50 protein-coding genes, 1 tRNA gene and 2 pseudogenes (1 of these 53 running past the window's edge) are annotated in these 57,671 nt (G+C 28.6%); 42 read left to right on the top strand and 11 right to left on the bottom strand.

Annotated features, from left to right (window positions below; translation table 11 throughout):
- Positions 1-198: the end of a histidinol dehydrogenase gene (hisD, locus tag K0040_RS11755; protein ID WP_228108985.1), read on the top strand. 1,065 nt of this gene lie to the left of the window's left edge; the window shows 198 of its 1,263 coding nt (coding positions 1,066-1,263); its start codon lies off the left edge, out of view; the stop codon is at positions 196-198.
- 21 nt (positions 199-219) lie between these two features.
- Positions 220-609 (top strand): formylmethanofuran dehydrogenase subunit E family protein, encoded by a 390-nt coding sequence (locus K0040_RS11750; RefSeq protein WP_228108984.1) that lies wholly within the window; start codon positions 220-222, stop codon positions 607-609.
- A gap of 81 nt (positions 610-690) precedes the next feature.
- On the opposite strand, the gene K0040_RS11745 is transcribed toward K0040_RS11750, so the two are convergent.
- Entirely contained in the window at positions 691-1,299 is a 609-nt protein-coding gene (locus K0040_RS11745) for a DUF6143 family protein (protein WP_228108983.1), read from the bottom strand.
- Positions 1,300-1,634: 335 nt separating this feature from the next.
- On the opposite strand from K0040_RS11745, the gene gap reads away from it, so the two are divergent.
- From gap to K0040_RS11730, 3 genes are all read left to right on the top strand, one after another.
- Positions 1,635-2,669, top strand: a complete 1,035-nt coding sequence (gene gap / locus K0040_RS11740) for a type I glyceraldehyde-3-phosphate dehydrogenase (RefSeq protein WP_228108982.1) — start codon at positions 1,635-1,637, stop codon at positions 2,667-2,669.
- Between the two features lie 405 nt (positions 2,670-3,074).
- Positions 3,075-3,150, top strand: a tRNA-Met gene (locus K0040_RS11735).
- Between the two features lie 58 nt (positions 3,151-3,208).
- Positions 3,209-3,865 (top strand): pentapeptide repeat-containing protein, encoded by a 657-nt coding sequence (locus K0040_RS11730; RefSeq protein ID WP_228108981.1) that lies wholly within the window; start codon positions 3,209-3,211, stop codon positions 3,863-3,865.
- Positions 3,866-4,122: 257 nt separating this feature from the next.
- Here the strand turns inward: K0040_RS11730 and K0040_RS11725 are convergent, their stop codons facing one another.
- On the bottom strand, positions 4,123-4,941 hold the full coding sequence (locus K0040_RS11725) for a MerR family transcriptional regulator (protein WP_228108980.1): 819 nt from the start codon (positions 4,939-4,941) through the stop codon (positions 4,123-4,125).
- 89 nt (positions 4,942-5,030) lie between these two features.
- Between K0040_RS11725 and K0040_RS11720 the strand changes: the two genes are divergently transcribed.
- The 7 genes and pseudogenes from K0040_RS11720 (at position 5,031) to K0040_RS11690 (ending at position 15,133) form a co-directional block, all read left to right on the top strand.
- Complete coding sequence (locus tag K0040_RS11720) at positions 5,031-6,419, top strand: MATE family efflux transporter (RefSeq protein ID WP_228108979.1); 1,389 nt, start codon at positions 5,031-5,033, stop codon at positions 6,417-6,419.
- Positions 6,420-6,821: 402 nt separating this feature from the next.
- Complete coding sequence (locus K0040_RS11715) at positions 6,822-11,156, top strand: 2-hydroxyacyl-CoA dehydratase (protein WP_228108978.1); 4,335 nt, start codon at positions 6,822-6,824, stop codon at positions 11,154-11,156.
- 123 nt (positions 11,157-11,279) lie between these two features.
- Positions 11,280-12,599, top strand: coding sequence for a YopA family protein (locus tag K0040_RS11710; RefSeq protein ID WP_228108977.1), 1,320 nt, complete (start codon positions 11,280-11,282; stop codon positions 12,597-12,599).
- Positions 12,600-12,642: 43 nt separating this feature from the next.
- A pseudogene (locus K0040_RS11705) lies at positions 12,643-12,954 on the top strand (Spx/MgsR family RNA polymerase-binding regulatory protein); the annotation flags it as partial.
- Between the two features lie 303 nt (positions 12,955-13,257).
- Positions 13,258-13,632: a GntR family transcriptional regulator gene (locus K0040_RS11700; RefSeq protein ID WP_074917541.1), complete on the top strand. Its 375-nt coding sequence runs from the start codon at positions 13,258-13,260 to the stop codon at positions 13,630-13,632.
- A gap of 2 nt (positions 13,633-13,634) precedes the next feature.
- Positions 13,635-14,492 (top strand): ABC transporter ATP-binding protein, encoded by an 858-nt coding sequence (locus K0040_RS11695; RefSeq protein ID WP_228108976.1) that lies wholly within the window; start codon positions 13,635-13,637, stop codon positions 14,490-14,492.
- Positions 14,492-15,133 carry an ABC-2 transporter permease gene (locus tag K0040_RS11690; protein WP_228108975.1) on the top strand — a complete coding sequence of 214 codons (642 nt, stop codon included), beginning with the start codon at positions 14,492-14,494 and terminating at the stop codon, positions 15,131-15,133. Before K0040_RS11695 ends, K0040_RS11690 begins: the two co-directional genes overlap by 1 nt.
- A 52-nt stretch (positions 15,134-15,185) precedes the next feature.
- Here K0040_RS11690 and K0040_RS11685 read toward each other — a convergent pair whose 3' ends face one another.
- Entirely contained in the window at positions 15,186-16,529 is a 1,344-nt protein-coding gene (locus K0040_RS11685; protein ID WP_228108974.1) for an APC family permease, read from the bottom strand.
- A 226-nt stretch (positions 16,530-16,755) separates the two neighbouring features.
- Entirely contained in the window at positions 16,756-18,117 is a 1,362-nt protein-coding gene (locus tag K0040_RS11680) for an APC family permease (protein ID WP_228108973.1), read from the bottom strand.
- A gap of 366 nt (positions 18,118-18,483) precedes the next feature.
- Between K0040_RS11680 and alr the strand changes: the two genes are divergently transcribed.
- The 15 genes from alr to K0040_RS11605 all read left to right on the top strand — a co-directional run bounded on the left by alr (position 18,484) and on the right by K0040_RS11605 (position 32,576).
- Entirely contained in the window at positions 18,484-19,635 is a 1,152-nt protein-coding gene (alr, locus tag K0040_RS11675; protein ID WP_228108972.1) for an alanine racemase, read from the top strand.
- Positions 19,636-19,730: 95 nt separating this feature from the next.
- Positions 19,731-20,531 (top strand): ATP-dependent sacrificial sulfur transferase LarE, encoded by an 801-nt coding sequence (gene larE, locus K0040_RS11670; RefSeq protein WP_228108971.1) that lies wholly within the window; start codon positions 19,731-19,733, stop codon positions 20,529-20,531.
- A gap of 15 nt (positions 20,532-20,546) precedes the next feature.
- Positions 20,547-21,698, top strand: a complete 1,152-nt coding sequence (locus tag K0040_RS11665; RefSeq protein WP_228108970.1) for a THUMP domain-containing class I SAM-dependent RNA methyltransferase — start codon at positions 20,547-20,549, stop codon at positions 21,696-21,698.
- A gap of 72 nt (positions 21,699-21,770) precedes the next feature.
- Complete coding sequence (locus K0040_RS11660; RefSeq protein WP_228108969.1) at positions 21,771-22,532, top strand: hypothetical protein; 762 nt, start codon at positions 21,771-21,773, stop codon at positions 22,530-22,532.
- Positions 22,533-22,741: 209 nt separating this feature from the next.
- On the top strand, positions 22,742-23,395 hold the full coding sequence (locus K0040_RS11655) for an HD domain-containing protein (protein ID WP_228108968.1): 654 nt from the start codon (positions 22,742-22,744) through the stop codon (positions 23,393-23,395).
- 10 nt (positions 23,396-23,405) lie between these two features.
- A complete protein-coding gene (locus tag K0040_RS11650) occupies positions 23,406-24,758 on the top strand; it encodes a hypothetical protein (protein WP_228108967.1) in 1,353 nt (450 codons plus the stop codon).
- 31 nt (positions 24,759-24,789) lie between these two features.
- Positions 24,790-25,488 (top strand): cell wall metabolism DNA-binding response regulator WalR, encoded by a 699-nt coding sequence (walR, locus tag K0040_RS11645; protein WP_074917516.1) that lies wholly within the window; start codon positions 24,790-24,792, stop codon positions 25,486-25,488.
- A gap of 3 nt (positions 25,489-25,491) precedes the next feature.
- The gene (locus K0040_RS11640; protein WP_228108966.1) at positions 25,492-26,922 is read left to right on the top strand and encodes an ATP-binding protein; all 1,431 of its coding nucleotides are present in this window, start codon (positions 25,492-25,494) and stop codon (positions 26,920-26,922) included.
- A gap of 142 nt (positions 26,923-27,064) precedes the next feature.
- Complete coding sequence (locus K0040_RS11635) at positions 27,065-27,922, top strand: hypothetical protein (protein ID WP_228108965.1); 858 nt, start codon at positions 27,065-27,067, stop codon at positions 27,920-27,922.
- Between the two features lie 14 nt (positions 27,923-27,936).
- Entirely contained in the window at positions 27,937-29,154 is a 1,218-nt protein-coding gene (locus K0040_RS11630; protein ID WP_228108964.1) for a glycosyltransferase family 4 protein, read from the top strand.
- 165 nt (positions 29,155-29,319) lie between these two features.
- On the top strand, positions 29,320-29,742 hold the full coding sequence (locus tag K0040_RS11625; RefSeq protein ID WP_228108963.1) for a cytidine deaminase: 423 nt from the start codon (positions 29,320-29,322) through the stop codon (positions 29,740-29,742).
- 245 nt (positions 29,743-29,987) lie between these two features.
- Positions 29,988-30,953 (top strand): nucleoside hydrolase, encoded by a 966-nt coding sequence (locus K0040_RS11620; protein WP_228108962.1) that lies wholly within the window; start codon positions 29,988-29,990, stop codon positions 30,951-30,953.
- 1 nt (position 30,954) lies between these two features.
- Positions 30,955-31,533: an ECF transporter S component gene (locus K0040_RS11615; protein ID WP_228108961.1), complete on the top strand. Its 579-nt coding sequence runs from the start codon at positions 30,955-30,957 to the stop codon at positions 31,531-31,533.
- Entirely contained in the window at positions 31,526-32,215 is a 690-nt protein-coding gene (locus tag K0040_RS11610) for a radical SAM protein (protein ID WP_228108960.1), read from the top strand. The genes K0040_RS11615 and K0040_RS11610 overlap by 8 nt, the downstream gene beginning before the upstream one ends.
- Before the next feature lie 34 nt (positions 32,216-32,249).
- The gene (locus K0040_RS11605; protein ID WP_265588874.1) at positions 32,250-32,576 is read left to right on the top strand and encodes a DegV family protein; all 327 of its coding nucleotides are present in this window, start codon (positions 32,250-32,252) and stop codon (positions 32,574-32,576) included.
- Positions 32,577-32,695: 119 nt separating this feature from the next.
- Here the strand turns inward: K0040_RS11605 and rd are convergent, their stop codons facing one another.
- The gene (gene rd / locus K0040_RS11600) at positions 32,696-32,857 is read right to left on the bottom strand and encodes a rubredoxin (RefSeq protein ID WP_228103359.1); all 162 of its coding nucleotides are present in this window, start codon (positions 32,855-32,857) and stop codon (positions 32,696-32,698) included.
- A 261-nt stretch (positions 32,858-33,118) separates the two neighbouring features.
- Here rd and K0040_RS11595 point away from each other — a divergent pair, with 261 nt between their 5' ends.
- The 7 genes from K0040_RS11595 to K0040_RS11565 all read left to right on the top strand — a co-directional run bounded on the left by K0040_RS11595 (position 33,119) and on the right by K0040_RS11565 (position 42,549).
- Positions 33,119-33,823, top strand: a complete 705-nt coding sequence (locus tag K0040_RS11595; RefSeq protein ID WP_074917388.1) for a FadR/GntR family transcriptional regulator — start codon at positions 33,119-33,121, stop codon at positions 33,821-33,823.
- Positions 33,824-33,977: 154 nt separating this feature from the next.
- Positions 33,978-35,552 carry an L-lactate permease gene (locus K0040_RS11590; protein WP_228108959.1) on the top strand — a complete coding sequence of 525 codons (1,575 nt, stop codon included), beginning with the start codon at positions 33,978-33,980 and terminating at the stop codon, positions 35,550-35,552.
- A 19-nt stretch (positions 35,553-35,571) separates the two neighbouring features.
- Positions 35,572-36,846, top strand: a complete 1,275-nt coding sequence (gene larA, locus K0040_RS11585; protein ID WP_228108958.1) for a nickel-dependent lactate racemase — start codon at positions 35,572-35,574, stop codon at positions 36,844-36,846.
- A 76-nt stretch (positions 36,847-36,922) separates the two neighbouring features.
- Positions 36,923-37,711, top strand: coding sequence for an electron transfer flavoprotein subunit beta/FixA family protein (locus tag K0040_RS11580; protein ID WP_228108957.1), 789 nt, complete (start codon positions 36,923-36,925; stop codon positions 37,709-37,711).
- A 15-nt stretch (positions 37,712-37,726) separates the two neighbouring features.
- A complete protein-coding gene (locus K0040_RS11575; protein WP_228108956.1) occupies positions 37,727-38,947 on the top strand; it encodes an electron transfer flavoprotein subunit alpha in 1,221 nt (406 codons plus the stop codon).
- 19 nt (positions 38,948-38,966) lie between these two features.
- Complete coding sequence (locus K0040_RS11570; protein WP_228108955.1) at positions 38,967-40,355, top strand: FAD-binding oxidoreductase; 1,389 nt, start codon at positions 38,967-38,969, stop codon at positions 40,353-40,355.
- A gap of 214 nt (positions 40,356-40,569) precedes the next feature.
- Entirely contained in the window at positions 40,570-42,549 is a 1,980-nt protein-coding gene (locus K0040_RS11565) for an N-acetylmuramoyl-L-alanine amidase family protein (RefSeq protein ID WP_228108954.1), read from the top strand.
- A 54-nt stretch (positions 42,550-42,603) separates the two neighbouring features.
- Here the strand turns inward: K0040_RS11565 and K0040_RS11560 are convergent, their stop codons facing one another.
- From K0040_RS11560 to K0040_RS11550, 3 genes are all read right to left on the bottom strand, one after another.
- Positions 42,604-43,773 (bottom strand): M20 family metallopeptidase, encoded by a 1,170-nt coding sequence (locus K0040_RS11560; protein ID WP_228108953.1) that lies wholly within the window; start codon positions 43,771-43,773, stop codon positions 42,604-42,606.
- A 115-nt stretch (positions 43,774-43,888) separates the two neighbouring features.
- Positions 43,889-45,466, bottom strand: coding sequence for an AbgT family transporter (locus K0040_RS11555; protein WP_331476299.1), 1,578 nt, complete (start codon positions 45,464-45,466; stop codon positions 43,889-43,891).
- A 16-nt stretch (positions 45,467-45,482) separates the two neighbouring features.
- Positions 45,483-46,673, bottom strand: a complete 1,191-nt coding sequence (locus K0040_RS11550) for a M20 metallopeptidase family protein (RefSeq protein ID WP_228108952.1) — start codon at positions 46,671-46,673, stop codon at positions 45,483-45,485.
- 227 nt (positions 46,674-46,900) lie between these two features.
- Here K0040_RS11550 and K0040_RS11545 point away from each other — a divergent pair, with 227 nt between their 5' ends.
- Positions 46,901-48,574, top strand: a complete 1,674-nt coding sequence (locus K0040_RS11545; protein ID WP_228108951.1) for a MutS-related protein — start codon at positions 46,901-46,903, stop codon at positions 48,572-48,574.
- A gap of 44 nt (positions 48,575-48,618) precedes the next feature.
- Here the strand turns inward: K0040_RS11545 and K0040_RS11540 are convergent, their stop codons facing one another.
- On the bottom strand, positions 48,619-49,191 hold the full coding sequence (locus K0040_RS11540) for a helix-turn-helix domain-containing protein (RefSeq protein WP_228108950.1): 573 nt from the start codon (positions 49,189-49,191) through the stop codon (positions 48,619-48,621).
- Between the two features lie 210 nt (positions 49,192-49,401).
- On the opposite strand from K0040_RS11540, the gene K0040_RS11535 reads away from it, so the two are divergent.
- The 4 genes from K0040_RS11535 (at position 49,402) to ppnP (ending at position 54,032) form a co-directional block, all read left to right on the top strand.
- Positions 49,402-50,313: a trans-4-hydroxy-L-proline dehydratase activase gene (locus tag K0040_RS11535; protein ID WP_228108949.1), complete on the top strand. Its 912-nt coding sequence runs from the start codon at positions 49,402-49,404 to the stop codon at positions 50,311-50,313.
- A 3-nt stretch (positions 50,314-50,316) separates the two neighbouring features.
- Positions 50,317-52,686, top strand: a complete 2,370-nt coding sequence (gene hypD / locus K0040_RS11530; RefSeq protein ID WP_228108948.1) for a trans-4-hydroxy-L-proline dehydratase — start codon at positions 50,317-50,319, stop codon at positions 52,684-52,686.
- Between the two features lie 192 nt (positions 52,687-52,878).
- Positions 52,879-53,679 carry a pyrroline-5-carboxylate reductase gene (gene proC, locus K0040_RS11525; protein WP_228108947.1) on the top strand — a complete coding sequence of 267 codons (801 nt, stop codon included), beginning with the start codon at positions 52,879-52,881 and terminating at the stop codon, positions 53,677-53,679.
- Positions 53,680-53,717: 38 nt separating this feature from the next.
- Positions 53,718-54,032 carry a pyrimidine/purine nucleoside phosphorylase gene (gene ppnP, locus K0040_RS11520; RefSeq protein WP_265588873.1) on the top strand — a complete coding sequence of 105 codons (315 nt, stop codon included), beginning with the start codon at positions 53,718-53,720 and terminating at the stop codon, positions 54,030-54,032.
- On the opposite strand, the pseudogene K0040_RS11515 reads toward ppnP, so the two are convergent.
- Positions 54,017-54,823, bottom strand: a pseudogene (locus tag K0040_RS11515) (Mbeg1-like protein). The gene ppnP and the pseudogene K0040_RS11515 overlap by 16 nt on opposite strands.
- A gap of 357 nt (positions 54,824-55,180) precedes the next feature.
- Between K0040_RS11515 and K0040_RS11510 the strand changes: the two are divergent.
- From K0040_RS11510 to K0040_RS11500, 3 genes are all read left to right on the top strand, one after another.
- Positions 55,181-56,032 (top strand): AraC family transcriptional regulator, encoded by an 852-nt coding sequence (locus tag K0040_RS11510; RefSeq protein WP_228108946.1) that lies wholly within the window; start codon positions 55,181-55,183, stop codon positions 56,030-56,032.
- A gap of 302 nt (positions 56,033-56,334) precedes the next feature.
- Positions 56,335-56,604 (top strand): hypothetical protein, encoded by a 270-nt coding sequence (locus K0040_RS11505; RefSeq protein ID WP_228108945.1) that lies wholly within the window; start codon positions 56,335-56,337, stop codon positions 56,602-56,604.
- A 172-nt stretch (positions 56,605-56,776) separates the two neighbouring features.
- Entirely contained in the window at positions 56,777-57,298 is a 522-nt protein-coding gene (locus tag K0040_RS11500; protein ID WP_228108944.1) for a flavin reductase, read from the top strand.
- Between the two features lie 20 nt (positions 57,299-57,318).
- On the opposite strand, the gene K0040_RS11495 is transcribed toward K0040_RS11500, so the two are convergent.
- On the bottom strand, positions 57,319-57,671 hold a 353-nt coding region (locus tag K0040_RS11495), incomplete at its 5' end, for an IS3 family transposase (protein ID WP_228108943.1).

The raw sequence follows: 57,671 nt of genomic DNA, 5'->3' as shown, positions 1-57,671 counted from the left end.
GGAACAAATCATACATTACCAACTCTTAGGGCATCTAGATATACTGGTGGAGTATGGGTTGGAACATTTATGAAAACATGTACTACTCAAAGATTAAGTCAAAAAGCAGTAGATTTATTAGCGCCAGTAGCTCATGATTTAGCTGTGGAAGAAGGATTATACGCCCATGCAAATGCGGCTAAAATAAGGATTAAATAGTACATAAATTTAGGAGGAATAATGAATAGTTTATTATGGGAAGAAGCTGTTAGATTTCATGGTCATGAATGTCCAGGGCTAGCTATTGGAATGAAAGCTTGTGAAGCGATAATAGGTAAAATGAATATAAAGTTAAATAAAGATGAAATTATATGTATAACTGAAAATAATACTTGCCCAGTGGATGGAATAAAGTATGTTTTTGGATGTGACTATGATAAAAAGAACTTATTATATAAAGAAAGTGGAGAATTAGCTTTTAATATTTTTAACATTAATAATAAGGATAGTTTAAGAATTATTTATAAAGGAAAAAATATTACTAACTCAAAAGATGAGTATACAAAATATATTTTAAGTGAAAATGTAGATGAATTATTTGATTTTTCAAAAGTAAAATATAGTTTATAGTTAAAACGCCTTTCTTTACAATGAAATCATTGTAAAGAAAGGCGTTTTTTTATTTGGTTAATAATATAATTGTAAAGTTGCTTAATCAAAGAAGGAGGACAAGGGTTCTTCCCACCATGAAAATGACATGACAAAGTTTGAAGTTATTTCTTCTTTAACAGGACTAATTTCAAATAGGTAACTAAAACCAGGAGAAATAACCACGCCACCATTTTCATTGGAAATATGCATGCTATAAGGAGGTATAATTAAGTTTTGACCATAAATGCCATAAATTTTTTCAATATCATTACCGAAGAATATATTGCCAGTAGGCATACTCCCACAAGAATTTGAATTTGTTATAGTTGTATTACTAGAACTTTCTAAATTTCCAATGACATCTTCTACGCAGTAATATATTTTAGATATAACTGGGCTTGATGATAAATTGGAAATTACAGAACTTTTAACATAAATATTTACATTTGATTTTTTAGGATTAGATAATAACAAATAAGCACAATCAAAAGTACTATTTCCACCACAATCCATTTCTTCACTAGCTCCATTAAATAACGATAAGTTTTTGGCTTGAATATATCCATTAGAAATATCACAAGAGTAATTAATTGTTGATGGTATTTCCCAGTTATTAGTATTCTTAGATGACTTAGATTTATTTATATATTGATTTTGAGTTATTTTCATTTTTATCACTCCTATTACGATCTTAAAAAAGTATATGAATTAATGTGAAAAACTATGAATATTTATAAGTGATGACCTTTTGTAATATTTATTGTATACAAATAATTAAAAAAATATTGAAATTGTGTATAAAATAGTGTACTATAAAAATGTAGTGTACACTATATATAATAAATATAACACACTAAATAAACTGTTTATCAAAAAATAACACATTTAATATACATTATATTAATGGTGAACTTAAAATTCTTTAGAGAGCTAAAGAAAAAGAGATGAAAATAAATATATAGTGTACCCTAAATAATTATAAATGATATGTGGGAGGAATAGACTTGAAAATAAAAGTAGGAATTAATGGTTTTGGAAGAATAGGTAGAAATGTGCTTAGAATAGTAGAGGAAATGTCAAAAGATAGCTTCGAAATAGTGGCAATAAATGCAAGAGCAGAAGCAGACACTTTAGCACATTTATTTAAATATGATTCTTGTTATGGAATATTTAAAGGTGATGTAGAAGTTAAAGATGAAGAAACAATTGTTATAAATAATAATGATATAAAAATACTTAGATATGGCGATCCAAGTCAAATTCCATGGAAAGAGTTGGGAGTAGACTTAGTAATAGAATCTACAGGTAAATTTGTAAAAAGAGAAGATTGTATGAAACATATTGAAGCTGGAGCAAAAAAAGTTATAATAAGTGCACCTGGTAAAAATGAAGATAAGACTATTGTTATGGGCGTAAATGAAAATGAATATGATGAAAACATTCATAATATAATATCAAATGCTTCTTGCACAACTAACTGTTTAGCACCATTTGCAAAAGTATTAGATCAAGAATTTGGTATAGAAGAAGGACTAATGACTACTATACACGCCTACACAAATGACCAAAGAATTTTAGACAAAACACATAAGGATTTAAGAAGAGCAAGAGCTGCTGGAGAATCAATGATACCTACGACAACAGGAGCTGCAAAAGCAGTTGCCAAAGTTTTACCACAATTAAAAGGAAAATTAAATGGATTTGCTGTAAGAGTTCCAACACCAACTGTTTCACTTGTAGACTTAGTTTGTGTATTAAAGAAAGATGCTACTGTCGAAGAAATAAATGCAGCATTTAAAAAAGCATCAGAAAATGAAATGAAGGGAATTTTAGGATATAGCGAAGAACCATTAGTTTCAATAGATTATAGAGGAGATGCGCGTTCATCAATCATAGATGGATTATCAACTATGGCAATGGGAAGTAGAATGTTTAAAGTTGTTTCATGGTATGATAATGAGTGGGGATACTCTTCAAGAACAGTGGATTTAGTTGATTTTATTGCTACTAAAATGAAAGATTTAGAAAATAATATTTAATAATTAAATAAATTGAAAAAGACATCTGTATACAGATGTCTTTTTATATAAAAATATTGAAAATAAAAAAAATCCTTACTTTATCCGATCAAGTAAGGATTCTAAAATATATTATAAAAAGGGGTTTATTAGGGAATATATTTTATTTGGGGAGTAATCAGTTATTGGGGAAATAACTGCTTATTTATAATAACAAAGTTCGACAAATGTTGCAAGCTTTTTTTGAAAAAAATGAAAAATTTAATATTAAATAATATATACAAAATAATAATTATAAAATATCTACTTTATGGTTATACTTATAAAAGTAAGTATTTATTATTAAATAAAAAGTTTCGTATATAATAAATAGGGTTGTTATATTATGCTTATTATGTTATCCTATAATAGAACAGAAAATAATGACGCGGAGTGGAGCAGTTGGCAGCTCGTTGGGCTCATAACCCAAAGGTCATAGGTTCAAGTCCTATCTCCGCAACCAATATACAAATATAAAACTCTTATATCTTTTGGTATAAGAGTTTTTTTATGGAGGAAATATGAATAACAATAAAAAATTAGATACATCTCTTAAGTACAATAAAACATCTAAAATGAATAAAAATTTTATGTATCAAGATTTAAAAAGAAGTAATTGCTATAATTGTGATTTTTCAAAATCAAACTTCAACTTCACAAGTTTAAGAGGGGCTCATTTTAAATCTTGCAATTTTTATGGGTGCACATTTAAGTCTTCTGAGTTTGTAGGAAGTAATTTAAAAGGAAGTAAATTTATAAAAGCTAAGTTTGAAGACGCTATATTTGAAGGTGCAAAATTAGAAAACGTTGATTTTTCTGGGGCAACTTTCAAGAATGTTATATTCGTAGATTCTGATTCAAGCAAAGCAATAAATCTTAATTACAAAGAAGATGAAGTGAGAATATATAACGAAATGCCAGAGTTAGAAATAAGTGATGATTTAAAAAAAGCCATAGAAAAAGCTATGGAAAATAAGTGTGTGAAAAAATCAAGAACTCTTGATACAAAAGATAGGGGTATTAATACAATTAGTATAATGATACTTTTAGAAAAATTTAGAGAAAAAAGACTTATAGAAGGTTTAGGAATCTTAAGTGAAAAAGTTGATAGAGAGTTCTGTACTTTAAGTTATATTATAAAAAGTTTACAAAGTTACAAGGATCAAGGAATTTTATAACTTTGTGTAAAAAACCTTAGGCCTTAGATTGTGGAAAATCTAAGGCTTTTTTTATTTGTAAATATTTTATATTTTATTTTTTTAACTTGATAATTTAATTTGCTATAGTTACACTTTATATTTCATTTACACCTAGTATTTCGCTGAAATTACCGCAAGTACAAGCTTTTAATATTAAAATAGATTCACTACTTAACAAACCTGATATCTCACTACAAAATATTAATTATAGTATATTAAAATCATAAATGCTAATGTTAGTCACATAACTCTATTGATATTTTTAATAATTGCATATTTTCACTTGGTGTAGTAAGCGCATCTAATAAAGTTTTTACATAAGAATAATTTCCGATTTTTAAATTGTTATCACTTATATATGAAATCATTTTATCGTAAGTAGACTCTATATTATTAAAGGAACCTTGGTGATACGCAATTAAATATTTACCAGATTTTTTTATAAATAATCTGGATTTAGGTATCTCACTTTCACAATTAAATAAAAAGTTTTCTGGAATAAAGGTAAAACTATTATTTATTTTTTCTATACTTATTAAAGTTGATAAAGAATCTTTAAAGCTATAATTATTTATAAACTGATTGAAATTATTTTTAAACATATAGAATAAGTTTTTATCAGTATCATTCTTTAAAGATTTACTTAAAAATAATTTTTCTTCTTCTTCATATTCTACTTTTATTTCTTCATTATTTATGGAAAAAGCATAATCTATTTTTTCTATTCTTGATTTTAGCATGTCCTGTAATTCTTTAATTCTATTTATTTCTTCATCTAACTCTTCTATTCTATTTTCAAATAAACTTTTTACTTTTTGTGGTGTTCTATTATTTAAAAATAAATTAATTTCATTTAAGGACATATTCATTTCTTTCATTACACTAATAAAGTAAAAAAGATTTAACTGATCGTAGGTATACATTCTGTATCCATTTTCATTACAATAATTAGGCTTTAGTATTCCAATATCATTGTAATGATACAGTGTGTGCTTTGTAACGTTACAAATCTTTGCAAACTCTCCTGTAGTTAATTTTTTTAAATTCATTTTCATTTTTTTAATCTCCTATTGACTGTTGGGTTACCCTATACTATATTATAGCAATATGATAAAGAATATGTAATAAAAAAAGGAGCAATATTATGAGTAGTAAAAGTATTGATTTAGGTAAGGGAAGTATTGGTGAATTACTTTATACATTGGCCGTTCCAACTATAATAGGTCAATTAGTAAATCTATTATATAACGTTGTAGATAGAATATTTATAGGTAGAATGGCTAACGGAGATATAGCTATGGCTGGTGTTGGTGTTGCCATGCCAATAATACTATTGGTATCGGCCTTTGCAATGTTATTTGCAGCTGGAGGTGCACCACTTAGTGCTATTGAAATGGGAAAGCAAGATAATGATAAAGCAGAAGAAATAATGAGTAACTGTTTTTCAATGCTTATATCTGGAGGTATTGTTTTAACAATACTATTTCTTGTATTCAAAGAACCTATACTTTGGGCATTTGGAGCGAGTAATGCTACAATAGGATATGGTTTAGATTATTTAACTATATATTTAATAGGTACTATATTCGTACAAATATCTTTGGGGATGAATTTATTTATAAATACTCAAGGGTTTACAAAAATAGGTATGTTTACTGTTATTATAGGTGCTATTATAAATATAGTTTTAGATCCAATTTTAATATTTGGATTTGGTATGGGTGTTAAAGGTGCTGCCTTAGCAACTATAATCTCGCAAGGTATATCTGCTATATTTGTATTAAAGTTTCTATTTGGTAAAAAGAGTATTCTTAAAATTAGAAAGAAATATCTAAAACTTAATAAAAAATTAGCACTTTCAATAGTGGCGTTAGGTGTAGCACCATTTATAATGCAAGCTACGGAGTCTTTAGTACTAGTAAGTTTAAATAATCAATTATTAAAATATGGCGGAGACTTAGCAGTAGGTGCTATGACAATAATGAGTAGTATAATGCAAGTGATAATGATGCCTTTGATGGGTCTTACTCAGGGAGCTCAGCCAATAATTAGTTATAACTTTGGGGCAAAAGAAATGGATAGAGTTAAAAAAACATTTAAATTATTATTTATAATATGTGTATCATATTCTGCAGTTATGGTATTCTTAATAATGATATTCCCAGAGTTTTTCGTAAGCATATTTAATAATAAACCAGAACTTGTTGAAATAACATCGTGGGCAATGAAAATATATTTTGTAGGTATGTGTTTATTTGGAGCTCAAATAGCTTGTCAGCAAACTTTTTTAGCCTTAGGCCAAGCAAAGACATCTCTGATTATTGCAATGCTTAGAAAAATTGTATTGCTAGTTCCACTAATATTCATTTTACCGATGTTTATTGAAGACGGTCTAACTGCTGTTTTGTTAGCAGAACCAATAGCAGATATTATAGCTATAATAAGTACTGTAATAATATTTGGATTATTCTATAAGAAAACTTTTAATAATATAGATGAAAAAAATAATGACGCAATAAATAATATAAACTAATAAAAAGAACAATGATAAAGTTAATTATCATTGTTCTTTTTTAGTTCTTTTCAATTTCCTTCATATTTATATGCTTCTTATTCATAATTAATTAGTAAGGTATTTTTAAATAAATTCAAAGACACAAAATACAAGGTAATAAAGGTAAAAAATCTTTCAAGTAGAATTTTAAATATATATTACAATAAAGCATTTAAGAGTTAGTATATATATAAGGGTTAAAATTAAATATTTTCAATTTCATAATATGAATTCTAAATATTATATTGATATTATATTAAAATTTAATTAACATTATTAAGTATGTACAGTGTTGCCTTATAATTTATATTATAGAATCGTAATAAAAATTTTAGTATACATGAAATGTGAGCAGGATTTATATGTCATGGGGGGATAGTTATGATAAAGACATACAATATGGGAATAGATGTAGGATCAACAACAGTAAAAACTGTGATTTTATATGATGATATACCTATTTATAAGGAATATAGAAGACATTTCTCAGATGTAAAAAAAGCTGTTAAAGAAATACTACGAAATGTTTATGATAAATTAGGAGATATTTGTGTATCCGTGGTAGTAACAGGATCTGGTGGAATAGATATATCAAATTATTTAAATTTAAAATTTATTCAAGAGGTTATTTCATCTACAAAAGCAATAGAAACATTTCACCCAGAAACAGATGTAGTAATAGAACTAGGTGGAGAAGATGCAAAAATTACTTATTTAAGTGGTGGTATTGATCAAAGAATGAATGGAATATGCGCTGGAGGGACTGGAGCTTTCATAGACCAAATGGCTACCCTTTTAAAAACAGATGCAAAAGGTTTAAATGAAATGGCAAAGGATTATAATGTTATTTATCCTGTTGCTTCAAGATGTGGTGTATTTGCTAAAACAGATATACAGCCACTTATAAATGATGGTGCAAAAAAATCAGATATAGCAATGAGTATTTTTAATGCTGTTGTAGTTCAAACGGTAAGTGTTTTATCTTGTGGAAGAAAAATAGAGGGAAAAGTTGCTTTTTTAGGAGGACCATTATACTTTTTATCTCAGCTTAGAAAAGCCTTTCAAAATGTGTTAAAACTCAAAGATGAAGATGTGATTTTTCCACAAGATGCTCAACTATATATAGCTATGGGTGCCAGTCTACTATCAAAGAATGAAGATTTTTTAATATTGCATGATTTATTAGATAGATTAGACGAAATTAATAATATTGATATTAGCGGGGATAAGGGTTTAGAACCTTTGTTTGAAGATTTTAATGAGTATGAAGAGTTCACACATAAACATGAGAAAAATTCAGTTGAAAAGGTAGATATTAACAAAGTAAAAGGCAATGTATATTTAGGTATTGATGCAGGTTCAACTACTACAAAGGCTACATTAATAGATGAAGATGGAAATTTAGTATATTCTTATTATAGTAGCAATGAAGGAAGCCCTTTAGAAACTTCAATAAGAGTATTAAAAGACATATATAAGAGTTTACCTAAGGATATGAAAATTCTTTCCTCTTGCGTAACAGGATATGGTGAAGCATTACTTAAAAAGGCACTGAAAGTTGATTATGGAGAAATAGAAACCATTGCACATTATAAAGCTGCAAAATACTTTAATGAAGATGTAGATTTTATTTTAGATATTGGTGGTCAAGATATGAAATGTCTAGAAATAAAAAATGGTGTAATTGACAGTATAATATTAAATGAAGCTTGTTCTTCAGGGTGTGGCTCATTTTTAGAAACTTTTGCAAAATCCTTATCAATGAATATAGAAGATTTTGCTAGAGTAGGTATAAATTCGAAAAATCCTGTTGACTTAGGGTCTAGATGTACAGTATTTATGAATTCTAAGGTTAAACAAGCACAAAAAGAAGGAGCTACAGTAGCAGATATCTCTGCTGGACTTTCATATTCGGTAATAAAGAATGCTTTATTTAAAGTTATCAAAATAAGGGATTTCAGTAGATTAGGAAATAATATAGTTGTTCAAGGTGGAACTTTTTATAATGATTTAGTTCTTAGGGCTTTTGAAAAATTAACAGGTAGGGAAGTTGTTAGACCAAATATTGCTGGATTAATGGGAGCTTTTGGTTGTGCTTTAATTGCAAAATCACAGTATAAAGAAGGCAATGAAAGTAAACTGTTAGATTACGATGAGCTTAATAATATTAAGATAGATACCACAGTTAGTAGATGTAATGTTTGTTCAAACAAATGTCTGCTTACTATAAATAAATTCTCTCAAGATGAAGTTTTTATATCTGGAAATAGATGTGAAAAAGGAGCATTTTCAAATGGAGATAAAAGTGTAAAACAACATAAAGAAAACCCTATTAATTTATTTAAATTTAAGTATGATAGATTATTTAAATATTATAAATCATTAAGCAAAGAAGAGGCAGTAAGAGGTGAAATTGGAATACCTAGAGTTTTAAATATGTATGAAGATTACCCATTTTGGTATACATTTTTCACATGCCTAGGGTTTAGAGTGTTGTTATCAGAAAGATCGTCAAAACAATTATACGAAAAAGGTATAGATTCAATAGCATCTGAAACAGTATGTTACCCAGGGAAAATAGTTCATGGACATATTCAAAGTTTGATTGATAGAGGAGTAAAAACTATTTTTTATCCAGCAGTTACTCACGAATACAAAGAAGATAAAAGTGCAGATAATAACTATAACTGTCCAGTGGTAATATCTTACTCTGAAGTTATAAAAAATAATTTGGAAGATTTGAGAAGAAAAAATATTAAATATATTAATCCTTTCTTAAGTTTAAATAATAAAGAAAGGCTAAAGTATAGATTATATGAGATAATTAAAGATAACTTCAGCGATATTACAAAATCAGAGGTATTTAGTGCAGTTGATAAAGCAACAAAAGAAGAAACTAATTTTAAAAATGAAGTAAGAAAAGCAGGAGAAGATGCACTAAAATATATAGATGAAAATAACTTAAAAGGGATTGTTTTAGCAGGTAGGCCTTATCATTTAGATCCAGAAATTAATCATGGAATACCTGAATTAATTAACTCTTTAGATATGGCAGTATTTACAGAAGATAGTATTTGTCATCTTGCTAATTTGGATAGACCTCTTCGCGTTGTAGATCAGTGGGTATATCATTCAAGGCTATATAAGTCTGCATCTTTTGTAAGAAACTTTGATAATTTAGAGCTAGTTCAGCTAAACTCTTTTGGATGTGGCTTAGATGCGGTAACTACAGAACAGGTGGAAGAGATTTTAAGTGAAAAATCTAAAATTTATACGGTTATAAAAATAGATGAAGGTAATAACTTGGGAGCAGCAAAAATAAGACTGAGATCTTTAAAAGCTGCAATGAAAGAAAGAGAAGAAAATAATATAAAAGCAGAAAATATAGAAGTTAAGAAGATACCTTATGTTAAAAATACAAAGCTTAATATGAAACATACTTTACTTGCACCTCAAATGTCTCCTGTACACTTTCAATTTTTACAAGAGGCTTTTAATTCTTGTGGGTGGAATTTAGTAATACTTCAAGATACTAATAGAGAAGTAATAGAAGAAGGCCTAAAATATGTACATAATGATGCTTGTTATCCAGCGATAATTGTAATAGGTCAATTAATAAAGGCTTTAAAGTCAGGGGAATATGATTTAAGCAATACATCTGTAGCTATTACTCAAACAGGTGGGGGATGTAGGGCAACTAATTATATAGGCTTCTTAAGAAAGGGACTATATGAGGCAGGTTTTAAGGATATACCAGTTATATCTCTAAGTGTAAATAATATGGAGAATAATGGTGTAATGGATAATATATCATTAAAACTAATTCATAGAACTATTATGAGTGCCATTTATGGAGATTTATTAATGAAGGTAGTATACAGGGTAAGGCCTTATGAAGCTGTAAAAGGAAGCACCAATAAGCTTTACGATAAATGGGTAATTAAATGCAAAGAATCTTTAAAAAATGGTAGATTCTCAGAGTTTAAAAACAACATAAGAAATATAGTAAAAGACTTTGATAATTTAGAAGTATTAAATATAACTAAACCACGTGTAGGATTAGTAGGTGAAATTTTGGTTAAATTTCATCCAACAGCAAATAATAATATTGTAGATGTATTGGAAAAAGAAGGTGCAGAAGCGGTAATGCCAGAACTTATTAATTTTTTTACTGCTTGGTCTGTAAACACTCTTTTTAAAAGTAAATATTTAGAAGGAAGTAAGAAATCAACAATAGGAGCTAAGATATTTATTAAAATTGCTAACTTTTATCAAAAAACTTATATAAAATCATTAAAAGAAAGTAAAAGATTTTCTACTCCAAAAGATATTAGAGATCTGGCAAAAAAAGCATCAGAAGTAGTATCTCTTGGCAATCAAACAGGAGAAGGATGGCTATTGACAGGTGAAATGATAGAACTTATAGAAGATGATGTGAAAAATGTTATCTGCATGCAACCTTTTGGATGTTTACCAAATCATATAATTGGTAAAGGATCTATTAAGGAATTAAAAAGAAGATATAAGGATGCAAATATAATTCCAATAGATTATGACCCATCAGCAAGTGAAGTAAATCAAATAAATAGAATAAAATTAATGTTATCAAAGGCATTTAATACAATGAATAAAAATGAAATGACTAAAATAGATATTAATGATTATAAATCTGAAGAGCCAAAAGAAAATAAAAAGGAATGTTTAGTTAAATGCTAAGTATCTAGAACAGATTAGAGTTATTTCTAATCTGTTCTTGTATATAAAATAGAATTTTATCAACAATGAATATATTTATTATGATATAATGAAATTCAATATATTAGAAAAGGTGGAGTAGTTATGAAATCACTTAAAGATGCTATATCTTTAGATTATTTGGATTATGATGTAAGCGAAGATATTAGTATCCATGAAGGAAGATTTTGTGTTTACTTATATAATAAAAAATATAAATGCTACGGAAAAGTATTTTATAAAATGACCACTCCTATGTCTATAAATTTTAAAGGAAAAGTTTTATCAAGGAAGGATTATGATGTAGATATAACGCTAGATTATGATAACGCTATATTAGAAGTTTATGGTTATAAACCAATAAATGTAACTGTAGCACTATCTAGTGATTTATTCTTAGAAGGTTATATTAACGATGGATATATTAAGTCTAAAAATTATTTTGTAGATAGTATAGACTTTTATATAGTAAATCTTGATAGATATTCAGGAAAACTTATAATGCATGAAGATAAGTTATTTGCTGGGAGGATGGAGTTTAATATAGGGGATTTAGAAGTAACTATTGATAAAAGATATGATTTTACAAAGGAATTAAATCGTGAACTAAAAGATAAATCTGGAACTATAATTACCCACATCGGAAGAATGAAAAAGAAAGACAACAGCCTATTTAAGACAAACAATATAAACGATGTGTTGGATAACATATCTATGGCACTTAGCTTTATGTGTGGAAGATATGTTGATATATGCATCGTTAAAGGGTATGAGCTTAATAATAATATATTTAGACTATGTAGAGAATGTATAGTAAGTCCTTTTAGATTTGTACCTAATTGGAAGGATACCATAGCTAATAACCATAATATAGAAAAATATATGACGTTAATGTGTAAAAGACTAAATGATTTGTATTATGGACATGCTATTAAACAAGTTATTGATTGGTATATAGAAACATTGGGTAATACTACAATTGAAAATAATATTATTTCCATGCAAATTGCACTAGAAACTTTATCTTATGTGGTTTTAGTTGAGCAACAAAAGATTTTAAGTGATGAGGAATTTGATGATAACTCATCATCCACAAATATTAGAATGTTACTCAATAGCTGCAAAATTCCTACAGGCAAGGAAGATCTTAACTTATTTGATGAATATATTCAAAGCAAATTTTTAGATGGAGTAGATTTAATTATTTACTTCAGAAATAAAATAGTTCATCCAAGTAGAAAAAGGAACAGAGCAACTCTTCATGTGGAGGATATGTGGAATATAATTCAAATTGCCATCAGATATGTTGAATTGGTTATGCTACATTTAATAAACTACAAAGGTGAATACTCCAATAGATTGAAGGAAAGATCTTATGGAGAAGTGGAATTGGTGCCGTGGAACTTTTATGACAGGAAGGAATAACAATATGAAACTTTATGGATACAAAAAATGATCTACAGCAAGAAAAGCCAAGAATTGGCTTAAAGAAAATAATATAAACTTTGAAGAAATAGATTTGGTAGATACACCACCCACAAAAGAAGAAATGAAAAAAATTTATGAAGAAAGTGGACATGAGTTAAAAAAATTCTTTAATACAAGTGGGGTAAAATATAGAGAATTAGGACTTAAAGAAGTGTTAAAGACTGCAAGTGAAGATGAAATGCTTGACATACTTGTAAGTGATGGAAAACTTATAAAAAGACCTTTATTAGTAAATAATAAAAAAGTTTTAATTGGTTTTAAAGAAAATGAATATAAAGAAAACTTATTATAATTATAAATCTCCTTTGATTAATTTCAAAGGAGATTTTTTACATTTAAGGAAATTATAGTTAAGTTTACGCTGTTGATAAACTCTGGAATCAAGTTATATCAAGTCATTTAGGAAATGTAAAAATGTATTTTTGAGCAAGGTCGTTGCCTGAAGCGATAGCGAAGGCATCTCGTTGGCGACATGAGCGAAGCGAATTTTTTAGTTGACAAGGAGTAACAAAATGGTTAATATATGTATATAATAAATATACACAGTTATAAACACTTATATACATATATTATATATGAAAGGAGGTAATAACAGTTGAATATAATTATAAGTAACTCTTCAGCAGTGCCACTTTATGAACAAATTCAAAATCAAATTAAGTCACAGATTTTAAGTGGAGATTTATGTAGTGAGGAATTACTACCATCTATAAGATCTTTGGCTAAAGAATTAAAAGTAAGTATAATCACTACAAAAAGAGCTTATGAAGAATTAGAAAAGGAAGGATACATACAAACTGTTGCAGGTAAAGGTAGTTATGTATGTAGTCAAAGTACAGAAAGATTAAAAGAAGCCGCAATATTTGAGATGGAAAGTAAGTTAGAAGAAATAATTCTAGGTGCTAAAAAGATGGGAATAAAAGTAGAAGATTTTATGGAAATTATAAAAAGTATTTATGAGGAGGTTTAAAAATGAATGCAATTGAAATTAATAATTTAAGAAAAGATTTTGATAATTTTTCTTTAAAAATAGAAGATTTAAAAATACCAAAAGGTTTTGTTACAGGATTTATCGGACCAAATGGATCTGGCAAAACAACTACAATTAAACTAATACTTAGCATGTTAAAAAAAGACAGTGGAAGTGTTAAATTATTTAACAAAGAATATGAAGGTGATGATTTATCTCTAAAAGAGAACATAGGATATGTGGGGGAATTTAATGGATATTTACAAGAATCAAAATTAAGTAGGATAAAAAAATCTCTTTGTTTGTTTTATAAAAATTGGGATGAAAAACTTTATAATAGATATATAAACGAATTTGAATTAGATGAAAATAAAATTTATAAAGAGTTATCTAAAGGTCAGCAAAAAAAATTTGAAATAGTAATGACTTTATCTCATCGTCCTAAAATAATTATAATGGATGAGCCTACAGCTAATCTGGATCCTTTAGTTAGAAATGAAGTACTAGAAATGTTACAAGAAAGAATTGAAGAAGATAATGCTACAGTATTTTTCTCAACTCACATAACTAGTGACTTGGATAAAATAGGGGATTATTTAGTATTTATTTATAAAGGGGAAATTTTCTTAGCTGATGATAAAGATAGCATTTTACAAAATCATATTATAGTAAAAGGAAATAATGAATTGTTACAAAAAGAAACAAAGGATATATTTATATCAGTTAATAAAAATAGCTTTGGATTTGAAGGATTAGTAAAAAATAAAGAAAAAGCCTATGAGTTATTTGGTGAAGAGGCAGTTTATGACAAGCCTAACTTGGAAGATATATTAACTTATTATACAAGGGGGAACAAGTAATGAGAAATATAATGAATTTAGTGAATTTAAGCTTTAATAATTTTCTTTCAGTTAAGAAAATGGCTTTATTTACATTGGTTGCATTTGGCGGGGCATCTTTAATCAATCCTAGCTTTTCAACTATGCTAATGGGGATGATTACTTATGTTATAGCATATCAAACTATGGCATATGAGGATTCCTATGGAATAGATTATATGATTTCTCACTTACCTGTTACAAAGAATGAATATGTTATTTCTAGATATATTTTCTGTATATTTACCATTGTTGGAGCTAGCATACTATGTTCTTTAATATTTTTTATATCTAATAAAGCAAATTTAGTTGATTTAAGTAGAATTGATTATAAAATGATTTTGTATATTGGTATAATAAGCGCCGTTATTTTAGTATCAGTATTAATTCCCGTTTTGTTATATTTTGGAATGAAAAAGGGTAGAATGGCAATGATATTTATCTTTATGATTATTGTGATGATACCGTCTTTCGCTGTTGATGATATGCAATCAGTCATAAAAATACTTAACAAATTAAGTGAAGTAAATATTAATCTTTTTAGTGGAATATTAACAATTTTAATATTATTTATTTCATATTTTATTACAAAATTTTTATATGAGAAAAAAGAAGTAGTCTAATTTAAAAAAGCATGATAAATAAATTTTTATCATGCTTTTTTATGTTTTTAATTTAAGTGGTTTTATCATTATCATTATTTACTTGTTTTTGGGCCAAAGAATAAAGAGGAAGACCGATTAAAGTAATAACTACTCCTCCTAAGGATATTAAGGTATTTTCCATGCCGGCAAATAATAGTTGATTTACGACGACGAATAAACCTCCAGCAATAGCTATTATTGGTATTACTGGATATAAAGGAACCTTGTATGGTCTATTTAATTCAGGTTGTCTTTGTCTTAGCAAAATCACACCTATAAATGTTAATACGTAAAAAGACCAAATTGCAAACATAGATAAGTCAGTTAATAAGTTAAATTGACCAGATAAAGCATAAAGAGCTGATAAAATACCCATTACTATAGTTGCATTTCCAGGTACTCCACTTTTATTTAATGAACCGTAATATTTGTAACCTGGTATAGATTTTTGTTGACCTAAAGTATAAAGAACCCTTGGAGCAGTCAATAAATAACCATTAATACAACCAAACACAGAAATCAAAATACCTGTAGTTATAAGTTTTCCACCAATAGGTCCGAATATTACTTCTGCTACTGCAGAAGCTGGGGAATCAAAATTTGCCAACTTACTGGCTGGCAAGACCCATAAATAAGCAACATTTATTATGATATAAACAACCATAACAAAAGCTAAACCACCAACAATAGCCTTTGGTAGGTCTTTACCAGGATTTTTCATTTCTCCAGCTATAGCACCAACATTAATCCATCCATCGTAAGCAAATAATATAGCAATCAATAATTGGCCTATAATAGAAACAGTAGATACACCGGGGCCTACTAAAGGAGAAGTTATAGCATTATTTCCATTACCATTTATAAAACCAAAGATAATTATTAGTATAAGAGGAATTAATTTACAAACTGTAGCAATTATTTGGATAAGTCCCGTTGTCTTGGAGCTTAGAGTATTTAAAATACTTACAAGTAAAATAACACCTAAAGTTATGGGAACTATTAAATTTTTGTTTCCTATTAGTGTTGCACTTTGGTTGCCAAACATAACTGCCAGTGCAGCTACCGTAGCAGGAAAAAATAAGGCACATTGCATCCATCCTGTTAAAACACCGAGTTTTTTGCCATAAATTTCTTCAATATAAATCATCATGCCACCTGTTTTTGGAATAGCAGCAGAAACTTCTGCTGCAGTAAGACCGGCAGTTATTGTTATAACTCCAGCTACTAACCAGGCTATTATACCAAGGCCGGGTTCTCCGCCAGTTAAAGTGTAAACAGCTTGGGGTTTAAAAAATACTCCACCACCAATAACCATACCAATAACTGTAGATAAAGCAGCAGTAAGACCTAAATTTTTTTGTAATTTCTGACTCATAATCTAAATTTCCTTTCAAACATATTTTATAAATGAAAATTATAAATTAAACAAAAATGCTAATGTGTAAAATTACTCAGATTTAATTGTAGGTAATTTAATTATTCAAATTATATATTAATATTTGTAAAAGGATATTTTTTATGTATTTATGAAAAATTAAAATTTATTTCTTGTATTAAAAAAGCCTTCTTCAATAAATATGAAGAAAGCTCTTTTATTTTTATTATGCAACTTTATTTAAGTCATTATTGTTATTTTCTTTATCAACTTGCTTTTGCGCTATGCTGTAAAGAGGTAAACCAATTAAAGTAACTAAAACTCCACCTAGTGAAGTTATAGTATTTGTCATACCAGCAAATAATAATTGATTTAATACAACAAATAATCCACCAGCTATAGCTACCATTGGTATAAATGGATACATAGGAACTTTATATGGTCTGTTTAAATCTGGTTGTTTTTTTCTTAGAATTATAACACCTATGAAAGTTAATACATAAAATGACCATACAGCGAACATGGATAAGTCACTTAACAAGTTAAATTGTCCAGATAATGCATATAATGAAGATAAAATACCCATTATTAATGTTGCTTTTGCAGGAACATTGTTTTTATTTAAAGCACCAACAACTTTGTATCCTGGTAATGATTTTTGTGATCCTAAAGTATAAAGAACTCTTGGACCAGTTAATAAATATCCGTTCATACATCCAAATACTGAAATTAGTATACCAGCAGTAACAACTTTACCACCTATTTTTCCAAATAACACTTGGGCTACAGCAGAAGCTGGGTTAGCAAATTGAGCTATTTGGTCAGCTGGTAATACCCATAAATATGCTATGTTTATTACCATATAAACAGCCATAGTTACTGATAAACCACCAACGATAGCTTTTGGTAAATCTTTACCTGGTTCTTTCATTTCGCCAGCTATAGCACCAACATTAATCCATCCATCATAAGCAAATAATATAGCTATTAATACTTGACCGATTACTGATGCAGGAGATACACTTTCAGCAACTAGTGGAGTAGTTATAGGATTAGCTCCACCGCCTTTTATGAAACCAAATACTATTATTATAGCAAGTGGAACTAATTTAGCTATAGTTGCAACCGTTTGTATAGTACCAGAAGTCTTACTTCCAAATGTGTTTAATATACTTATTAATAATACCGTAGCGATTGATATTGGTATAGCAATGCTTTCATTTAATCCAAGTAATATACAAGTTTGGTTACCAAACATAACTGCTAATGCAGCAATTGTAGCAGGAAAGAATAATGCTGATTGCATCCAACCTGTTAACATTCCTAATTTTTTACCGTAAATTTCTTCAATGTAAACCATCATACCACCAGTTCTAGGAATAGCAGCAGAAACCTCAGCAGCAGTTAAACCAGCAGTAATTGTAAGTATACCAGCTAAAAACCAAGCTAATATTCCAAGACCTGGTGCTCCTCCTGTCAAAGTATAAACCGCTTGTGGTTTAAAGAATACTCCACCACCAATTACCATACCTACAACTGTAGATAATGCAGCAGCAAGTCCTAAGTTTTTTTGTAATTTCTGACTCATTATTACATTTTCCTTTCAATATTCATTTTAAAGTAAGTTTATTATTTTGCTTTTACTTGAAAAGCATTTCTTCAAATAATCCTGTATCATTATATAATTTTCTTTTGAATATAACAATAGTTTTTTATACAAAGTTCGATAAAATTTTCAAAAGTATAATTATTGTATTTTAAAGTATTAAATGATACATAAATATAAGAAAATTAAAAAAATCAAAACAAATTTCATCTTGAGAATAAACAGAATAATCAATTTTTATATAAGATATAATACTGTGGAATTTAAATAGCATTATATTTATTTTATTGTAAAAAAAAATATGAAATTATATAATAAAACCATATCAAAAGATTTGAGGAGGTAAAGATGATAATCAAATCAGGATCTTGGGCTGAGGTTAATTTAAATAACATAGGCTATAATTTAAAAGAAATAAAGAATAGTTTGACAGATAAAATGAAAATATGTTGCGTGGTAAAAGCAAATGCATATGGGTGTGGCTCTGTGAAGGTCTCTGAATACTTAGAAAATAAGAATATAGATTTTTTTGCAGTGTCTAGAATAGAAGAGGGATTAGAACTTAGAAACAATGATATCAAATTACCTATTTTATGCTTAGGGTATATAGATATAAATATGATAAAAGAAGCAATAGAAAAAGATATTTCTATTACAGTATATAACTTGGAATATGTTAAAAAAATAGATGCAATAGGAAAAAAATCAAATAAAAAAGCTAGGGTACATATAAAGATTGATACAGGAATGAGCAGATTAGGATTTCTAGCAAAGGAAGCTACAAAATATATTAAAGAGATAAATAATTTAAAAAACATATATATTGAAGGTATTTTTACTCATTTCGCAAAGGCAGACGAGAAAGATAAAACAACTACATTGGTTCAGTTAAACAGATATAAAAAAGTAATTGAAGAATTAACTAATTTAAATATTAATATACCAATTAAGCATGTTGCGAATAGTGCTGCAATAATTGATTTAAATGAGGATTTATTCAATATGGTCAGAATAGGTATCATATTATATGGATATTATCCATCAGGCGAAGTAAATAAGGATATAGAATTAAAACCATGTCTGAAATTAAAATCAGTTGTAACTAATGTCAAAGTACTAGATGAAAATGTGGGCATTAGTTATGGTCATATTTATAAAACAAGTGAAAAAAGTAAGATAGTTACAATTTCAATAGGCTATGCAGATGGATTTAATAGAATTCAACATAATCCGAAGGTTTCTATAAAAGGAGAAATATTAGAGGTAGTGGGTAGAGTTTGCATGGATCAATGTATGGTTAAAGTTCCCTTAGATATGGATATAAAAATAGGTGATGAAGTTACAATTATAGATAATGATATAAGAGAGCTTAGTGTAGAAGAAAATGCAAAGAGAAACGATACTATTAATTATGAAATTTTATGCATGATTAATAGAAGAGTTACGAGAGTATATAAAGAAAATGAAAAAATTTATAGTGTAAATTATTTATTGCAGTAAAAGACTAATCAAAGCAAAATTTTAAATTTGATTTATTAAAAATCTTTATATATACTAGAGAAGATAAATTATTTTAAGTGGGTGGGATAAAACATATGGATAAAATACTAAATGATAAATTAAATGTATTAACTAATAATTTAAAGGAAATGGAAAAAGTAGCAATAGCATATTCAGGAGGCGTAGATAGTAATTTTTTATTAAAAGTTGCAAAGGATGTACTAGGAGAAAATGTTATGGCTATTACTATTAGTGCTATGATGCATTCAAGTAGAGAAATTGAAGAATCTGTAAATTATGCAAAAGAATACGGGGTCAACCATGTTCTTTGTAACATTGACAATCTAGATTTACAAGAATTTATAGAAAATGGACCTTTAAGATGTTATCATTGTAAGAAATTTGTATTTAGTAAAATAAAAGAAATAGCAAGTGAACATAATATTAAATATATACTTGATGGAACTAATTTAAGTGACTTAGATGACTATAGACCAGGATTAAAGGCCTTAGAGGAGTTAAACATAATAAGTCCTTTAAAAAATGCTAAATTAAGCAAAGAAGAAATTAGAATTTTATCAAAAGAATTAAATGTTGCCACATATAAAAAACCTTCTTTTTCTTGCTTAGCTACTAGAATACCAGTAGGGGATAAAATAACTAAAGAAAAGCTTAGAATGATAGAAGAAGGAGAAAATTTTTTACAAGATAATAATTTTAGCCAGTATAGAGTAAGAGTTCATGACAATATTGCAAGAATAGAAGTTGATAAAAAGGAAATTTGCAAATTTTACGATGATGAGATGATAAATAAAGTGAATCTAAAATTTAAAGAAATAGGTTTTAAATATGTTACCTTAGATTTAAATGGCTATAAAATGGGAAGCATGAATTAAGAACAGGAGGAACAAATGAAAAAAGAATATACTTTAGTAGCGCCATGTTTCTTTGGTGTGGAAAAAATGTTAAACAGAGAAATACAAAATTTAGGTTATGAAATAATTAAAACAGAAGATGGAAGGGTTACATATAAAACTGATGAAGCAGGTATTGCTAAATCAAATATTTATTTAAGATGTGCAGAAAGAGTTCATCTTAAAGTGGCGGAATTTGAAGCTAAAAGTTTTGATGAATTATTTGAAGGAACAAAGAGAATAAACTGGTCCAAATACATACCTTTTGGTGCGCAGTTTCCTATTTCAAAAGCGTCTTCAATAAAATCAAAGCTATATTCGACACCAGATATACAATCTATAGTAAAAAAAGCTATAGTTGAAAGTTTAAAGAAAAGCTATTTAGAAACAGGATTATTAAAAGAAGATAAAGAAAAATATCCTATATTTGTGTTTATACATAAGGATAAAGTAACGCTAACAATAGATACATCAGGAACTGCTCTTCATAAAAGAGGATATAGAGAAAGAGCTAATAAGGCACCAATTAGAGAAACTTTAGCTGCTGCCATAATGGAACTTGTTCCATGGAGGCCAGGAAGAACTTTAGTTGATCCAATGTGCGGTTCAGGAACTCTTTTAATAGAAGCTGCTATGAAGGGAATAAATATGGCACCAGGTATGAACAGAGAGTTTATTTCTGAGTCATGGAGAACTATGGACAAAAAAATCTGGTGGGATGTAAGAAGAGAAGCCTATGCCAAGGTAGATGAAAATATAGAGTTTAAAATATATGGTTACGATATAGACGAAGAAGCTTTAGAAATAGCTAGAGAAAATGCAGAAATAGCCGGTGTTGCAGATTATATAGAATTTAACTATGGTGATGCTACTGAGTTTACTAGTGATGAAGAATATGGATTTATAGTAACAAATCCGCCTTATGGAGAAAGACTAGAGGATGCAGATACAGTTAAAATGCTTTATAAACAACTGGGGTATACATTTAGAAAACTTAAAAATTGGTCATATTACTTAATTACTTCTTACGAAGACTTTGAAGGTGAGTTTGGAGAAGAAGCAAGTAGAAGAAGAAAATTATATAATGGTATGTTAAAAAGTAATTTATATCAGTATATAGGACCAAGACCACCTAAAAATAATAAATAATTCTTAAAAAGTTAAATATATTCCCTTAAACTGAATATATATTATAATAAGTAAGTTTAAGGGGGTGTAAACTTGTTTAATACAAAAAATAATCTGAGAAGAAATGCAAAACACAAAGAACCAAGAAATAATAAGAAAAACTCTTCATATGTGGAAGATTACAATGAAGTAATATTAAATGATTTAGTAGATGAAAATAAACCAAATAATGAAGATATTGCACAAGAAGAGCCAACAAGAAAGAAAAAGAAAGCAATTAATTTTAATCTAGGAGCTAAGAAAAAATCTACTTTTAATGAAGATAAAAATAAAAAAGGAAAAACTTCAAATAAAAAACATAAAAGTGATAATTATGAGCCAAAAGAAATTGTAGATGTGGAAAGTAAAAAAGATAAAACAGAAGTTGAAGCTCAACCTAAAGATAGCAAATCAGCAAAATCAACAAAATCTAAAAAAACTAAAAAAGAATCAAATAAATCATCTAAAAAGAACTCCAAAAAACAACCAAGTGAAGATAGTACAAGTAAATCAAGCAAAAAAAATAAGAAGACATCGAAAAAAGATAATAAGACTACGAAAGAAGACAAAGGTAAAAAATCATCTAAAAAATCAAGAAAAGAAGACGATATAAAGACTAAATCAGTAGAAACTATTGAAGTAGAAGAAGTTAAAGATGAGGAAGAGGAAATTGTAGAAAGCAACATTTTTAGAAATATGGAAGAAAATGAAAACCCTATTGACGAAAATACTCATATAGAAGTTGAGGAAGATGAATTAAGTGAACATAAGTTTGAAGATATAATTTGGTCAGATGATAAGTTTCCTAAAAACTAAATAAAATACTATAAAAGCTGAATCTTAAAGGTATATTTTTATTTTATTATATATCTTTAGATTTAGCTTTATATTTTTTTTGTATAAATACATAATAGATAATAATAAGAAATCTTAAGAAAAAAATAAAATATAAATAAAAGAACAATCTTATGTTAGAATATAATAAGATTTACTTAAGGAAGTAATCTTTTATTTTGAAAAATTTCATGTATAATAAAATAGAAAGAGTGATTATTATGACTTGTAAAGAACTATTTTTAAAAGTGGATGATATATTGCAAAGTAGTGATAAACCATCAGTGGAAATTAGAGAGTTAATTGATGAAGGATCGTTTGATCAAAAACCATTTATTAAAATTAAAAACTTGGAAGATATAGAACAAGACTTAATTCATCATCCTGAAGGAAATGTGTTAAATCATACTTTATTAGTAATAGATAAAGCTAGTGATTTGAAAGAAAAATCTAAAAATAAAAGAGTATTTATGTGGGCTGCATTATTACATGATTTAGGTAAATTAACAACTACAAAAAAAAGAAAAAATAGAATAACTGCTTATGGACATGATTTACAAGGAGAAATACTATCTAGACAATTTTTGCATCAAGTAACAGAAGATGAAAAATTTATTGATGAAGTATGTATTTTAGTAAAACACCACATGCAACCGCTATTCTATGATAAAAAGCTACCATATTTTAAAGAAAAAGAAATAATTAATGATTCTGATTATGAAGAAATAAGCTTACTCTCACTGGCTGATAGACTAGGAAGATCAGCTCTATATGAAGACAAAATAAAACAAGAAGAAAAAAGGATAAATAATTTTAAGAACTTCTTTGCTGACAAATATAAATAGGAGGGAATATATGAAGTTACTAAAAGTAGTAGCCTTAGTATTTGTTATGTGTATAATGACGACGGGCTGTGATACAAGTAGTGATTTACCCGAAAATCTACTTGATGATAATATTATTTACGATAAGGGAAATAATGAATTGTACACATTTATAAACAAATCCTTAGATGGAACCACGCTAGTTTTGCCAGACAACTCCAGCGAAGTTGGGCAAATAAATAAAGTAGACTCAAATATAATTGCATTTCAAAAAAGACAAGATGTGAATTTGAAGATAAATAAGGTTGGTTTTGTACTTATTTCTAAAAATGATGATGGATATACGCTAGAAGATAGTTATCTTGAAGAAGGTGAAGAAATAGAGTATGCCAGTTTCTATGACTTAAACAATGATGGAAGTGATGAGGTTATATTACTTATAAATAATAAGTCAGTAACCACTATGAATGTATATAGTATAAAAGATAATAAAGTCACGAGGATTTCTAAAATAAAACCTACTTGGTTAGACGATTATAAAAAATATACTCAGATGAAAATAAAAATAGGATTTATAGATAATGACTTAAAATTAGATATTTTAATGATGAATTATGATAATAGTAGCGGTGAAATGTACACAACAATGTTGAATTATTCAAATAATAATGAGTTATCTACAACTAATGCCATTAAAATACCTAATGTTAAAAACTTAAATGATTTGTACTTAGTAATAGGGAAAGCCTACAATAATAAAAAAGGTGTAATTCTAAGTATGCCTACATTAAAAGAAAATGGTTATGCAACTCAAATATTATTTATGAAAGATAACAAACTTAAAAAAGTATTTAATGATGACGATCTTATATTCAATTCTTACTATGTGCCTGTAAGAGATGAAAATAGTGATGGAATTTTAGACATACCAGTATTAAATAATAATATGATTGAAAATTTTGCATCAAACAGTAAGCCGTCGGCTCTTGTGAGTTGGAGAAAATGGAATAATAAAACTGGCAAAGATGCAGACACAATATTTATAAGCCAAGTTTATTATAACTATAAAAATAATTTTAAATTTTTAGTACCTGATAATCTTGCAAATAAACTATATATTCAAAAGAGTATAGAAGGTGATACACCATATTATATTTTCTATTATTATGATAAGAGTAGCAAAGAGCCTTTAGAATTGTTCCAAATAGGTATATCTGCTAAAAACTTAGTTGAGGACACTAAAGCAAACCCTAAGATGGATAGTATCTTGGCTGAAACAGATAATAACTATTATCAATTAGTAGTTAGAAATAAAGATACCTTTAAAAAATATGACTTAACATTAGAAAATATGAAGGAATATTTTTCTATAATTTATGAATAGAAATAGAAATTTTGGGAGGAATTATTAAAAAATGAAGGAAAAAATATTAGTCTTAGAAGATGAAATAGGTATAAGAAGTTTTGTAAGTATAAATTTGAAAAGAGAAGGATATGAAATAATTGAAGCGGGAAGTGGGTCAGAAGCTATTGAGCAACTTTCAAATCACCCAGATATATCAATAGCCCTACTGGATGTAATGTTACCAGATATGAGTGGAATAGATGTATGTAAATTTATAAGACAACAGTTTGATCAAATTGGAGTTATTATGTTAACTGCAAAAGGTCAAGAAGAAGATAAATTAGAAGGATTTATATCTGGGGCTGACGATTATATTGTAAAACCATTTAGTATAAAAGAATTGCTGGTTAGGGTTTCAGCTCTTATAAGAAGAGTTAAAAAAGATGACAACAAAATTAAGAGTAATGAGATAATATCAGATCCTTTTGTATTAAACATAGATAAAAGAAAATTATATAAAAATGGATTAGAAATTGAATTAACACCTACAGAATTTTCTATAGTGAAGTACTTAATGGTAAATGCTAAAAAATCATTAAGTAGAGATCAAATATTAAATGAGGTATGGGGAAGTAATTACTTATACGATTTTAAGATAGTAGATGTTAACATAAGAAGAATTAGAAATAAAATAGAAGATGATCCATCAAAACCTAAGTATATCCAAACAGTTTGGGGTTATGGATATTGTTTTAGAAAGGATGAATAATAGGTGCTACATTTAGAAGGTCTGAGAAAAAGAGTCATAAAGTATTATTTTATAATGATAATTATAACAGTAGCATTATTTGAGGGACTGTTTATGTTTTATCTTCAAAACTATTATTATAACTCAGCTAAACAATCTTTGATTTCTCAAGCAAACTATACTACAGATATATACGATGGTGTAGGAATGGAGTCTACAAGTTTTGAAAATAAAGTTTCCAATATTTTTGAAAAAGGGAAAGTAAATAGTAATACAAATTTTTCTATTGAGTTTATAGATAAAAATAAAAATGTAATATTAGATAAATATGGAATAAAAACTAATGAAAAGTATGAATATGAAGATGTAAATAAGGCATTGAAGGGAAGTAGTAATTTAACACCTTATACATACAATATTGTGGGAACAAATGAACATGTTATGAGTATATCTGTACCACTTAAAGTTAATAACCAAATAGAAGGTGTTGTTAGGTATAGCTTATCTTTAAGAAATATTGATAATACCATAATTAAACTTGTTTTCTTCTTTATTATTGCAGGTGTGATTATTTTGCTTATTGCATTCTTGCTTAGTTTAAGATTTGCAGAATCATTAATTAAGCCACTTAAAAACTTAAAACAATTTGCAAATGAATTGGCTCAAGGAAATTACAATATCAAACTGAAAAAAGAGCAATTGCATGATGATGAAATATCAGATCTTGTTCAAACATTTGAGCATATGGCTGTGGAAATTGATAAGAGTAGAAAACTAAAAGAAGAATTTATATCTTCTGTATCTCATGAACTTAGAACGCCGTTAACATCTATAAAAGGATGGAGTGAAACGTTAGCTTATGAAGGGATTGGAAAAGAAGAGCTAGATTTGGGTCTTGGAATAATACAAGATGAAACAGAAAGAATGATATCTTTAGTAGAAGATTTGCTAGATTTTTCTCGTTTATCTTCAGACAGAATAAGGCTTCAAATTGATATGGTAGATGTGACTAAACTGGCAAAGGGTGTAGTAACTCAGTTGGCAGTTAAGGCAAATGAAAAAAATATTACGCTTCTTACAGAATTTAAAACAGATGAAATTTTTGATATCCAAGGTGATAAAAATAGACTTAGACAAGTTTTAATTAATTTGGTTCAAAATGCCATAAAGTTTACTGCAGAAGGTGGATATGTTGTTGTAGTGGTATCACAAGGAGAAGAATTTACCACATTTACTGTTACTGATAATGGTGTTGGCATTAATAAAGAAAACTTAACTAAAGTTTTAGATAAGTTCTTCCAAGAAGATTTTAATAAATCAGGTAGTGGACTTGGCCTTGCCATAAGTAATGAAATTGTAAAATTGCATGGTGGTAAAATGATAATAGATAGTGAAAAAGGTGTTGGTACAAACATAACTTTCACATTAAAAAATAAAATTATTGAATCTATATAATAAAAGCTGTATTACTAAATAGGTAATACAGCTTTCTTTAAGGATTATGAATTTTACTTCCTAAGAAATGGTTGTAATAATTTATATTTACTATACAATAATATTTACAGATAAATATTTATATCGTAATTTGGAGGAGACTATGGAAATAGATATTAAGGAATTTGAACTACTTTGCGATAAAGGCAGTGGAACTTACAATGAAGATATAGTGGGATTATGTAAAAAAGGTGCATGGGTATTAGATGGAGCTACAGGATTAAATAATAAAAACTTAATATCTAAAGAAAGTGATGCTAAGTGGTATGTATCTTGGTGGAATAAATACTTAAAAGAGAATATAGGTAAAGATAACTCGCTAAAAGAAATAGTATTAGAAGGGCTAGAAAGAATAAAAAAAGACTATTTATTAAAACTAAATGGACTAAAAATCGAAAACTTAGATCTACCCTCAGCTTCTGCAATAATAATAAAATTTTATGAAGATAAACTAGAGTATCTTCTTCTTGGAGATTGCACTTTATTTTTAAATAAATTGAATGAAAATATAATAATAAAGGATGAGCGTGTTTGTAAACTTGATGAAAAAGTATTTTCAAAGATGAAGAATTTAAATAAAAGAGGCAATTTAACTATATTAGAAAAAAATAACATTTTACTTCCTCTTATAATAGAAAACAGACTTAAAAAAAATAATGACAAAGGATATTGGATATTAGAATTTAACAAGGAAGCTGTAGAAAAGTCTATACATGGTTATATGAATGTGGATGATGAAGTGAAAATTATGATGAGTAGCGATGGATTTTCTTGTGCCTGGGATAGATATAATATTTTTAAAGACAGTGAAATAATAAAAATAGGACAACATAATGGGATTGAGTATATTAAAAATAAAATTAGAAAGTTGGAAAAAGAAGATAATAATGGCATGATATTTCCAAGATTTAAAGAAAGCGATGATTCATCCTGTGTCTATTTACATATTAGAAAAAAATAAAAAGGATGGATGATATGAGAATACTACACATTACAGCACAAAAGCCAAACAGTACAGGTAGTGGAGTATATATGAATGGAGTAATTGAAGGCTTACATAAATTAGGTCATGAGCAATGTATAATAGCTGGTATAGATGTAAAAGATGAAAAAACTTATTTTAATGATGATATAAAGTTTTACCCAATGATTTACAATACTCCTCCATTACCTTTTCCAGTAATAGGTATGAGTGACATTATGCCTTATGAAAGTACGAAATACAAAGAGCTTACTGAAGATATGATAATTGAAATTAAAGAAGAATTTTTAAGTATTTTAAACAGGGCAATAAGAGACTTTAAACCAGATATTATTATGTGTAATCACCTATATTTAATAACAAGCTTTGTAAGAGAAAAAGTAAAAGATATTAAGGTAGTTGGAGTTTGTCACGGAACATGTCTTAGACAATTGAAAAATATTGGCTTAAAAAAGCACTATATTATTTCAAATATAAGTAAACTGGATCATATATTTGCTTTACACAAGGAGCAAAAAGAAGATATAATTAAGACATTTAATTTTGTAGATGATAAAATTACAGTTATCGGTAGTGGTTACGATCATAAGATTTTTTACAACAAAAAATATAAAACAGGTAAAGAAATTAATATAACTTATGCAGGAAAAATTTGTGAAAGTAAGGGTATAAAGTCCTTGATAAGTAGCCTTAATTTTCTAAATTATAATAAAGAGGATATTGTAGTAAATATAGCAGGGAGTGGAAGTGACAAAGAAGAGACTGATAAGATAATAGAACTATCAAATAAATCTATGTATAAAGTTAACTTCAATGGAAGATTAAATCATATAGAATTAGCAGAGTTATTTAATAAAAGTCATATTTTTATTTTGCCTTCATTTTATGAAGGGCTTCCTATTGTTGTACTAGAAGCTTTATCCTGCGGGTGTAAAGTAATAGTTAGCAAAATTAATGGATTGGAAGATTTTATTGGTGAAGAAATAAACAATTCTGATAACATATTGTATTTACCAATGCCTAGGATGATAAATTGTACTACTCCATTAGAAGATGATTTGCCAAAGTTTGAAAAAAATATTGCTAAAAGTATAGAAAAACTAATAGATATGATTAGAAAAGAAGAAAAAAGACCTGTGATAAATATGGCAAATAAAACTTGGGATGGTCTTGGAAAAAAAATAGATAAAATTATAAAATTAATCGTATAAAATAGTAAATATATATATATTATAATTAGTAGATAAGAGTTATAAATAAATTTTAAAAAAACATATACTTTTTTATTTGTAGATGTTATAATAATTATCCTTTATATATTTGTATGTGCATACCAAATATATTAAAGTATTAAATGGAAGGGATATTGAAAATTTATGGATAATATACAATTATTAATAAAAAATGCCTTTGAAGCACAAGAAATGAGTTATGCACCATATTCTAATTTTAATGTGGGAGCAGCTTTACTTGGAAAGAATGGAAAAATATATCAAGGTTGTAACATTGAAAATGCATCATATACTCCAACAAACTGTGCAGAAAGAACAGCGTTCTTTAAGGCAGTATCAGAGGGACAAAGAGAGTTTGAAGCAATTGCCATCGTAGGTGGTAAAGCAGGCGAAGTAGGAGAATTTTGTTCACCATGCGGAGTATGCAGACAGGTAATGATGGAATTTTGTAAACCAAAAGAATTTAAAATTTATTTAGGAAAAGATATAAATAATCTTGATGATTATATAGAATATACACTAGAAGAAATATTACCATTAGGATTTGGACCAGCAAATCTAAAATAAATAACTTTATCGATAAGCAAAAGAAAGGGTTTATACCTTTCTTTTTTTATGTTATAATATTGCCCGTATTAAAATATAATATTAATAAATCTAGGAATCTCCTAGGACTTGTTCGAGATCCTCCAAGTATAAAAAACTAGGTTAGCTTATTTAGTGGCAGTATTTAAGTTAATCCTTAGATACGGCTTTTTTTGTGCAAAAAAGCGTATAGGATCTCCTTTAGAAAGATTGGGAGGAGATAAAATATGGAAAAGAGAAAAGTAATAATTGATTGTGATCCAGGTATAGATGACTGCCTGGCAATTCTTCTAGCCTTAAATTCCAAGGAGTTAGAAGTTGTAGGACTTACAATCTGCAGTGGAAATGTACCTGCAGATATTGGAGCAAAAAATGCTTCAAAAGCACTTCAAATATCAAAAAGACTTGATATACCAATTTATGTGGGAGAAAGATTCCCACTACAAAGAGAACTTGTAACAGCGCAAGATACTCATGGAGAAGATGGTATAGGAGAGAATTTCTATGAAGATGTAAACAAAGAAATATTAGATGGTGGAGTAGACTTTATTATTGATACCTTAAAAAAACACGAAAAAGTATCTATAATAGCTTTAGGACCAATGACTAATATTGCAAAAGCTTTAATGAAGAATAAAGAAGTTTTCAATAACTTAGACGAATTTGTATCTATGGGTGGAGCCTTTAGAATACATGGAAACTGTTCACCAGTTGCAGAGTTTAATTATTGGGTAGATCCTCATGCAGCTGATTATGTTTACAAAAACTTACCTAAAAAAATTCATATGGTAGGCCTAGATGTAACTAGGAAAATAGTTTTAACGCCAAATATTATTGAATTTATTAATAGGCTTGATAAGGAAAAATCAAAATTTATAAGTGAAATAACAAGATTTTATATAGATTTTCATTGGGAACAAGAACACATAATAGGGTGTGTAATTAATGATCCTCTTGCAGTGGCATATTTCATTGATAGAAAATTATGTAAAGGCTTTGATTCTTATGTAGAAGTAGTTCATGATGGAGTAGCTATAGGTCAGTCTATAGTAGACTCATTTAACTTTTACAAAAAAAATCCCAATGCTTTTGTTTTAACAGAAGTAGATGAAAAAGCTTTTATGAAAATGTTCTTAAAAAGAATTTTTAAAGGATATGAAAATGAAATAGATACGATTCAGGGGGGAATATAAAATGAATAAGAGTATGAATACAAGAAATTTAACTTTAATGGCAATGGGGATTTCTTTAAATATAATAGGAGCATTAATAGCATTAACATTAAGATTACCTATTTATTTAGACTCCATAGGCACAATATTAGTAGCTTGTTTATTAGGACCTAAATTTGCAGTTATGACTGGTGTATGTGGCAGTTTAGTAAGTGGAATGACTTTTGATCCATATTCATTGTATTTTGCTCCAGTACAAATAAGTACAGGGCTTTTAGCAGGATTAATGTATGAAAAAGGTTTTTTGAGTGGCAAGAAAACACCATTTGGAGTATTTGTATTTACTTTACCAACAAGTATTATAAGTGCAGTAATAGCAGCATTTTTATTTGGAGGAGTCACATCTTCAGGTTCTTCTTATATAGTACAAATATTAAGTCATTTTAATGTTCCCATGGTAATTAGTGTATTTATAACTCAGGTATGTACAGATTATGCAGATAAATTTTTAGCTGTAGTTTTAGTAGCTTTAGGTGTAGGAACTTTGCCTAAAAATTATAAATTATCATTTAAACAGAAGGTGAATGAACAACATGGATAGATATAGTGAAGTAAAAAATAAAAATCAACGTGAAATAGTGCTACTTAAAGCTTTTCCGTGTAAATGGGGAAAATGTAGCTTTTGTGACTATATATTAGATAATTCTAAAGATGAAGAAGAGATAAATAAGTTAAATTTTCAAGTGTTAGAAAATGTTACTGGTAAATATAAAGTATTGGAAGTAATAAATTCAGGAAGTTGTTTTGAAATTCCTAATGATACTTTACTTAAAATAAAGGAAATAATCAAAGAAAAGAAAATTGAAAGATTATTTTTAGAAAGTCATTGGATATACAAAAATAAGATTCAACAAATGAGAGATTTTTTTGAAGTACCTATAACATTTAAGATAGGTGTAGAAACTTTTGACAATGACTTTAGAAATGAATATCTTAATAAAAATGCAAAATTTAAGACCGTTGAAGAGTTGAAAAAATATTTTGATTCTCCGTGTATTATGGTAGGAATAAAAGGTCAAACAAAAGAAATGATTGATAATGATATGAAAATCGTGCAAGAACATTTTGAACATGCAACTATTAATGTTTTTATTAATAATTCATCTAAAGTAAAAAGGGATGAAAAATTAGTTGAATGGTTTAGTAAAAAATATAAATTTTTAATAGATAATCCTAAAATCGAGATTTTGTTTAACAATACAGATTTTGGAGTAGGAGATTAAGAAGTAGTTCTTTTAGGACCACTTTTTATATTAACTGAACCTTGCAAACAAATATAAGTATATAATAATATATATACTTCCAATACTTACCGTTGTTGACGGTGAAACCTCTGTCTTTAAAAAAGTTAGAACTAGGAAAAAGGCTGTAGATAAGATAGTAGAAACTGTATTAAATGGTCTAGAATCTAAAGGGTTAGGTGATGTTATGGTACATCATATTAATTGTGAAAAAGAAGGTTTCAAACTAGCTAATATTTCGGAAAATAAGTTGGGTAAGAAGGTTGGAGTTGAATCTATAGGGCCAGTAATTGGTCTTCATGTGGGTCCTGGTAGCATTGGTATTGCAGATTATACGAAGTAATAACTACAATTAAACTATTATTTTTGTAAGAAACTGCAAAATATAATGTTTTTGATAAATAAAGTATGATAAAAAAGAGTATATCAAAATTGATATACTCTTTTTAAAATTAATTTTTATTATTCGGTTTCAGAAAACTCGTCTTTGCCAACACCACATAAAGGGCACTCCCAATCATCTGGTAAATCTTCAAATGAAGTTCCTGGATTTATTCCATGATCAGGATCTCCTATTTCTGGATCATAAACATAATCACAAATATCACAAATATACTTTTTCATAATGTATCCCCCTTTATTTAACCATAAATATATTTAATTCATTATTACTCATAATAATATATAAAAATGTAAAAAGCTACAATATTAATGGAAGTATACAAAATACTTTTCATTTATCTTATTAAATTAATATTTTACATAGAGATAAAACAACAATATTATAAATGACGTGACAATTTTTTATACTTGTTTATTTTCATTTTTTTTTAAAATAATATATAATTTAATTATGACAAAATAGCATACAATAGGGGGAATTTTATGTTTAATAGTATATCAAATAAAAAGGTTTATGAGGAAGTAATTGAACAAATACAAAAGAATATAATTGATGGTGATTTAAAAAAAGGGGATAGGTTACCATCAGAAAGAGAATTATCAGAACTTATGAATATAAGCAGGACATCTATAAGAGAAGCATTAAGAGTATTGGAAAGCATGGGAGTAGTAGAAAGTATTCATGGAGAAGGTAATTTTATTTGTTCTAATACAGGAAACTCATTGCTACAACCTTTGTCCATGATGTTTAAATTAAATAATGGTAAGTATAAAGATATTTTTGAGCTTAGAAAAGTTTTAGAAGTAGAAAATGCTAGGCTTGCAGCTATTAGAGCAACTGACATGGATTGTAGAGAATTACTTAGTATAGTAGAAGAAATGGAAGAAGAAAGTAAAGGGAAAAACAGGAATGAAATTTTAGTTGAGTTAGACAAAAGATTTCACAATAAAGTTGCAACCATGAGTAAAAATTGTTTAATAGAAAGTTTATTTAATACAGCATCCATGTTATTTGAAAGATTTATTGAAGATGCTAGATGGGAGATTATTAAAAGAGATACGGCTGATAAATTTTTATTAAATCAGCACTATGCAATTTGTAATGAAATAATTAAAAAAGACGAAAAGGAAGCTTTAAAGGCAATGGAAGCTCACATGAAGTACATTGAAGAAAATTTTGACAAATAATGTTTTAAAATGAATTATGGAAAAATAAAAAATATTGTTAAATTTCAGACTATTATTGTTTTTTGAAGAAAATAGGAATAAACTTTAAGTATAAAAGTGGTAATACCACTGACCACCTTTGGAATGACCAGTATAAATAAGGGGGAATATATTGATGAATGAATATGTTTTGTTTCTTATTGCTTTAGTTCCTATAGTTTGGCTAATAGTATCTTTAGGAGTGCTAAAATTGCCAGCATATAAGACATGTTTATTTACTGCATTTCTAAGTTTACTAATTGCAATAATATTTTGGAAAATGCCTGTTATTGACGGTGTGACAGCGTCAATAGAGGGAATGGCCATTGCGCTTTGGCCAATACTTTTGGTAATAGTTGCGGCTTTATTTACTTATAACTTAGCTTGTGAAACTAAAACAATGGATGTTATGAAAACTATGTTGTCTAGTATAACTACGGATAACAGAATTCAAGTTTTAATTTTAGCTTGGGGGTTTGGAGGATTTCTTGAAGCTGTAGCAGGATATGGAACAGCTGTTGCTATACCAGCAAGTATTTTAGCATCAATTGGTTTTAATCCTATTTTTGCAGCGGTTATATGCTTAATATCTAATACTGTTCCTACTGCATTTGGAGCAATAGGAATACCAGTTACAACGCTAGCAACAGTTACCAATCTGGATGTTGTTCATCTAAGTTTTATCACATCATTACAACTTGCAGGTTTTATAATATTAATCCCATTTTTATTAGTGATTTTAACAAAGAGAAGTATAAAAGCAGTAAAAGGTGTTTTTTTAATTACATTAGTATCTGGGGTATCTTTTGCTATTCCTCAAATTTTTATAGCAAAATACTTAGGTGCTGAACTTCCGGCACTTATAGGAAGTATTTGCTCTATGATATGTACAATTATTATGGCAAAATTTATGAATAAGAATAAGAATAAGAATGAAGAAAAATCAGAAGATTTAACTACAGATGAAGGTGCTGAAGTAATAGCAAAGAAAATATCAGCTAAAGAAGGAATTTTAGCTTGGCTACCTTATATTCTTCTTTGTACATTAATTTTAATAACAAGTCCTTTAGTACCTGTTTTAAATTCATTTATAGGACAATTTAGTAGCAATATTCACATATATAGTGGGGATGTTACTTCTTCAACAAGCTTTTCTTGGATAAATACACCTGGTATGATGATTATAATTGCAACAGTGATTGCAGGATTTATTCAAAAAATAAAATTATCATATATGGTAAGTATTTTTAAAAACACAGTAATACAATTAAAAACATCATTTATTACTATAATGTCTATAGTTGCCATATCAAAGATTATGTCACATAGTGGTATGACTAGTTCAATATCATTTGGACTTTGTGCAATAACAGGAAGCTTTTATCCGTTAATTTCACCCCTTCTTGGAGCTATAGGAACATTTGTTACTGGTAGTGATACGTCAGCCAACATCTTGTTTGGAGGATTGCAAGTAGAAGCGGCTAAGTCTTTATCAATAGATCCTTATTGGATTGCTGCAGCAAATACAGCTGGTGCTACAGCTGGGAAAATGATTTCACCACAAAGTATAGCAATTGCCACTTCTGCAACAGGACTAATTGGGCAAGAAGGAAAGATTTTCAGTTCCACAGTTAAGTATTGTTTAGGATATGTAATTATACTTGGTTTAATAGTATATTTTGGTAGGTTTTTACCTATACTTGGGCTTTAATTTTAAGGGGGAAAGTATTATGACAATTATAAAAGTACCTTACTCAAAACAAGGTATGAATTTAGAAATAGAAGATAAAAACTTAAAAGCTATTTTAGTTTCTAAATCACATGATTTTATAATTACAAAAAGTGAGAGTGAAATTGTAAAGAATTCTTTAGACAATCCAATTGGCACATCAAAATTAGAAGAATTAGCAAAAGGTAAAGAAAATGTTGTTATTATAACGAGTGATCATACTAGACCAGTACCAAGCCGTGTAATAATGCCACAAATTTTAGAAAGAATTAGAAAAGGAAATCCAAGTGCAAAAATTAAAATATTAGTTGCTACAGGATTTCATAGACCTAGTACAAAAGAAGAATTAATTTTCAAATTAGGTGAAGAAATAGTTGAAAAAGAAGAAATTGTGATGCATATATCTACAGATGATGAAGACATGATAAAAATGGGAGTACTTCCTTCTGGTGGAGATTTTTATATAAATAAATTAGCTGCTAAGGCAGACTTGCTTGTGTCAGAAGGATTCATAGAACCACATTTTTTTGCAGGATTTTCAGGTGGAAGAAAAAGCATTCTTCCTGGTGTAGCATCAGCAAAAACTATAATGTATAACCATTGTAGTGAGTTTATAGATAGTGAAAATTCAAGAACAGGAACCTTGGATAATAATCCTATTCATGAAGATATGGTGTATGCTGCAAAAACTGCAAAGTTAGCATTTATAGTTAATGTGGCAATAGATAAAGATAAAAAGGTTATAGCCTCCTTTGCAGGAGACGTGGATAAAGCACATAAGCAAGGATGTGAATTTGTAACTAATTTATCAAAAATAGATAAAGTTCCAGCTGATATAGTTGTAAGTACAAATGGAGGATATCCTTTAGACCAAAATATTTATCAATCAGTAAAAGGAATGACAGCAGCTGAAGCTACTTGCAAAGAAGGCGGAGTAATAATAATGGTGGCAGCCTGTAATGATGGCCATGGAGGAGAGTCTTTCTATGATAATGTGGCTAATGCATCTTCACCAAAGGAAATATTAGAAAATGTTAGAAATGTCAAAAAAGAAGATACTGTCCCTGATCAATGGGAATTTCAAATATTAGCAAGAATTTTAGATAAATTCACTGTAATAATGGTTACTGATGAGTGTGACCCCGAAATGATTACAAGTATGCATATGAAACATGCTTATAATTTTGAAGAAGCTATAAATTTGGCTTATGAAATTAAAGGTGAAGATGCTAAGGTGGTTGTCATTCCAGATGGCGTATCTGTAATTGTTAAATAAAATCATAGTACAGTCGACATACATTTGTTAGCACTGAAGGCGACTTTGTTGCTCAAATAGTTAAGGAGGAAGAAGAATGGAAATTTTAGTATGTGTTAAACAAGTTCCAGGAACAACTGTAGTTGAAGTTGATCCAGTAACTGGTGTTTTAAAAAGGGATGGAGTAGAATCAAAGATGAATCCTTATGATTTATTTGCTATAGAAACTGCACTTAGAATTAAAAAAGAAAATAATGCAACTATAAAAGCAATAACAATGGGACCACCTCAAGCAAAGACAGTAATAAAAGAAAGTTTTTCTATGGGAGTTGATGAAGGAGCAATAATAAGTGATAGAAGATTTGGTGGAGCTGACGTACTTGCAACTTCTTACACTCTATCTCAAGGAATAAAAAAAATATCCAATCCAGATTTAATCATATGTGGAAAACAAACTACAGATGGCGATACAGCTCAAGTAGGTTCAGAAATTGCTGAGTTTTTAAATATACCTCACGTGACAAATGTAACTGAAATAATAGAAGTAAAAGAAAATTCTATAATTGTAGAAATAGATTTGCCAACTTCCATGGAAGTTTGTGAAATAGCTTATCCATGCTTAATAACTGTGGAAAAAGATATATTCCAACCAAGGCTACCTTCTTTTAAATTAAAAATGGCTACTAAAAATAGAGAAATACCAATGTTTACTTTAAATGATTTTAATGATAAAGATGAAAATCATTATGGGTTAAATGGTTCGCCTACTCAAGTAAAAAAGATATTCCCACCTACTCCAAATACAGATAAAAACGTATTAAGAGGAAGTAGTGAGGAGCTTACAGAGGCTCTCTTTAATAAAATAGTAGACTTGAAAATATTATAGAAGGGAGAAATTAAAATGGCTAGAATTATAGTGAATTCTGAGAAAATTACTAACATAAAAGAAGTATTAGAATTATGCCCATTTGGAGCATTGGAAGAACTAGATGGAAAAATTGAAATAAATGCAGCTTGTAAAATGTGTAAAATGTGTGTAAAAAAAGGGCCAGAAGGTGTTTTTGAATTTGAAGAAGATGAGATTGTAGCAATAAATAAAGATGAGTGGAGAGGCATATCAGTATATGTGGAACATTCAAATGGGAAAATTCACCCAGTAACTTATGAGCTGATAGGTAAAGCAAGAGAGTTAGCAGAAAAAATTAATCATCCAGTTTACTGTGTATTTGTGGGAAGTAACATAAAAGATAAATGTGAACCGCTACTTTCTTTTGGTATCGATGAAGTATTTGTTTATGATGATGAAGAGTTAGACAAATTTAGAATTGAACCATACGCTGCAGCAGTGGAAAGTTATATATCAAATATAAAACCTACAATAATGCTATTTGGAGGAACTACTATAGGTAGATCTTTGGCGCCAAGGCTTGCTGCAAGATTTAGAACAGGGCTTACTGCTGATTGTACTATATTAGATATTCAAGAAAACACAGATTTGGATCAAATAAGACCTGCTTTTGGTGGTAATATAATGGCACATATAAATACTCCAAATCACAGACCACAATTTGCTACTGTAAGATATAAAATATTCTCAGTTCCTGAGAAAGTTGAAAAGCCTAGTGGAAAGATTACAATTTGTGAGATTGAAAAAGATAAGTTAAAATCTAACATAAAAGTATTAGAAACAAAAGTAAAAAATAAAGTGGTAGGTATTGAAGATGCAGAAGTTGTAGTTGTTGTAAGCAGAGCATTTAAAAAAGCTGAAGATATAAAAATGGCTAAGAAATTAGCAAATCTTTTAGGCGGTCAATTGGCAGGTACTAGACCTACTATTGAATCAGGATGGATAGATGCTAGAAAACAAATAGGACTTAGTGGTAGAACTGTAAAACCAAAACTTATAATAACTTGTGGTGTATCTGGAGCTGTTCAATTTGTTGCAGGAATGAAAGGCTCTGATTATATAATTTCTATTAATCAAGATGAAAATGCTCCTATATTTGACGTGGCTCACTTGGCATTAATAGGTGATATTTATGAAATAATACCAATGTTAATTGAAAAGATTGAAAACATTAAAAAAGAGAATAATTCACAAGCTGAGTTTGCGCTATCTTAAAATAGTAGGGGGGAATATTATGTATAAAAAATTAGATAAAAATGATATAGAATTTTTAAAAAGTATTTGTAATGAGGAAAATATTATTGTTGGCGATGAAATAAGTGAAGACTTTGCCCATGATGAGCTGGCAGGGGAATTAAAATATCCAGAGGTAATGGTTTATGTGAAAAGTACTGAGCAAGTTTCTAAAATAATGAAATATGCTTATGAAAATAATATACCTGTGACACCTAGGGGGCAAGGAACAGGGCTTTCTGGAGCATCTGTCGCCCTTCATGGTGGAATTATGATGAACATGTGTAAGATGGATAAAATATTAGAACTTGATGAAGAAAACTTAACTTTAACTGTAGAGCCAGGGGTACTACTTATGACTATAAGTGGGTACGTGGAAGAACATGATTTATTTTACCCGCCAGATCCAGGTGAAAAAAGTGCTGCTATTGGAGGAAATATAAACACAAATGCTGGAGGTATGAGAGCAGTAAAATATGGAGTGACAAGAGATTATGTAAGAGGTTTAGAAATTGTACTTCCAAATGGAGAAATAATAAATGTAGGTGGAAAAGTTGTTAAAAACTCCTCTGGTTATGCAATAAAAGATTTAATAGTAGGTTCTGAAGGGACATTAGGAATTGTAACTAAAGCTATTTTAAAATTACTCCCACTACCTAAAAAAGCTATTAGCTTACTAATTCCTTTCCCTGATTTAGAGTCAGCAATAGATACCGTTCCTCAAATAATTAAATCAAAATCTATACCAACGGCAATAGAATTTATGGAAAGAGAAGCTATTGTAGGTGCGGAAGAATTTTTAGGTAAGAAATTCCCTGATAATTCTTCAAATGCATACTTGTTATTAAAATTTGATGGAAATTCTACTGAAGAAATAGAAAAAGAATATGAAAATGTAGCAAAACTCTGTTTAGACTGTGGGGCATATGATGTATTAATTTCTGATACAGATGAGAGAAATGAAAGTATATGGTCTGCGAGGGGATCATTTTTGGAAGCATTTAAAGCAAATAGTGTTATTGATGAATGTGACGTTGTTGTACCAAGAGATAAAGTGGCGGAATTTATAAGATATACTCATGATATACAAAAAGAAGTAGGTCTCAAAATAAAAAGCTTTGGTCATGCAGGAGATGGTAATTTACATGTTTATCCTCATAAAGATGATTTAGCACAAGATGAATGGACAAAGAGACTTAATCATGCTTTTGAATTAATGTTTAGTAAAGCTAGAGAATTAAATGGGGAAGTTTCAGGAGAGCATGGAATAGGATATGCCAAGAGTCCATATTTCTGTGAATCAAAAGATGAAAACTATGTAAATATATTAAAAGGAATAAAAACTGCTTTTGACTCTAAAAATATTTTAAATCCAGGTAAAATTTATTAATATCTATATGAAAAAAGGTAGAGAAGGATGGACTATATAAAAGTCAATCCTTCTCTACCTTTTTAAAATAAAAAAGTAATTAGAAATAGTAAATAATTATTTTATTAATTAAAAAATATATATTTTATTCATTTTTCCGGAAAATTTTACAAATTATGCTTCTATTAAGTCTAATTATAAATTATAATAACTTTAAGGGAAGGGGGATGATATATTGCAAAGTAGTTTTACAAAAGAGTCAATTAAGTTTATTATTTTAGCAGCATTTGCAATAATAATAGTATTGAATCCATCAGACTTTAATTCAAAAAATGAAAATGCTAAAAATGTAAATATAGCGTATTCACAAAATAAGGGATTTGTTAAAAATGGAGGATACACATACTATTATAGCACGAAAACAGGTAAAAAACTCACAGGTCTACAAACTATAGAAGGTTACAGGTATTATTTTTCTAGTACAGGAAAAATGCAAACTGGATTACAAACTATAGACGGGTATAAATACTACTTTTCTACAAGCACTGGTAAAGGACTAAGTGGATTAAGAGAAGTTGGTGGGTATAAATACTATTTTTCAAAATCAACGGGAAAAGCTTTAAGTGGATTGAGAGTGATAAGTGGAAATAAATATTATTTTTCAACAACCACGTATAAAGCTTTAAGTGGGTTGAAAATAATATCAGGAGAAAAATATTATTTTTCGCAGAGTTCGAAAGAAGCCCTAAGTGGATTAATGGAAGTGAATGGAGATAAATACTATTTTTCTAAAACCACAAAATCAGCTTTAAGTGGACTGAGAGTAATAAGTGGAAATAAATATTATTTTTCAACAACTACGTACAAAGCTTTAAGCGGGTTAAAAATAATATCAAAAGAAAAGTATTATTTTTCAGACAGTACAAAAGAAGCCCTAAGTGGATTAATGGAAGTGGATGGAGATAGATACTATTTTTCTAAAACTACAAAATCATCTTTAAGTGGTTTGAGGGTATTAGGCGGAAATAAATATTATTTTTCAACATCTACATATAAATCACTTACTGGCTTAAGACTTATATCAGGAGAAAGATATTATTTTTCTCCAAGTGATGGAAAAGCCCTAAGTGGATTAGTGGAAGTAGACAAAAACAAATATTATTTTTCTCCAGAAACAAAAACAGCTTTAAGTGGATTTATAGTTATTGATAATAACAAGTATTACTTTGATAAATCTTCTAAACAAATGGTATTTGGACTACAAGTAATTGATGGAAAGTATTATAATTTTGATGTGAAAACAGGCATTTTATTAGAAGATGAAAAAGCAAGCGGAATAATATATAAAGATGGTGAGCCTTATCTTTATTTAGATGAAGAAGGAAATAGTAAAACAGGTATGATTACTGTTGAACAAGGAGTACGATATTACTTCTTGAAAGGCGGAGGAATATACAAAGGCCTTAGAACAGTGGGAAGCAAGTTATACTATTTTTCTACTGAAGATGGAAAAGCTCAAAATGGAATTACAAAAGTAGGTTCTGATACATACTACTTCCATCCAAAGTATTTTTATGCTTTAACAGGTCTTCATTCTATATGGGAAAAAACTTATTATCTTAACCCTAATGATTATAAATTGATGAAAAACGATACAGTTCAAATTGGATACTTATTGTTTACAGCTAATGAAAATGGACTTGTAACTGATGTTAAACCGGCAAAAGGATACGAAGACAACGATAGAGCAAAAGGACTTATTGAAGGATTTAAACTAATAGGAACTTCATATGGTTCAAATGATGGTCAGACAATGTGTAATAGATTTGCTGCAACAGTATATCTTGCTGCTGGAAATGATGAACTGGTAAAGTATAGTCAAAATACTGATAAAATACTTTATAAAAAAGCAAGTGAGCAAGCAGAATATGTGCTTAAAAAAGGTTATAATGAAAATATGACAGCTTATAATTTAAAACCAGGAGATTTAATATATTGGGATAATGGTCCAACAGGCCCTGCTGAAGATAAATTTACATTTAATGGAACTGAATATTCAATAGGTCACGTATCAGTATATGTTGGTGATGGTATAATGATAGAAGCAACAAGTCAACCATGGGTAGGCGAAGGTCATACTAGAGTGACTACTTTTGATCCTTCAAGTGCAAAACCTACATCAAATCCAATCATATTTACGAATATGTTACCATAAAAGAAATAGCTATGTTAAATTAATTAACATAGCTATTTTTATATTAACACATAGTTATATATTTGAATTTAAATAATCAATAGCATAATGAACATATAACTTTGTACCTATTTCTAATGCGTCTTCATCAATATTAAAGTTACCACTATGATGAGAGTAACAAGCAGATTTTTCTTCATTTCTACATCCAACAAAAGCTAAAGCACCAGGAGCTTTTTCAAGATAGAAAGAGAAATCTTCACTACCTGTTACTTTTTTGAATTTTATTACTTTATCTTTGCCTACTATTTTATCTGCAGCGATTTGTGCAATAGCAGAGGCGTTTGTATCATTAATTGTTGGTGGTAAAAGAAAATTATAATTTAAGGAAGCTTTAGCTCCATAGCCATTAGCTATATTGTTAATTATATTTTCCATCATGTTAGGAAGTTTTTTCCTAAGGTCTAAATTAAAACATCTTGTAGTACCTTCCATATAGGCATTTTCAGCAATTACATTAAATCTACTACCTGCATTAAGCATACCAATACTTAGAACTAAAGGATGTAGAGGATTGACTTGTCTACTTACTATGTTTTGTAAATTCATTACTATGGAAGAAGCAACAACTAATGCATCAACACATTCGTGAGGGGCAGAACCATGTCCACCCTTTCCTGTAATATTTATGCTAAACCAATCAGCACTAGCCATTCTAGGTCCAGATTCTACAGATATTTTACCAACGTCAATATTTGACCATAAATGAATACCAAAGACTGAATCAACATTATCCATAGCTCCATCTTTAATCATGGCTTTGGCACCTTCACCTATTTCTTCTGCAGGCTGGAAAAATAGTTTTATAGTACCGTGGATTTCATCTTTTAGATTATATAATATTTTTGCGGCTCCAAGAAGCATTGAAGCGTGACCATCATGACCACATGCATGCATCATACCTGGAACTAGAGACTTATATTCAATATTATTTAATTCTTGAACAGATAGAGCATCTATATCGGCTCTAAGAGCTACTGTTTTTCCAGGATGATTACCTTTTATAGTAGCTACTACACCAGTAGAAGCACATGAAACATATCCTATTCCAAATTTATCTAATTCTTCTTTTATTTTTTTTGAAGTATTAAATTCTTTAAAACTAGCTTCAGGATTTTTATGAAATTCCCTTCTTAAATTTATAACATAGTCTTTATTTACTTTAGCCAATTCATTTATTGTCATTTTTATTACCCCCATTTTGTAGGAAATTTAAAGAACTATACCAATCAAGATATAGTTCTTTAGTTATAGTATAAAAGGTCGCATTATATGAGCTTTATTTATGATAAAGTAATATCTACATGTTATAGTAGATCCCTCCACCAGGACCAAGTGGTAAATTAAATATCATAAATACAACCAATAAAATTATCCATGCTAAACCAAATAGTAATGAGTATGGTGTCATACTTGCCATTACTGTACCAATACCTATATTCTTGTCATATTTTTTAGCAAAGGCTAATATAACAGGGAAGTAAGTGAATATTGGACTTATAGGATTTGTTATAGAGTCACCAATTCGATAAGCCATTTGAGTTAGTGCTGGGTCATATCCAAGCATTAAAAACATTGGAACAAATATTGGTGCCATTACAGCCCATTTTGCAGAACAACTACCAACAAATAGATTTATGAAAGCTGCAAATAGAACAAAGGCTACTAAAAGTCCTGGGCCTGTAAGACCGATACCTTTTAGCCATAGAGCACCTTTAATAGATAAAAGAGAACTCATATTAGACGAGTTAAATAAAGCTAAAAACTGACCAGCAGCAAAGGCTAATACTATATAAGAGCCCATACCAGCCATAGATTCGTATAAAATAGATGCTAAATCTTTATCATTCTTTATTCTCTTAGTTATGATACCATAAGTAAGGCCAGGTACAAAGAATATTATAGTAATGATTGGAACCATACCAGCCATAAGAGGAGAAGACGCTGCAAGAAGTGAGCCAGTTTTTGCATCTTTCATAAATGCATTTGGTCCTATACACAAAGCAATAAGAACGATTATACAAATTAATAATCCTATAGAAGCATATTTCATACCCTTTCTCTCCAATGGAGTGATTTTAGAATCAACATCACTATCACTATCTGTAGCTAGATAATCATCTCCCTCAAAACGTGGAGCTAAATATTTTTCTGTGACAAATGTACCCATAACTACAAGTATAAGTGTTGAGACTATTAGGAAATACCAGTTCATCGCAGGAGTACCAGTATAATTGGGGTCAATTATTTGAGCTGCTGGAATTGTAAATCCTGCAACAAGTACGTCTAGCATACTTATCATTAAATTGGCAGAAAAACCTGCAGCAACCCCGGCATATCCTGCAAATAAACCTACAAGTGGATGTCTACCAACACCTAAAAATACAAGGGCAGCAAGTGGTGGAAGAACAACAAAACCTGCATCAGCAACAGCATTTGCCATTATGCCAACAAATATTATTGTTCCAGTAAGTAATTTTTTTGGAACCTTAGTAACTGTGCTTTTCATTACAGTTTCCATGTATCCTGATTTTTCAGCCAAACCTGCTCCAAGCATAGTAACAAGTACTAATCCTAAAGGAGCAAAGCTTGTAAAGTTTGTAACTATATTTGTTAAAAATAATTGCAATTGTTCTTTGCTTAATAAATTTACACCTTTAACTACTAAATTTTTACCAGTTGCTTCATCAATTTGCCCAGGGTGTGTAGCACTAACACCCGATTTTGCAACAAAATAAGATAATATCATAACAACAAACCAAAGTATTACAAAAATAGTAACTGGATCTGGTAATTTATTACCAACCCTTTCAACAACGTTTAAGAATCGCATTAGCAATCCTTCTTTTTTTTCTACATTTACTTTTGCTTTACCCAAGATAATCCCCCCTTAATTAAATTTGACTATTTAAATAGTCAATTGAAACTTGACATAAAGCTTTACAAAGAACTTTCATATTTCTATCATCCCATTGGAATTTTGAATTATGATGAATTACGGGATGATTTTCATCCTCTGCTATGCCAACAAATACGAAGGAAGCAGGAACTTCTTTTGCTAAATATGCAAAGTCTTCACCACCCATAGATGGCTCATTTAGTTCAAAAACATTTTTTTCTCCAACAACTTTTTTTAGAGATGACATAACTAAATCTGTCATAAAATAGTCATTTATCAAAGGAGGAAATTGTTTTATATACTCGTATTTGTAAGTTGCACCTTGGCTAGTAGTAATTCCTTTTAATATGTCTTCTATAGTTTTTTCTGCCCATGTTCTAGTTTTTTCATCGAAGGTTCTAACAGTACCGCCAAGAATTGCTTCTGTAGGAATTGCGTTATGACAATCAGTATTTCCAGCTTTAACATGACAACAAGATAAGACCAATGGATTAAGAGGATTATTTTTTCTGCTTACAATAGTTTGGAATGTATTTATTACTTGAGATAAAATTGGGATAGGATCAATGGAATTTTGTGGTACACCACCGTGACCACCCTTACCTATAATTTTTATATTGAATATATCTGGAGATGCCATCATAGGGCCGTGTTTGATACCTATCATTCCTTTTTTAACTTCTCCCCACAAATGTCCGCCAAAGGCAGCATCAACATGAGGATTTTCTAATATACCTTCATCAATCATTGGTTTTGCCCCACCTTCAATTTCTTCATCTGGTTGGAACATAAACTTAATGTTTCCATGTAAATCATCTTTTAGTTCGCTTAATACCATAGCAGCACCAAGTAGTGAAGCTGTATGACCATCATGACCACAAGCGTGCATGACGCCTGGAATTTTAGATTTAAATTCTAAATTAGTTTCTTCATTTACTCTTAGAGCATCCATGTCTGCTCTAAGAAGTATGGTTTTTCCAGGATATTTTCCCTTCAATAATGCAATGACACCTGTTTTAGCAACGTTGGTTTTTACTTCTAAGTTTAAATTTTTAAGTTCATTGTATACTAACTTAGAGGTGTTAAGTTCCTCGTAACCAACCTCAGGATACATATGCAACTGATGTCTTATTTCAACTATTTTGTCATAATACTTTTCACATAATTCATTAATCTTATTTACCATATTTTCTCCTTTCTATAATATTATTATCAAAATGATAAAAATATGTTTTTTAAATAATAATACTGTTTATAAATCTTATCTATAACAAATAGAAAATATGTATATTTTATGTTTAAAACAAGATTATATAAAAAAATAAAGATATACTAATAAAGATGTACTATTGAATAGATAAAGAATTAAGAATAAAATGTAAAGTTGAGGATTAAAGAAAAATGGAGGTAAATATGGGGGATATAATAAAAATTGTTGCAAGTATAATTTTGATGATTATAATTTGTTCATTGTATGATTTATATTCATTTAAAAGGAGATTTAATAAAAATAAAGCTAAAATAATTGAAAGTTATGGTTGCAAAATAAATATTGAAGATGCGGATTATAAAATGAATAATATTGCTACTTATTTTAAAAATAAGAATCAAAAGAAAGGTATAGACGATATTACATGGAGTGACTTGTCTATGGATGATGTTTATAAAAAAATAAACAATACACAAAGTTCTGCGGGAAGAGAAGTATTATATGATATACTTAGAAATCCTTTATATAGTCTAAAAGAGTTGAAAAAAAGAAATAGTATTATTGAATATTTTATGAATAATTTTGAAGAAAGACTTAAATTGCAATTAATTTTATCAAATTTAGGAAATAATTATGATGCTAATACAACTCTTTGTTTGTTTTTAGAAGAGGACAACTCTAAAAATAGATTGAAATTTTATAAAATATTAAGAGCAATTCCTTTTATATCATTATTATTAATGGTTATAAACAAATCTTTTCTTCTTATAACAATGTTAAGTATAGCATTAAACATATTTATAAGTTTTAATAATAAGAATAGAAAAATCGATGTTAGTGGATTTACGTATATAATTAAAACCATAAATGTGGCATTTAAGATAAAAGATATGAAAATAAATGTACTTGATAATAACTTAAAAGATATTGCACAAGATTTGGAAAAAGTTAAAAAAATTAAGAAAAAATCTATATCTAAAAATCCAAACTCAATATTATCAGATCTAAATTTTTTTAGTGAATATGCTAATATGATTACTTTATCAGAGCTAATAACTTATGAAAAAGTTAAAGAAACTATTATAAAAAATAAAGAGTATTTGAAAAGCATCTACGAATATGTAGGTGGTGTTGATGCTTTAATAAGTATATCTTCTTTTAGAACTTCTTTAGATTATTATTCTAAACCACAGTTTTCTACTAGTACAAAAAAAGAGGATAACATTATTAATTTTGAGGAACTTTATCATCCTCTAATTAATAATCCAGTGAGTAATACACTTAATATAAATAAAGGAGTTCTTATAACAGGATCCAATGCATCAGGAAAATCAACTTTTATAAAAAGTGTGGCTATAAACCAAATTTTATGTCAAAGTATTTACACTTCTTGTTCTAAAAAATATGAAGGAACATTTTTTAATATATACACTTCAATGGCTCTTAAAGATGATGTATTAAAAGAAGAAAGTTATTATATGGTAGAAATAAAATCATTAAAACGAATAATAGACAAATGTGATGAAAATATACCATGTCTTTGCTTTGTAGATGAAATTTTAAGAGGAACAAATACTGTGGAAAGAATTGCATCATCCTCTGAAGTCTTAAGTCATTTAAATAAATCAAATACTATTTGTATTGCAGCAACTCATGATATTGAGTTAACTTATTTATTGGAAAATGAATATGATAATTATCATTTTGAAGAAGAAATTACGGATGACGATATAGTATTTGATTATAGACTCAATAAAGGCAGAGCCAAATCAAGAAATGCAATTAAATTATTAAGTTTAATAGGCTATGAACAGAATATAGTTGAAAAAGCCCATGAAAAAGCAGAAAACTTTGTGAAAAGTGGCAAATGGTTATAGATAAAAAGGATATGAATATCATATCCTTTTTCATTTTAGTGAAATTATTTTTTTAATGGATTAGGAGTATTTACAGTAAGTATTTTTACTAACTTTGATGTATTATTACTCCAGTTATGTGGAGATTCTGATTTTATATGTGCACTATCACCAGGATATAAATCAGTTATTAAATTGTTAACATTTAAAGTTAAAATACCCTCAAGTACATATATAAATTCCTCCCCTTCGTGAGAATATAGCTCTATTTCTTCAGGTTCGCTATACTTATGTGGCATGACTTCTTGTATCCTTGGAAGCATATCATAAGCAAAAGTATCTTTGTTTAAAGTATATTGAATAATCTCAGAATCTATTACAGTGTACTTTCTATCATAACTTCTTGTTATGCAAGATTTATTACTTTCATCTGGATAGTCAAAAAAATCTAGAACATTTGCATCTAAAACTTTTGCAATTTTAGCAAGAGAATCCACAGCTACGCTAGTCATTCCTCTTTCAAGTTGAGATAAAAAACCTATAGATAAATTTGTTTCTTCACTTAAATATTTAAGAGTAAATTTTTTTTCAGTTCTTAGTTCTTTTATTTTTAAACCTATACTAGTATTATAGTTCATTAACTTAACCCCTTTTCCAATTATATTATTAATAATTTAAATATTAAAATAATATAACTAATAAGTCAACTTGTATAAATAAGAAATAATTTCATATTAATAAAAAAATATAAAAAATAATGAAAAAACCAATGACAAATTAATAACAATATACTACTATGAAATTATAAAGGAATAAAATTCATATATATGAAACATAGAGGGGAGGTAATGAAAATACCAAATATAATAAGTATTCAAAAATACTCTATCCATGATGGAGATGGAATAAGGACAACAGTTTTTTTTAAAGGTTGTTTACTAAATTGTTGGTGGTGTCATAACCCTGAAAGTCAAAGTTTTAAAAAAGAAGTAATGTTCAATAGAGAAAAATGTACTAACTGTTTATATTGTACTAAGATTTGTTCACATAACACAAAAGATGAAGAAAGCGGAAATGTTAAATATGATAGAGATAATTGCGAGGTTTGCGGTAAGTGTTTAGATTATTGTGTAAATAATGCTAGAGAAATTGTGGGTAATGATTATTCGATTAATGACATAATGAAAGAAATTGAAAAAGATAGTATGTTCTATGAATCTTCTTTTGGTGGAGTAACTTTATCTGGTGGGGAAGTAATGTTGCAAGATAACGATTTCATAGTTTCTTTATTAAAGAAAATAAAGAGAAAAGGATACAATGTGGCTATTGATACATGCGGTCATGCACCTGAGATTAACTATGAAAAGGTTTTACCGTATGTTGATACCTTTCTTTATGACATTAAAACTATGGATAATGAAAAGCATAAAAAGTATATGGGCAAGGGAAATGAACTTATACTTAGTAATTTAAAATATTTAAGTGAAAATAATGCAAATATTTATATAAGAATTCCAGTTATAGGAACTGTAAATGATGAAAATAAAGATATGGAAGAAATAATTAAATTTTTAAAAGAAAATGTAAGTGTAAAACAAGTGAACTTATTGCCATATCATAACATTGCTAGCAGTAAATATGACAGATTGGATATGCAGTACAAAGGTGAAACTTTTACAATTCCAAGCAAAGACAGAATGAAAGAACTTCAAGAACTGTTTATAAAAAATGGATTTAATAATACAAAAATAGGGGGTTAAACCATGGAAAGAGGAATGAATGAAAGAATTAAAAAATTAAGAAAGCAAAGTGTAGAAGCTACTCCACATATTTACATGGAAAGAGCTGATTTAATGACGGATGCTTATATGGAACATGAAGGATCTGTTTCTATTCCAGAAATGAGAGCTTTAGCTTTTAAACACTTTATGGAAAATAAAACACTTTGTATCAATGAAGGAGAATTAATAGTTGGAGAAAAAGGTGATTCACCTCAATCATCACCATCTTTCCCAGAACTTTGTTGCCATACCTTAGAAGACATGAAAGTTATGAATGATAGAGACTTAATTTTCTTCAAAGTTACTGAAGAAGATATGAAATTACAAGAAGAAAAAATAATACCTTTCTGGGAAAAACGTTCAATAAGACATAAAATTTTAAATGCTATGACTGATGAGTGGAAGACTTGTTATGAAAATGGTATTTTCACTGAATTTATGGAACAACGTGGACCAGGACATACTGTTGGTTCAAAAAAAATCTATGAAAAGGGATTTTTAGATTACAAAGCAGATATTAAAGCAGCTAAAGAAAAAATAGATTATTTTAATGATAAAGAAGCTATAGACAAATTAGCTCAATTAAATGCAATGGATATATGTTGTGATGCAATAATAATTTTAGGTGAAAGATATGCAGCGTATGCTAGAGAGCTAGCAGAAGTTGAAACTGATCCAGCAAGAAAAGAAGAGTTATTACAAATAGCAGCTAACTGTGATGTTGTACCTGCTCATAAGCCTAAGACTTATTGGCAAGCAATACAAATGTACTGGTTTGTGCATTTAGGGGTAACTACTGAATTAAACCCATGGGATGCATACAGTCCAGGAAGATTAGATCAACACTTATATCCATTTTATGAAAAAGATGTTGAAGCTGGAGATTTAGATGATGAAAAAGCTTTAGAGCTATTGGAAAACTTATGGGTTAAATTTAACAACCAACCAGCACCACCTAAAGTAGGTATAACATTAAAAGAAAGTGGAACTTACACTGATTTTGCAAATATAAATACTGGTGGTATTACTGAAGATGGTAAAGATGGAGTTAACGAAGTTTCTTATTTAATACTTGATTGTATGGACGAAATGAAATTATTACAACCAAGTTCAAACGTACAAATTAGTAAAAAAACTCCTCGTAAATTCTTAAAAAAAGCTTGTGAAATCTCAAGAAAAGGATGGGGTCAACCAGCATTTTATAACACAGAAGCAATAATACAAGAATTATTAAATGCAGGTAAAACTATTGAAGATGCTAGACTTGGTGGAACTAGTGGATGTGTTGAAACAGGAGCGTTCGGAAACGAAGCGTATATATTAACAGGATATTTCAACCTTCCTAAAATATTAGAACTTACTTTATACAATGGTTATGATAATGTAAGTAAAAAACAATTGGGATTACAACTAGGATATGCTAAAGACTTCAAATCATTTGAAGAATTATTTGAAGCTTACAAGAAGCAAATAGAATACTTCTTAGATATAAAAATAAAAGGAAGTAACGTAATAGAAGAAATTTATGCTAGATATATGCCAGCCCCATTCTTGTCAATAATAACAAATGATTGTATATCAAGGGGTAAGGACTATAATGCTGGAGGAGCAAGATATAATACAAACTATATCCAAGGTGTTGGTATAGGTACAATAACAGATTCTTTATCAGCGATAAAGTACAATGTATTTGACAAGCAAAAATTCTCAATGGAAGAATTAATGAAAGCTTTAGAAGATAACTTTGAAGGCCATGAAATAATCAAGAACTTAGTAAGCAATAAGACACCTAAATATGGTAATGATGATGACTATGCAGATGATATAATGCAAGATGTATTTAACTTCTACCAAAAAACAATAACAGGTAGACCAAATATGAAGGGTGGACAATATAGAATAAACATGCTTCCAACTACTTGCCACGTTTACTTTGGTGAAGTAATGATGGCATCTCCAGATGGAAGACTTGCTCATAAACCAGTTTCAGAAGGTATTTCACCATCTAAGAGTGGAGATACAAATGGGCCTACTGCAGTTATAAAATCTGCATCAAAAATGGATCACTTAAGAACTGGTGGAACACTTCTAAATCAAAAATTCACTCCAGGTGTTGTTGCAGGGGAAAATGGTTTAGATCAAATGGCAAACTTGGTTAGATCTTACTTTGATATGGATGGACACCATATACAATTTAACGTTATAGATAGACAAACATTAATAAATGCTCAAAACAATCCAGAAGAGTATAAAGACTTAATAGTTCGTGTTGCAGGATATAGTGACCACTTTAGAAACTTAAGTAAAGCTCTTCAAGATGAAATAATTGAACGTACTGAACAAGCTTTATAAAAATTTGCTTGACCTGGTCGACTGCGCTTGCGAAATATTTAACATTGTAAGGATATGTCTTTGCTTTTGCTTAAGACAAGTATGTTGTTCAAAATATGAGAGAATAATTTATTATAAATAAAAACACTGTAGTTACTATAAAAAATTTAAATAGTAGCTACAGTGTTCATTTGAGAAAAGGAGATATTTGAAATGAGTAAAAAATTAGGATTTATTGGGGCAGGAAATATGGCTAAGGCTATGATGGGAGGTATCATAAGAAATGAAATCATTCCTTGTGAAGATATTATAGCATCAGATGCTTATGCTCCAAGTTTAGCTGCAGCAAGAGAAAGTTTAAACATTGAAACTACAAAAAGTAATTTAAAAGTAATAGAAGAAGCTGAGGTAGTTGTTTTAGCAGTAAAACCTCAATACTACGCAGCAGTAATAAATGAAGTAAAAGAGCATATAAGAGAAAATCAAATTATAGTAACTATAGCACCAGGCCAAACTTTAGAAAGATTAAATTCTTTATTTGGTAGAGACGTGAAGATTGTAAGAACAATGCCTAATACTCCAGCATTAGTTTGTGAGGGTATAACAGGAGTTTGCCATAATGATTTAGTAACTAAAGAAGAATTAGATTATGTATGTAATATTCTAAGTGGTTTTGGTGAAGTAGAAGTTGTAGGAGAAAACTTAATGGATGTAGTAGTTTCAGTAAGTGGTTCTTCGCCAGCTTATGTATATATGTTTATAGAAGCATTGGCAGATGGTGCTGTTTTAGATGGAATGCCTAGAGATAAAGCTTATAAATTTGCGGCTCAAGCAGTTATGGGAAGTGCAAAAATGGTATTAGATACTGGTAAACATCCAGGAGAATTAAAAGACATGGTTTGTTCACCAGGAGGAACAACTATAGAAGCAGTTAGAGTTTTAGAAGAAAAAGGATTTAGAAGTGCAATTATAGAATGTATGAAATCTTGTGTTAATAAAGCAAGAGGCTTATAAAGTTATTATAGAAATATAAATTAATAAGGGAGAAAATTATGGAATTTAATAATGTAAAAGTTGTGAAAAAGGCTACAGTATATTTTGAGGGAAAAGTAACTAGTAGAACTGTGTATTTTGAAAATGGAGAAAGAAAAACATTAGGGTTTATGATGCCAGGAGAATATGTATTTAATACTGGTGTTGAAGAATTAATGGAAGTTATAGGTGGAGAAATGGATATTTGTTTACCTGGAGAAAGTGAATTTAGAACTTACAAAGAAGGGGATAGCTTCATAGTTCCAGAAAAATCAGCTTTTGAAGTAAGAGTTAAAACTTACGGAGATTATTGCTGTTCTTATAAAGATAAGTAATAAAAAAATGTAATGAGGTTTTTCTCTAATCTCATTACACTTTTTAGTTTATAACCAACAATATCAGTAATAGTTTCACATTTAGTTGAGTTTAAAATATTAAATAATGCCTCAATAAATTGTTTACGTTTTTTATCTGAGATTTGACTAAGCCAAGTATTAAGTGTTTTGTTAACATATTTAGATTTTGAAGATAATTCATTTAAATAAACGAAATCATCTTTTCCAACTTCCCACCAAAAAGGGTCATGTTGAATTATGCCTCCCACGCCACTACTTTTTACAACATGATAATGTTCATGATTTTCAAGTAGGATACCAACTAAAGAAGAGTAAGGAATAGTTTTATTTATTTTATTTTTTATAGATTTGAACTCTCCACTTTTTATAATTTCATCTCTAAAATCAGGACCATCATGGCTATATATTTTTTCAATTCTATGTTTTATATTACTGTTGCAATTCATGACTGAATATACTGAAATGTTGCCACCCTTTGAATGTCCTCTAATATATAATTTATAAGGTAGTAATTTAGAAATTGTATTTAAATATTCAATCCCTTCTAATTGAGATGGAGTAGGAGATACAAATACCATATTAAAATCCTCTTTTCAACCAACTACTGTAGTATCCGTTCCTCTAAATCCTAGATAAGCAAATTCATTGTTTATTATAAATGTTGTGGCAGAAAATTGTTTTTCTTTGCCTACATCTATTTTCCACACATGGTAATTAATTTCAATATCTCTGAACCTTGGACTTGCAGATAAAGCAAACAATTTCAACATAGTGGATTATATTTCTCATAAATAACCTCACTAACAATTTATTTTATATTAATAATACACTCATTAAAATTTTAGATGGTAATTATAAATATTGAATATACTTAGGTTGATTATTATTTAATAAAATCCATTATTAATTATGTAAAAGCATATTTTGTAGAAAGTTTAGACGTTTGCTGTGATTATTAATTTAAGTTTGTAACAGGATGGGATATTTTATAATAATAAAGGATATTATGCGTAAACATAGAATTGAATTAAAAAGTATTATGCATGTAAACCTTTCATTATTGTGCACGAAATGAGAGGCTATTATATTTTTACTAAAATACAATATTAATTAAAGGAGATCAACTAATGGAAGGGTTGGATAAACTAAATGAATCTATAAAATATATTGAAGAAAATTTACAGGGAAATATAGATTATAATAATGCAGCAAAAATAGCATGCTGTAGTACTTATCATTTTCAAAGGATGTTTTCATATATTGCTGGAGTTACTCTTTCTGAATACATACGACAAAGAAAGATGACTCTAGCTGCATTCGATTTACAAAAAGGAGGTAAGGTTGTAGATGTATCTTATAAATATGGATATGAAAGTCCTACATCTTTTAATAGGGCATTTCAAAAGATTCATAATGTTTCTCCGTCTATAGCCAGTAAAGAAGGAACCGTTCTAAAGGCATATCCTCCGATTAGTTTTAAAATTACTATAAAAGGAGTGAAAGATATGGAATATCAACTAATAACAAGAAATGAAATAAGAATAGTAGGTTTTAAAAAAGAAATGAGTAAAAATATTGAAGAAAATTTTCAAGAAGTTCCTAAATTTTGGGGTGAAGTGTCACAAAACAATAAGTTAAATGAAGTAATATCACTTATGGATGAAAATAGCAAAGGAGTACTTGGAGTAAGTGCATGTATGGATATTATGGATAAGTGGGAATATTATATTGGAGTTGAGACAAATAATGAAATAAAAGAAGGTATGTGTGAATATATAATTCAACCGTGTACATGGGCTGTATTTCCTGGGAAAGGAAAGATGCCAGAAGCTATACAAGAAGTTGAGAAAAGGGCAATAACTGAGTGGCTGCCGTCTTCTTCTTATGAATATGCAAATCAACCTGATATAGAGTTGTATCTTAATGCAGATCCATTAGATTCAGTCTTTGAAGTTTGGATACCAATAAAAGAAAAATAAGATAAACCATATAATAAAATACAAAATGTAACAAATTGCAACATGCCTTAGTATAATATAACAAACTTATATAAGGCTGATCCATTATAGTATAAATTTAGTTAAAATAGTAATTTGGATATATAATAAAGGTGGAGGATTTAAAGAGAAAAAGTTATAGTTTATAAAACAGCAATTTAAATATTGCTGTTTTTTTATGAAAATATTTACAGAATCTTTATATAAGAGTAAAAACCTTAATGTTAACTTAATCAAAATATAAATATAATAGTAATATATTATAAAAAAAGGGGTTGAGTATAGTGATTGAAGCTTGTGAAGATGAAAATAGTACAATAGATAAAGCTATTTATTACTTGAAAATAAATAATTATGATTTGCTTATTTATAAAATTAAAGAGGCTATGACTGAGGATTTATCATCAGGAAGAATTCACAATTTATTAGGAATTTATGAAAAACGTGGAGATTATAATAAAGCAAGAAAACATTACAGAGTTGCAAATGACTTAGAATTAACTCTTATTGACCCAAGAAAAAATTTAGAACGAATTGGATATTTTAAATATTAATGTAATGATAAATATATAGATTATGGTGAGTAGAGACGTTTTCCATAATAGTATTTTAATATAATCATTATGTTATATAACTATGTGAATGTTATATAAATGGGGAATATGTATTTTTTATCTGTTATAATTTCTAATATAAATATATTTAACAGGAGGGGGAAAATTTACAATGAATTTTTATGAAGATTTGGGAGTAGCAATGGAAAACCTAAGTAAAAGAGGAGCTTTTCTAACAGTAAAAAATAAAAACATAGTAAACACAATGACAATTGCTTGGGGATACGTGGGATATAGCTGGAATAGACCATTTTTTGTAGCCATGGTTAGACCACAAAGATATACACAAGAGTTAATAAAAGAGGCCAAAGATTATACTATAAGTATTCCGTATAGTGATGATTTTAAAGAAGCATTAACTATTTGTGGAACAAAGTCAGGAAGAGATATGGATAAAGAAAAAGAAGGTAAAATTAAATTTATACCAAGCCAAATTGTTGATTCACCAGTTGTGGATAATTGCGATATGTACTATGAATGTGAGATAAAATATGTTGATCTTATTGACAAGGATAAATTTCCTGAAGAACTGAAAAAGAATTATCCTAAAGAAGATTATCATTATCTATATTATGGTGAAATAGTAAAATCTTATAAAAAAGCAGTGAGTACTAGTTATGACCCTGTCAAGTAGACACTCATAAAAAAGGCACTTTAAGCGGCATGTGTTCGGTATTCAACTGGACTCATGCCATTTTTTATTTGTACACGTTCGTGATTGTAGAAAGAAATATATTCCTCTATAAGTTTTGTGATTTCTTTTGAATCTCTTGTATCAACTAGATAGACTAGTTCACATTTTAGATGACTAAAAAAACTTTCAATAGGAGCGTTATCCCAACAGTTACCTCTTCTAGACATAGATTGCTTAATTCCATTAATTTTTAACTTATATGAGTATTGTTTTCTAGTATACTGAAACCCTTGATCTGTATGTATTATACAGTTTTTTTGCAAGTTCATATTTAAAAGTTTATCTATTGTATTTTGAACTAATAATGTATCGT

Source organism: Terrisporobacter petrolearius, assembly GCF_020748185.1.
Lineage (GTDB): Bacteria > Bacillota > Clostridia > Peptostreptococcales > Peptostreptococcaceae > Terrisporobacter > Terrisporobacter petrolearius.
The sequence above is the reverse complement of the archived record's forward strand: the minus strand, read 5'-3'. Positions and strand labels throughout refer to the sequence as shown.

Bases quoted from the DNA above. Each gene is read 5' to 3' on its own strand.
- K0040_RS11560 (WP_228108953.1), bottom strand. From the start codon at position 43,773: ATGACAATAAATGAATTGGCTAAAGTAAATAAAGACTATGTTATAAAT.
- ppnP (WP_265588873.1), top strand. From the start codon at position 53,718: ATGGAATTTAATAATGTAAAAGTTGTGAAAAAGGCTACAGTATATTTT.
- K0040_RS11500 (WP_228108944.1), top strand. From the start codon at position 56,777: ATGAATTTTTATGAAGATTTGGGAGTAGCAATGGAAAACCTAAGTAAA.
- proC (WP_228108947.1), top strand. From the start codon at position 52,879: ATGAGTAAAAAATTAGGATTTATTGGGGCAGGAAATATGGCTAAGGCT.
- K0040_RS11620 (WP_228108962.1), top strand. From the start codon at position 29,988: ATGGAAAAGAGAAAAGTAATAATTGATTGTGATCCAGGTATAGATGAC.
- K0040_RS11695 (WP_228108976.1), top strand. From the start codon at position 13,635: ATGAATGCAATTGAAATTAATAATTTAAGAAAAGATTTTGATAATTTT.
- K0040_RS11750 (WP_228108984.1), top strand. From the start codon at position 220: ATGAATAGTTTATTATGGGAAGAAGCTGTTAGATTTCATGGTCATGAA.
- K0040_RS11570 (WP_228108955.1), top strand. From the start codon at position 38,967: ATGTATAAAAAATTAGATAAAAATGATATAGAATTTTTAAAAAGTATT.
- hypD (WP_228108948.1), top strand. From the start codon at position 50,317: ATGGAAAGAGGAATGAATGAAAGAATTAAAAAATTAAGAAAGCAAAGT.
- K0040_RS11545 (WP_228108951.1), top strand. From the start codon at position 46,901: ATGGGGGATATAATAAAAATTGTTGCAAGTATAATTTTGATGATTATA.
- K0040_RS11730 (WP_228108981.1), top strand. From the start codon at position 3,209: ATGAATAACAATAAAAAATTAGATACATCTCTTAAGTACAATAAAACA.
- K0040_RS11625 (WP_228108963.1), top strand. From the start codon at position 29,320: ATGGATAATATACAATTATTAATAAAAAATGCCTTTGAAGCACAAGAA.
- K0040_RS11575 (WP_228108956.1), top strand. From the start codon at position 37,727: ATGGCTAGAATTATAGTGAATTCTGAGAAAATTACTAACATAAAAGAA.
- K0040_RS11610 (WP_228108960.1), top strand. From the start codon at position 31,526: ATGGATAGATATAGTGAAGTAAAAAATAAAAATCAACGTGAAATAGTG.
- K0040_RS11635 (WP_228108965.1), top strand. From the start codon at position 27,065: ATGGAAATAGATATTAAGGAATTTGAACTACTTTGCGATAAAGGCAGT.
- K0040_RS11540 (WP_228108950.1), bottom strand. From the start codon at position 49,191: ATGAACTATAATACTAGTATAGGTTTAAAAATAAAAGAACTAAGAACT.
- K0040_RS11725 (WP_228108980.1), bottom strand. From the start codon at position 4,941: ATGAAAATGAATTTAAAAAAATTAACTACAGGAGAGTTTGCAAAGATT.
- K0040_RS11595 (WP_074917388.1), top strand. From the start codon at position 33,119: ATGTTTAATAGTATATCAAATAAAAAGGTTTATGAGGAAGTAATTGAA.
- K0040_RS11690 (WP_228108975.1), top strand. From the start codon at position 14,492: ATGAGAAATATAATGAATTTAGTGAATTTAAGCTTTAATAATTTTCTT.
- K0040_RS11615 (WP_228108961.1), top strand. From the start codon at position 30,955: ATGAATAAGAGTATGAATACAAGAAATTTAACTTTAATGGCAATGGGG.
- K0040_RS11655 (WP_228108968.1), top strand. From the start codon at position 22,742: ATGTATAATAAAATAGAAAGAGTGATTATTATGACTTGTAAAGAACTA.
- K0040_RS11680 (WP_228108973.1), bottom strand. From the start codon at position 18,117: ATGAGTCAGAAATTACAAAAAAACTTAGGACTTGCTGCTGCATTATCT.
- K0040_RS11665 (WP_228108970.1), top strand. From the start codon at position 20,547: ATGAAAAAAGAATATACTTTAGTAGCGCCATGTTTCTTTGGTGTGGAA.
- K0040_RS11550 (WP_228108952.1), bottom strand. From the start codon at position 46,673: ATGGTAAATAAGATTAATGAATTATGTGAAAAGTATTATGACAAAATA.
- K0040_RS11685 (WP_228108974.1), bottom strand. From the start codon at position 16,529: ATGAGTCAGAAATTACAAAAAAATTTAGGTCTTACTGCTGCTTTATCT.
- K0040_RS11720 (WP_228108979.1), top strand. From the start codon at position 5,031: ATGAGTAGTAAAAGTATTGATTTAGGTAAGGGAAGTATTGGTGAATTA.
- walR (WP_074917516.1), top strand. From the start codon at position 24,790: ATGAAGGAAAAAATATTAGTCTTAGAAGATGAAATAGGTATAAGAAGT.
- K0040_RS11745 (WP_228108983.1), bottom strand. From the start codon at position 1,299: ATGAAAATAACTCAAAATCAATATATAAATAAATCTAAGTCATCTAAG.
- K0040_RS11630 (WP_228108964.1), top strand. From the start codon at position 27,937: ATGAGAATACTACACATTACAGCACAAAAGCCAAACAGTACAGGTAGT.
- alr (WP_228108972.1), top strand. From the start codon at position 18,484: ATGATAATCAAATCAGGATCTTGGGCTGAGGTTAATTTAAATAACATA.
- K0040_RS11590 (WP_228108959.1), top strand. From the start codon at position 33,978: ATGAATGAATATGTTTTGTTTCTTATTGCTTTAGTTCCTATAGTTTGG.
- larA (WP_228108958.1), top strand. From the start codon at position 35,572: ATGACAATTATAAAAGTACCTTACTCAAAACAAGGTATGAATTTAGAA.
- larE (WP_228108971.1), top strand. From the start codon at position 19,731: ATGGATAAAATACTAAATGATAAATTAAATGTATTAACTAATAATTTA.
- K0040_RS11710 (WP_228108977.1), top strand. From the start codon at position 11,280: ATGAAATCACTTAAAGATGCTATATCTTTAGATTATTTGGATTATGAT.
- K0040_RS11650 (WP_228108967.1), top strand. From the start codon at position 23,406: ATGAAGTTACTAAAAGTAGTAGCCTTAGTATTTGTTATGTGTATAATG.
- K0040_RS11535 (WP_228108949.1), top strand. From the start codon at position 49,402: ATGAAAATACCAAATATAATAAGTATTCAAAAATACTCTATCCATGAT.
- rd (WP_228103359.1), bottom strand. From the start codon at position 32,857: ATGAAAAAGTATATTTGTGATATTTGTGATTATGTTTATGATCCAGAA.
- K0040_RS11580 (WP_228108957.1), top strand. From the start codon at position 36,923: ATGGAAATTTTAGTATGTGTTAAACAAGTTCCAGGAACAACTGTAGTT.
- K0040_RS11510 (WP_228108946.1), top strand. From the start codon at position 55,181: ATGGAAGGGTTGGATAAACTAAATGAATCTATAAAATATATTGAAGAA.
- K0040_RS11715 (WP_228108978.1), top strand. From the start codon at position 6,822: ATGATAAAGACATACAATATGGGAATAGATGTAGGATCAACAACAGTA.